General features: G+C 35.8%; 54 protein-coding genes and 2 tRNA genes (2 of these 56 only partly in view). 51 read left to right on the forward strand and 5 right to left on the reverse strand.

From position 1 onward, the window contains the following. The 35 genes from HMPREF9010_RS17870 to HMPREF9010_RS17710 form a co-directional block, all read left to right on the forward strand. Positions 1-93, forward strand: the final stretch of a protein-coding gene (locus HMPREF9010_RS17870; RefSeq protein ID WP_008647822.1) for a DUF2586 family protein. The gene continues 1,221 nt to the left of window position 1, outside the view; the window shows 93 of its 1,314 coding nt (coding positions 1,222-1,314); its start codon lies off the left edge, out of view; it ends in the stop codon at positions 91-93. Between the two features lie 8 nt (positions 94-101). Next, the gene (locus HMPREF9010_RS17865; protein ID WP_008647825.1) at positions 102-563 is read left to right on the forward strand and encodes a hypothetical protein; all 462 of its coding nucleotides are present in this window, start codon (positions 102-104) and stop codon (positions 561-563) included. Positions 564-853: 290 nt separating this feature from the next. After that, positions 854-1,240 carry a hypothetical protein gene (locus tag HMPREF9010_RS17860; protein ID WP_008647827.1) on the forward strand — a complete coding sequence of 129 codons (387 nt, stop codon included), beginning with the start codon at positions 854-856 and terminating at the stop codon, positions 1,238-1,240. Between the two features lie 288 nt (positions 1,241-1,528). Next, positions 1,529-5,266: a phage tail tape measure protein gene (locus tag HMPREF9010_RS17855; RefSeq protein ID WP_032852489.1), complete on the forward strand. Its 3,738-nt coding sequence runs from the start codon at positions 1,529-1,531 to the stop codon at positions 5,264-5,266. Between the two features lies 1 nt (position 5,267). Continuing rightward, the gene (locus HMPREF9010_RS17850) at positions 5,268-6,308 is read left to right on the forward strand and encodes a DUF6046 domain-containing protein (RefSeq protein WP_225684276.1); all 1,041 of its coding nucleotides are present in this window, start codon (positions 5,268-5,270) and stop codon (positions 6,306-6,308) included. 2 nt (positions 6,309-6,310) lie between these two features. Continuing rightward, a complete protein-coding gene (locus tag HMPREF9010_RS17845) occupies positions 6,311-7,771 on the forward strand; it encodes a hypothetical protein (protein WP_008647832.1) in 1,461 nt (486 codons plus the stop codon). Positions 7,772-7,775: 4 nt separating this feature from the next. Further along, positions 7,776-8,690 (forward strand): hypothetical protein, encoded by a 915-nt coding sequence (locus HMPREF9010_RS17840; protein ID WP_008647833.1) that lies wholly within the window; start codon positions 7,776-7,778, stop codon positions 8,688-8,690. Next, positions 8,690-10,369 carry a hypothetical protein gene (locus HMPREF9010_RS17835; protein WP_008647834.1) on the forward strand — a complete coding sequence of 560 codons (1,680 nt, stop codon included), beginning with the start codon at positions 8,690-8,692 and terminating at the stop codon, positions 10,367-10,369. The genes HMPREF9010_RS17840 and HMPREF9010_RS17835 overlap by 1 nt, the downstream gene beginning before the upstream one ends. Further along, positions 10,369-12,783 carry a hypothetical protein gene (locus HMPREF9010_RS17830; RefSeq protein WP_008647835.1) on the forward strand — a complete coding sequence of 805 codons (2,415 nt, stop codon included), beginning with the start codon at positions 10,369-10,371 and terminating at the stop codon, positions 12,781-12,783. The genes HMPREF9010_RS17835 and HMPREF9010_RS17830 overlap by 1 nt, the downstream gene beginning before the upstream one ends. A gap of 2 nt (positions 12,784-12,785) precedes the next feature. Next, entirely contained in the window at positions 12,786-13,046 is a 261-nt protein-coding gene (locus HMPREF9010_RS17825; protein WP_008647836.1) for a hypothetical protein, read from the forward strand. 206 nt (positions 13,047-13,252) lie between these two features. After that, a complete protein-coding gene (locus tag HMPREF9010_RS17820; RefSeq protein ID WP_008647837.1) occupies positions 13,253-19,282 on the forward strand; it encodes a DUF1566 domain-containing protein in 6,030 nt (2,009 codons plus the stop codon). A 129-nt stretch (positions 19,283-19,411) separates the two neighbouring features. Then, the gene (locus HMPREF9010_RS17815; RefSeq protein WP_008647838.1) at positions 19,412-19,813 is read left to right on the forward strand and encodes a hypothetical protein; all 402 of its coding nucleotides are present in this window, start codon (positions 19,412-19,414) and stop codon (positions 19,811-19,813) included. 12 nt (positions 19,814-19,825) lie between these two features. Beyond that, on the forward strand, positions 19,826-21,247 hold the full coding sequence (locus tag HMPREF9010_RS17810) for a reverse transcriptase domain-containing protein (RefSeq protein WP_008647839.1): 1,422 nt from the start codon (positions 19,826-19,828) through the stop codon (positions 21,245-21,247). Continuing rightward, positions 21,238-21,591 (forward strand): hypothetical protein, encoded by a 354-nt coding sequence (locus tag HMPREF9010_RS17805; RefSeq protein ID WP_008647841.1) that lies wholly within the window; start codon positions 21,238-21,240, stop codon positions 21,589-21,591. Before HMPREF9010_RS17810 ends, HMPREF9010_RS17805 begins: the two co-directional genes overlap by 10 nt. A gap of 62 nt (positions 21,592-21,653) precedes the next feature. Continuing rightward, a complete protein-coding gene (locus tag HMPREF9010_RS26470) occupies positions 21,654-23,618 on the forward strand; it encodes a hypothetical protein (RefSeq protein WP_008647842.1) in 1,965 nt (654 codons plus the stop codon). Next, positions 23,618-24,298 (forward strand): hypothetical protein, encoded by a 681-nt coding sequence (locus HMPREF9010_RS17795; RefSeq protein WP_008647843.1) that lies wholly within the window; start codon positions 23,618-23,620, stop codon positions 24,296-24,298. Before HMPREF9010_RS26470 ends, HMPREF9010_RS17795 begins: the two co-directional genes overlap by 1 nt. Then, positions 24,285-25,223, forward strand: a complete 939-nt coding sequence (locus HMPREF9010_RS17790) for a hypothetical protein (RefSeq protein WP_008647844.1) — start codon at positions 24,285-24,287, stop codon at positions 25,221-25,223. Before HMPREF9010_RS17795 ends, HMPREF9010_RS17790 begins: the two co-directional genes overlap by 14 nt. Further along, positions 25,220-26,107, forward strand: coding sequence for a hypothetical protein (locus HMPREF9010_RS17785; RefSeq protein ID WP_032852490.1), 888 nt, complete (start codon positions 25,220-25,222; stop codon positions 26,105-26,107). Before HMPREF9010_RS17790 ends, HMPREF9010_RS17785 begins: the two co-directional genes overlap by 4 nt. Further along, a complete protein-coding gene (locus tag HMPREF9010_RS17780) occupies positions 26,104-26,640 on the forward strand; it encodes a hypothetical protein (RefSeq protein ID WP_008647846.1) in 537 nt (178 codons plus the stop codon). Before HMPREF9010_RS17785 ends, HMPREF9010_RS17780 begins: the two co-directional genes overlap by 4 nt. Then, complete coding sequence (locus HMPREF9010_RS17775; RefSeq protein ID WP_008647849.1) at positions 26,641-28,140, forward strand: hypothetical protein; 1,500 nt, start codon at positions 26,641-26,643, stop codon at positions 28,138-28,140. It abuts the gene before it with no gap. 85 nt (positions 28,141-28,225) lie between these two features. Next, positions 28,226-28,591 (forward strand): hypothetical protein, encoded by a 366-nt coding sequence (locus HMPREF9010_RS0124190; protein WP_134993328.1) that lies wholly within the window; start codon positions 28,226-28,228, stop codon positions 28,589-28,591. A 127-nt stretch (positions 28,592-28,718) separates the two neighbouring features. Then, on the forward strand, positions 28,719-29,075 hold the full coding sequence (locus tag HMPREF9010_RS26740; protein WP_008647857.1) for a GIY-YIG nuclease family protein: 357 nt from the start codon (positions 28,719-28,721) through the stop codon (positions 29,073-29,075). An 8-nt stretch (positions 29,076-29,083) separates the two neighbouring features. Next, the gene (locus HMPREF9010_RS17770) at positions 29,084-29,647 is read left to right on the forward strand and encodes an FAD-dependent thymidylate synthase (protein WP_008647860.1); all 564 of its coding nucleotides are present in this window, start codon (positions 29,084-29,086) and stop codon (positions 29,645-29,647) included. Between the two features lie 2 nt (positions 29,648-29,649). After that, on the forward strand, positions 29,650-31,851 hold the full coding sequence (nrdD, locus tag HMPREF9010_RS17765) for an anaerobic ribonucleoside-triphosphate reductase (RefSeq protein WP_008647861.1): 2,202 nt from the start codon (positions 29,650-29,652) through the stop codon (positions 31,849-31,851). Further along, positions 31,848-32,330 carry a 4Fe-4S cluster-binding domain-containing protein gene (locus HMPREF9010_RS17760; protein ID WP_008647863.1) on the forward strand — a complete coding sequence of 161 codons (483 nt, stop codon included), beginning with the start codon at positions 31,848-31,850 and terminating at the stop codon, positions 32,328-32,330. Before nrdD ends, HMPREF9010_RS17760 begins: the two co-directional genes overlap by 4 nt. After that, positions 32,272-32,928, forward strand: a complete 657-nt coding sequence (locus HMPREF9010_RS17755) for a hypothetical protein (protein ID WP_008647864.1) — start codon at positions 32,272-32,274, stop codon at positions 32,926-32,928. Before HMPREF9010_RS17760 ends, HMPREF9010_RS17755 begins: the two co-directional genes overlap by 59 nt. 10 nt (positions 32,929-32,938) lie before the next feature. Further along, positions 32,939-34,303, forward strand: coding sequence for a hypothetical protein (locus tag HMPREF9010_RS17750; protein WP_008647866.1), 1,365 nt, complete (start codon positions 32,939-32,941; stop codon positions 34,301-34,303). 72 nt (positions 34,304-34,375) lie between these two features. Then, positions 34,376-35,422 (forward strand): exonuclease SbcCD subunit D, encoded by a 1,047-nt coding sequence (locus tag HMPREF9010_RS17745; RefSeq protein WP_008647868.1) that lies wholly within the window; start codon positions 34,376-34,378, stop codon positions 35,420-35,422. A gap of 1 nt (position 35,423) precedes the next feature. Continuing rightward, positions 35,424-37,742 (forward strand): hypothetical protein, encoded by a 2,319-nt coding sequence (locus HMPREF9010_RS17740; protein ID WP_008647869.1) that lies wholly within the window; start codon positions 35,424-35,426, stop codon positions 37,740-37,742. Beyond that, positions 37,739-38,239, forward strand: a complete 501-nt coding sequence (locus tag HMPREF9010_RS17735) for a crossover junction endodeoxyribonuclease RuvC (RefSeq protein WP_008647870.1) — start codon at positions 37,739-37,741, stop codon at positions 38,237-38,239. The genes HMPREF9010_RS17740 and HMPREF9010_RS17735 overlap by 4 nt, the downstream gene beginning before the upstream one ends. A 240-nt stretch (positions 38,240-38,479) precedes the next feature. Beyond that, the gene (locus HMPREF9010_RS17730; protein ID WP_050396634.1) at positions 38,480-39,124 is read left to right on the forward strand and encodes an RNA polymerase sigma factor; all 645 of its coding nucleotides are present in this window, start codon (positions 38,480-38,482) and stop codon (positions 39,122-39,124) included. After that, positions 39,090-39,695: a hypothetical protein gene (locus HMPREF9010_RS17725; RefSeq protein WP_225684202.1), complete on the forward strand. Its 606-nt coding sequence runs from the start codon at positions 39,090-39,092 to the stop codon at positions 39,693-39,695. The genes HMPREF9010_RS17730 and HMPREF9010_RS17725 overlap by 35 nt, the downstream gene beginning before the upstream one ends. Beyond that, complete coding sequence (locus tag HMPREF9010_RS17720; protein WP_008647873.1) at positions 39,679-41,034, forward strand: DnaB-like helicase C-terminal domain-containing protein; 1,356 nt, start codon at positions 39,679-39,681, stop codon at positions 41,032-41,034. The genes HMPREF9010_RS17725 and HMPREF9010_RS17720 overlap by 17 nt, the downstream gene beginning before the upstream one ends. 1 nt (position 41,035) lies before the next feature. Continuing rightward, the gene (locus HMPREF9010_RS17715) at positions 41,036-42,079 is read left to right on the forward strand and encodes a toprim domain-containing protein (protein WP_008647874.1); all 1,044 of its coding nucleotides are present in this window, start codon (positions 41,036-41,038) and stop codon (positions 42,077-42,079) included. Next, positions 42,076-43,785, forward strand: coding sequence for a PHP domain-containing protein (locus tag HMPREF9010_RS17710; protein ID WP_008647875.1), 1,710 nt, complete (start codon positions 42,076-42,078; stop codon positions 43,783-43,785). The genes HMPREF9010_RS17715 and HMPREF9010_RS17710 overlap by 4 nt, the downstream gene beginning before the upstream one ends. A gap of 35 nt (positions 43,786-43,820) precedes the next feature. Here the strand turns inward: HMPREF9010_RS17710 and HMPREF9010_RS26690 are convergent, their stop codons facing one another. Beyond that, the gene (locus tag HMPREF9010_RS26690) at positions 43,821-43,943 is read right to left on the reverse strand and encodes a hypothetical protein (RefSeq protein ID WP_255342287.1); all 123 of its coding nucleotides are present in this window, start codon (positions 43,941-43,943) and stop codon (positions 43,821-43,823) included. 48 nt (positions 43,944-43,991) lie between these two features. Here HMPREF9010_RS26690 and HMPREF9010_RS17705 point away from each other — a divergent pair, with 48 nt between their 5' ends. The 16 genes from HMPREF9010_RS17705 to HMPREF9010_RS17640 all read left to right on the forward strand — a co-directional run bounded on the left by HMPREF9010_RS17705 (position 43,992) and on the right by HMPREF9010_RS17640 (position 55,812). Then, complete coding sequence (locus HMPREF9010_RS17705; RefSeq protein WP_008647876.1) at positions 43,992-45,293, forward strand: ATP-dependent RecD-like DNA helicase; 1,302 nt, start codon at positions 43,992-43,994, stop codon at positions 45,291-45,293. Between the two features lie 6 nt (positions 45,294-45,299). Beyond that, positions 45,300-47,495 carry a hypothetical protein gene (locus HMPREF9010_RS17700; RefSeq protein WP_008647877.1) on the forward strand — a complete coding sequence of 732 codons (2,196 nt, stop codon included), beginning with the start codon at positions 45,300-45,302 and terminating at the stop codon, positions 47,493-47,495. Beyond that, positions 47,492-48,019, forward strand: coding sequence for an ATP-binding cassette domain-containing protein (locus HMPREF9010_RS17695; protein WP_008647879.1), 528 nt, complete (start codon positions 47,492-47,494; stop codon positions 48,017-48,019). Before HMPREF9010_RS17700 ends, HMPREF9010_RS17695 begins: the two co-directional genes overlap by 4 nt. A gap of 1 nt (position 48,020) precedes the next feature. Beyond that, entirely contained in the window at positions 48,021-48,794 is a 774-nt protein-coding gene (locus HMPREF9010_RS17690; RefSeq protein WP_008647882.1) for a PolC-type DNA polymerase III, read from the forward strand. Between the two features lie 3 nt (positions 48,795-48,797). Further along, positions 48,798-49,079, forward strand: a complete 282-nt coding sequence (locus HMPREF9010_RS17685; RefSeq protein ID WP_008647883.1) for a hypothetical protein — start codon at positions 48,798-48,800, stop codon at positions 49,077-49,079. Positions 49,080-49,151: 72 nt separating this feature from the next. Then, positions 49,152-49,637, forward strand: coding sequence for a hypothetical protein (locus HMPREF9010_RS17680; protein ID WP_008647884.1), 486 nt, complete (start codon positions 49,152-49,154; stop codon positions 49,635-49,637). Between the two features lie 8 nt (positions 49,638-49,645). After that, on the forward strand, positions 49,646-49,849 hold the full coding sequence (locus tag HMPREF9010_RS17675; protein WP_008647885.1) for a hypothetical protein: 204 nt from the start codon (positions 49,646-49,648) through the stop codon (positions 49,847-49,849). Between the two features lies 1 nt (position 49,850). Further along, positions 49,851-50,531 carry a hypothetical protein gene (locus tag HMPREF9010_RS17670; protein ID WP_008647886.1) on the forward strand — a complete coding sequence of 227 codons (681 nt, stop codon included), beginning with the start codon at positions 49,851-49,853 and terminating at the stop codon, positions 50,529-50,531. Positions 50,532-50,535: 4 nt separating this feature from the next. Next, a complete protein-coding gene (locus tag HMPREF9010_RS17665; RefSeq protein ID WP_032846307.1) occupies positions 50,536-50,964 on the forward strand; it encodes a DUF5675 family protein in 429 nt (142 codons plus the stop codon). Next, positions 50,961-51,476 (forward strand): hypothetical protein, encoded by a 516-nt coding sequence (locus HMPREF9010_RS17660; protein WP_008647889.1) that lies wholly within the window; start codon positions 50,961-50,963, stop codon positions 51,474-51,476. Before HMPREF9010_RS17665 ends, HMPREF9010_RS17660 begins: the two co-directional genes overlap by 4 nt. Positions 51,477-51,525: 49 nt before the next feature. After that, entirely contained in the window at positions 51,526-51,852 is a 327-nt protein-coding gene (locus HMPREF9010_RS17655) for a hypothetical protein (RefSeq protein WP_008647897.1), read from the forward strand. 92 nt (positions 51,853-51,944) lie between these two features. Continuing rightward, positions 51,945-53,522 (forward strand): phage terminase large subunit, encoded by a 1,578-nt coding sequence (locus HMPREF9010_RS17650; RefSeq protein WP_008647899.1) that lies wholly within the window; start codon positions 51,945-51,947, stop codon positions 53,520-53,522. 2 nt (positions 53,523-53,524) lie between these two features. Further along, positions 53,525-54,541, forward strand: coding sequence for a hypothetical protein (locus HMPREF9010_RS17645; protein ID WP_008647900.1), 1,017 nt, complete (start codon positions 53,525-53,527; stop codon positions 54,539-54,541). Between the two features lie 110 nt (positions 54,542-54,651). Further along, positions 54,652-54,861: a hypothetical protein gene (locus tag HMPREF9010_RS0124200; protein ID WP_008647901.1), complete on the forward strand. Its 210-nt coding sequence runs from the start codon at positions 54,652-54,654 to the stop codon at positions 54,859-54,861. A 181-nt stretch (positions 54,862-55,042) separates the two neighbouring features. Continuing rightward, positions 55,043-55,210, forward strand: a complete 168-nt coding sequence (locus HMPREF9010_RS26310; protein ID WP_008647903.1) for a hypothetical protein — start codon at positions 55,043-55,045, stop codon at positions 55,208-55,210. Further along, complete coding sequence (locus HMPREF9010_RS17640) at positions 55,210-55,812, forward strand: GNAT family N-acetyltransferase (RefSeq protein WP_008647905.1); 603 nt, start codon at positions 55,210-55,212, stop codon at positions 55,810-55,812. Before HMPREF9010_RS26310 ends, HMPREF9010_RS17640 begins: the two co-directional genes overlap by 1 nt. A gap of 136 nt (positions 55,813-55,948) precedes the next feature. On the opposite strand, the gene HMPREF9010_RS25275 is transcribed toward HMPREF9010_RS17640, so the two are convergent. The 4 genes from HMPREF9010_RS25275 to HMPREF9010_RS17625 form a co-directional block, all read right to left on the reverse strand. After that, on the reverse strand, positions 55,949-56,119 hold the full coding sequence (locus tag HMPREF9010_RS25275; protein ID WP_008647907.1) for a helix-turn-helix domain-containing protein: 171 nt from the start codon (positions 56,117-56,119) through the stop codon (positions 55,949-55,951). After that, entirely contained in the window at positions 56,116-57,255 is a 1,140-nt protein-coding gene (locus tag HMPREF9010_RS17635; RefSeq protein ID WP_008647908.1) for a site-specific integrase, read from the reverse strand. The genes HMPREF9010_RS25275 and HMPREF9010_RS17635 overlap by 4 nt, the downstream gene beginning before the upstream one ends. Positions 57,256-57,531: 276 nt before the next feature. Further along, positions 57,532-57,604, reverse strand: a tRNA-Lys gene (locus HMPREF9010_RS17630). Between the two features lie 31 nt (positions 57,605-57,635). Beyond that, positions 57,636-57,671: transfer RNA gene (locus tag HMPREF9010_RS17625), tRNA-Lys, on the reverse strand (it continues 37 nt past the right edge of the window).

Here is a 57,671-nt window from a genome sequence, read left to right on the forward strand (position 1 = left end):
AATGATACACTGATCATTAAATATTCACTTGTTCCGGTGGGTGTAGCGTCCCGTATTGAAGTAGTCGAGGGCTTGGCATTAACCAATAAATAATTAACAAGATGGCAATAATTAACAATGTAGCATACAGCTGGTCTATGATCCGCATTTCCATACCAGCATTGGATATTTCAGAAGATTCTACTATTATGCAAGGAGTTTCTGAAATCAAGTGGAACAAGACTCGTAAAGTTGAAAATAACTACGGTATTGGAGGAAATGCTATCAATCGTGGCTTTGGCAATAAAACCTGTACAGCCTCTATTACAATGGATTACAATACCGTTTCCCAACTCCGGGCATTGGCTGGTTCTTTAATGGATCTGGGAGAATTTGACTTGATCATCTCATTTACTAATGCTTATGCCGGTGAAGACTGGACCGCCGAAACTGTAACGCTAAAGGGATGCCTCTTTAACGAAGACGGAATGGAAAGTAAACAAGATGATACAAACATTACAAAAGAATTCAATTTGAATCCTTTCGATATTATCACAGGAGAAGGAACTAGTTCTTGGCTATAACTCTGATATATCATGCAATAAAGGCGAGTAAAAACTCGCCTTTTCTTATGTAAAAAAGGGAAGACCATTTTTTCAACAGTTTCCCTTTTACATCCCTACATAGAGTACACTCGAAATTAATCTCATGTACTACTATTTTCATGCAAAAATAATAACATAAAATGAAAAATAGAAGTCTAACCAATAAAAATATACAATCATTCAATATTTAACATTTTAAATGCAATACCAATAAACCAACAATTTCCAGAACTCCTATTCTTGGATAAACATCAATAATCATAATTATAATGGAAAATGTAAACGAAGACCTTTTCTTGCCTGAAGATATTCAGACCGAGATTGAAAAGAAAGTAAAAGAGCTGAAAGATTCAGATCCCAAACTAAAACGTGTATTCCCGATTTTTGTGGAAGGAGATGAAGACGAAGGCGAAAAGCCATATTATATCGGTTATTTTAAACAGCCGCCTTTCCCGACATTCAGTAAATATTTGTCCCTCTCCCAAAAGGACCAAGCCGGTGCCATGCGAGAATTGGCAAAAGATTGTTTTGTCGATGGCGACAAAGAACTGATTAAAGATGATTCCTTGTTCATCTATGGCTTAATGCCACACCTGGCTCAAATCATCGAGTTGCGCAAAGGAAAACTCGTAAATTTATCAAAAGCTGGGAAGTAAAAGACGATCAACTTATTCGTCATAGACTGATATTTATCCGTCATTATTTTCCCAGCGTAAACCTTGATGAGTTAAACGATGAAGAATTTGCAATGCTTTCTGAAGATGCCGTATGGCTCCACAGCAAAATGCTCATAACTCAACAAGCAAGTGCACTTGGAATGCTTGCGTAAAGTGTCTTATTACTCGTTTTTTCTACGTAGCCCTTTATCCTCTGTCGGATAAGGGGCTTTTTCAATCTTTCAGGGTACCAAACCGCTATTCTTTAGAAAATCAAAATACAAAAAGATGGCAGAAAATTATATTGTTAATTATCAGATAAACGTTAACTCTAATCCAGCTTTAGAGTCTATACGTAAATTTCAGCAGGCCACAGCTGAAATGGAAGCATTAACAAAGCGATTTGATATTGTTGCAAAAAGCATCGGTAAGGTTAATTCAGCATTGGCTTCTATTAAGACCAAACCTATAAACATACAAATCAATACAAGTGCAGCCGAAGCAGGTTTAGATCGCATCTTAACTAAACTCAATAATATAAAATCACAGGCAAAGACTGCATTAGGTAAACCTTTATATTCAACTTCGGATATAAAGAAATTGGATCAAGCTATTAGTTCTATAAATGGTAAAACGATTGAGCCAAAGGCTAATACAGAAAGAGCAATAAGTAGTCTTGATAAGTTAATACAGAAAATAGAACAGATTAAGTCGAATAGTAAAATAACCATTACAGCCAGTGCCGCTGGCGCATCTAAGGGGGTATCTGGTAGCACAACTAGAAATACGACTTCCACTTCAACACGACAGACTGGAGCAGGACGAAGTACTTATCTGTATCCATCTACTCGGCAAGTATTAGGTCCAACATACGCCAACACAGGTACAAATGTTGCAGGCGAAATGATTAAGGGGATGGGAATTGCCTATGGGCTTAGCTCTTTAATGTCTGGAGTAACTTCTGTATTTAGAGATGCTTCTACCTATGATAATATAGCTAAAACGACAAAGAATATCCTCCAGACTCACGATAAAGGTGTAGGGTTTGAAGGTCGGTTTAATGAAATGAACCAGCTCATGCGCCAAGTCGGTGTTGAGACTAAATATACAGCCCCACAAGTTGCATCAGCTGGAAAATTCTTAGCTATGGCAGGATTTAATGTCGATCAAATAAAACATGCCATCCGGCCTATATCTGATATTGCACTAGTAGGTGATACAGATTTGGGAGAAACAGCGGATGTTGTAACCAACATTATGACCGCCTATGAAATCCCTGCAAAACAGATGGATAACACAGCTGACATTCTTACGATGACGTTCACAAAAACGAATACAACATTGTTAGAATTAGCTGAATCATTTAAATATGCCGGTACTGTCGCCCATCAATCAGGGCTAGATTTTGAAACTGCTTCGGCAGCTTTTGGTGTATTAGGCGATGCCGGTATCAAAGGTTCTCACGCAGGTACTACGTTACGTATGATGCTATTAAATATGATGAACCCTACTAAAAGAGGTCAAGAAGCATGGGACATATTAGGCATCAACACAAAAGATAAAAACGGAAATCTTCGGAATCTCTCTGACATTTTAAGTGATTTACATGAAAAACAGCAAACCATGAGTGCTGGTGATTTCTCAACACTAATCAACAAGATGTTTCGGGTAACAGCGGCTCCAGGTGCACTAGCATTAATAAATAATGTAGCAAAAATGCAAGAAGTAACCGGACTCAATAAAAAGTCAATGGGGCTTGCATCCGACCTTGCCGACGAAAAGAAAAACACCATACAAGGTCTTTGGTATCAGATGACCTCGGCATTTACAGAAACAGGAATGCAAGGGTTTGAACAAATGCAAGGAGTAATCCGAGACTTCCTACAACGCATGATTGAGTTAATGAAATCCACAGAATTTGCAACTGCATTGAGAAATGCAATGGACATTTTCATTAAAGTATTAGATGTTATCGTTGATGTATTTAAAAAGATCATGTCTATTTGGAATTTCCTACCCAATTGGCTAAAAAATGGAATTGTATGGTTTGTAAAAGTTCAAATGGAATTAGGGATTATTGCTGGCATTGGACAAAGTATACTAAGTACGGCATTAATGATTCGCGGAGTATTTATGGGGGATTGGCTATCTAAATTCTTTTTAAAGCCGCTATTTACTGCACTTACCTATATGGTACGTGTATATAATATAGAAAAAAGCCGCCATAATTTAAGTAAAGGACAGGCTATTTTCAATGCGTTAGGTGGAGGTTTACTACATGGTGGAAGTAAAATTAAACAATGGTTTGTTGGAGGAAGTACAGTCGGTAATGTTGTAGCAAATAGTAGTAATAAGACTATAAATACCCTCACGGAAATAGGCAATACAACATTATGGGGAGCAATAAAAGGGCTTGCACGTTTTTTCTTAACTAATCCAATTGGTTGGGGAATAATGGCAGCAGGAGCTATCACTTATATAGGTTATAAAATTTATGATGCATATAAAATAACAGAAGCTGCTCGCCAAGCCAATGAAGCATGGGCACAAAGCTATCGTAATTTAAATATTGATAAGTTGAATCTATCCGATCCAGATGCCTTAATGATTGGAAATATGCGTATTTTCAATAATGAATTGTTAACCCAAAACGAGCGTATCGCCCAGTCTACCGAATTATGGCATCGTTACTGGATAGAAAAGAATGGTCCAAAACAAAGTGTAGACGACCAAACCAAATTTTTTGACACAGCCGCAGGTAGAGACCCGGAATTACTAAAACGATTAGAAGCCGCAGACCAATGGACAGGTGTAGATAAAGCCTTCCAGTCATTGTCCAGCGCACTGGGAATGAAACAGACTGTCAAAAAGGGTTTGAACGGAGAAAATTATTATGCGTATGAGTTACATGGCCGTACTTTAAGTGGAACGAATACAAATGTTTTTGCAAGAAACGGAGATATAAGCGAACAAGTAGCTGTCCAAATGATGTTGGCTCAATTAGCAGACCATAATTCTAAAGAGAATATGGCTTTGAGCAAATATCTTTTGCACAATGCCACTTCTGCTCGTAGTTCGGAAGATTTATCGAATATACTAAAGAATGCAGCAGATAGGTTTATACCTAAGATGGGTAGTTGGGATTCTCGATGGGACTGGATTAGCACAGAAACATTCCATGATAAGATGACCGAAGGTGATGTACACCGCTCACAAGCATATATACGTCATCTAGCTCAAATTATGCATGGAACAATAAGTGCATGGGATGATTACGCTTCAATTCTTAAAGATTTTGAGTCTGGAGAAACAATAGACCCAACAAGAACCCAGAAAGTATTACAAGGGTTATTTGGGCCGTTGTTTGATCCAACTAAAGGGTTATTTGGAACAGAAGGATGGTCAAAGCATGTACAAGATATTGTTAACAATCCGGGGAAATATAAACTAGAAAGTCAACAAGAAGCAATAGATTATATTACTGAAACCTTTGATAAGTTAGTTTCTTGGTATAACGATTTGTATTCCGGACATAAATCTTTGTTTGCTCCGTTCATAAATAGAACACCAATTCAAAATCTTCTTTCTGAAGGAGATGTTCTTCCTACGGGCGGTTTTTATGGCCCACAGAAAGAAGGTGATAAAGCGATTTTTGACGGGGCACAGTATATAGCTAAAACAATAGCTCCATACGCTACTCCACAGTGGGTAGATAAAAGTGGGAAAATATATACCCCTAAAAATGCTAAAGATACATTTAAGTGGGACCCTACGGCTGGTAACAAAGAGCAAGATTTAGCCTCCAGCCTTCATAACGGAGCCGACCAGTCTCAATATAGGAGTCATAATAATTATAATGCAGCTCCTAAACAATTAATAGTACGAATAGAAAATCTAATGCGCGTGGATCATCAAACAATTGATATGACAGATGATAGACAAGTTGCGGCAATAACAAACGTAAAACAAGAATTAGCAACCGCCTTGTTAGATGTAGTTCAAGATTTTAATGCAAATATGATGTAATATGAGTTTTATAAGCTCTACATTTTCTAATTTAACGATTAATGTTGGTAAAGGGCTGGCAAACACCGGTGTGAATGCCGCCTTTTATGCAGCTAATTATAGAAAAAGAGATGGACAATTGAAATTTATATCCAATAGAGGATATAGTAATGTATTTGTTTATGCAGCCAAAAGAACGATGATGCAAATGACTTTTGCTACCATCAACGATCTTTATCCCAAATATATACGCCAGTTGGACAGAAAGAATGCCACCGCAGCCTATCAGAAGAACCAAGGTCAAGAGCTTCAGAAAATCATAACGAACGGTCAGAAGGCAGATGAAGATACCTTTAATAAACAAGGGGTTGTATTAAAGTATCAGGGCAAACCTGCCAATGAAGGTTTACTTCTTTGGATTAAAAATGAAAGCGGCCAGGTTCAAACGGTTCAATTCAATACTTATTGGGATAAAATAAAAGGATTAAGTAATGAAGCTGCTGCCAGTTCATCACTTAACACTGCTACGGAAGTAAAGGTGCCAGGCGATCCTGTTTTCTTAGACTTAGGTGCTATAGTGCAAGTACAAAGCTCTAACAATCTTGTATTAACCAAGGTACAAGGAAGAGATTATTCACGTAAAGAATTGATTTCAGGAGGCGATATAAATTTTACTGTAACAGGAAAGATTGTTAGCAATTATCCAGATGTATATCCGTATGCAGAAGTTTCCAAATTTATAACATTGATGCAACATAAAGGAGTTATCCAGGTATTTAATCTCATGTTTCAACAGTTCAATGTGACACAAATTCTGATAAAAGACTTCAATATGGGGCAAAATGAAGGCTTTAAGAATGTTCAACCATATAGTTTTACATGTGTTGCCGTTGAACCGGATGACGCGGTTAATGTAGTGCAAGATACCATAAATGGAACAAACCTTGAAATCTCTCAAATGAAAAAACAAGGTTGGGCCAAAGTTCTTCTTGATAAGGTTAAAGCATCTGCTGCTAATCAAGCCGCTCAAATGATTGAATCATTAACTTCTAACACCATTTAAGTATGAAACTTCCAGAAGCAATAATTATAGATGGTAAAGAATGCCTTGATATATTGTGCTGTAAAATCCTAATATGGGAAGCTAATAGTGACGTTATAGAGATTAACGATCCAGATGAAAATAAATGCCTTGTTATCCGGGAATGTGAAAGCATCGAGATAAATGATACTTATAAGAAGCTTATTAATTCAGCTTCCGTCAGATTCCCAAGAGGAACCGTAATTAAACGCACTATAACTTCCGAGAACATAGAAAAAGAAGGTGCAACTACTGTTTATACAGAGCGTTTAATAGACGGTACAGTTGTAGAAAAGCGAAAAGGATATTCTACAGCCCAGCCGACTGATTTTAAGGTAGGACAACGTATCCGGATATATTTAGGCTATTATAAAGATAGAGGAAAGGTCTTCAAAAATGCGACCGAGAGACTTCAGGCAATGGAGAAAGAGGCATTTGTCAAGAACGTTCCCGATTTTGACGGTTATATCGTAAAATGCAGTGTAAGCACACCTATTGAAATCAAATGTGAGAATCTGGCAAGTGGGCTAAAACGAAAAAATGTCGTTAAATTAGGCCCAATGACTGTTACAGTAAACGATTTGTTGAAAGAGGGAGGAAAATACGATTTATTAAAAGGAACAGGGTTAAAATTGCATCCCAAAACAGCAGAAAGGGACATTAATATTGGAAAGATTCAGTTAACGGAAGATTTGACAGTTGCGGATGTATTAACAGAATGGAATAAATACGGGCTATATAGTTTTATTAGGAAAGATACAGATGGAACTCCTTATGTTATGGTAGGGCATACTTATTTATCAGGAAATGTCGCCAGCTCTATTTTAAATACAGATGGAAGTTCTGATACTCCTCAAATACAGTTTGATTATCATGTAGCCCAAGACAATTTAACTTTGATGAATTGTGATCCCCGATATTTAGCGGTCTCCGCTGAAGGATTCAAGTTTGAGGGTAACAAACAAATCAAGTATAATGTAACAGTTCGTTTAAATCCAGAATGGACCGGACAAAATGATACAGAACATAAGAAATTCCAAATTCTGAATGAAACAAAACTTAGCAAGAAATCCCTAAAACTTGGAGCTATCCCCAAATCAAAGACTAAGGATAGAGTAAACCTAAGTGCGTACAACGTAATCCCTTATGTATCATCCAAAATTGGCATTAGCGAGGACGAATTAATAAAAGAAGCCGAGGCATTCTTTGAAGGATATAATAGAAATGGCGTTGAGGGTAGTATTACTATCTTCGGAGATTTACACAGAACTAATTTAGGCATGAGGCATTTGGAATCTGGAATGAAAGTCGTTTTACTTGATAAACGCGAACCTGAAAAACAAGGTTGGTATCTTATTGAAGAAATCAACACAAAATTTGGTGTTAACGGTTTTAGGCAGACTTTAAAACTCCCCTACTGTATTGCCAAACCAGAAAAAGAATAAAACTATGGCAGATAAAATTACAAGCGATTTAAGCGCAAACAGTGCTATTTATGATGCTATACGACAAATTGCATTTCATAAATTGGTAAACCCACGAAACAACGTTATAAAAAACACAGCCAAAATATCTGGTTTTGTTGTTAAAATACATACAGATGGAGAACTGTGCGGAACTGTTGATGTACAGGAATATACTCATACACTTACAGACAAACAGGCTATTGATGACGGGCTTCCAGTTGGTTTACATGAAGGCGTATATCTTTCAGCCATTCAAAATAATGAAAATGGTTTAGTGGTTATCCCCTATCTTTATTCGGATGTCGTAATAACAACAGACCCTGAAACATTACGCGAATATGTTATTCAATACTCTCATGCAGACACAATACAAGTAGACGCGCATAACAAAGTAATTATTGGAGCAACAGAAACAAAAGAATGGGAAGATTCAGAGGATGCTCCAGATGTAGATGAATTGGAAAAGACAGGTGTTCATGCTCACACGACTTACACCCCTGTTTCGATATTGTCGGAAGTTGCTAAAGGAGAAGGAGAAAGTGATAAAAGTATATTCAAAATAACCACTGACGATATTTTATCCCAACATGATAAAAGTCAAATACTTCTTGATGCCCAACAAATTTTGGCAAAATATAATGCAAAAGAAATTATAATCAAAGAAGATGGAGTGTATTTGGGTAGCGGCAGTGCCAATGAACCGGCAGTACTTGGAAATCAATTAGCAACTTTATTGGTTGACTGGCTAGGAGCATTATCTCAAATGATGACTCCAACTATGATGGGACCTCAACCCCCAGCTAATTTGGCAAAGTTTATATCTCTTCAAGCAAAAGTTAACTCCTATAAAGCATCTATATCAGGATTTTTATCAAAAACCGTAAAAGTGGCAGAATAATGGCAAAGTTAAATGAAGGTATATCACAAATTAAGAAAGGTAGTGCATTGGAAACAATGTACAACCGACTCTTAACAGGGATGGAACAAGCTTCACATGAAACCCTTCCAGATTTTACAGGTTCGGATTATGTGGATGGTTATGTTGTGAATGAAGAAAAAATTAATCTTGAAATACATGAATATGAGAATATAACTAGGAAGAACTCTGCATATCTATTAGCAAATACTATTATAAGTAGTTTAAGCAGTGAAGAAGGTGGCGGAAGTGGCACCGGTGGGTTTGTTTCCATAAATGGTGACTCTATGGCCGGTTTATTAAAGGCATTGTATGGTTTTACTGCCGGAGACAATGGAATAAAAATATTAGATGTTTACCAAACATCCGAAAGTAACTCACAAGAGCGAAAAAATATAGTTTCTATTAATGGTGAATTACATCTCCCCACACATGGATTATACATTAACGGTTGTAATGTTATAAGTTATGATAATGATATAATCGCATTAAACGGCGATGTTATTTGTAGTGGATATATTAGACTTGGAGATTTAGAAATATCCAAGGATGGCATAAGCTATCAAGGAAACGAGTTTTATCATTCTGGGAATTCAAATAAAGAAGATGTAAGCTGGACCATGAAAGATGGAACGGTTGCCGGAAACTTGTCTGTAAAAGGTACAAGCACATTCCAATCCGGCATTACCGCTTTGTATGGTGTAGATTTGGGATTTGATAATACAAGTGTATTAGCTATTTCGGCCAAACGGTTAGCTCAATTAACAGGGGATTTGAATATTATAACAGGGGGCATACAATTTGATGGTGATTACATTATTCATACCAAGAATAATAATGTTATCTCATTTTCTGCGTCTAACAAAATATTAAATCTAGGAGACGATAATACCAAACAAATTAACCTGCAAACCAGTATTTATGATGATGATGGTGAATATGAAATGATTTCCAAATATGGTTCTGCATATTTCCCTGAATCATTTAAGGCAGGGCACAATTTAGGGAATATATTGATTGAAACATACAAAAAATCGTCTGAAGATTCTGGCGTAATATTCAGGCGTTATATTAGATTAAAATCAGAAGATGGACCAGGCTTTTATAGTGATGATGATAGCGTATTTTTTGAAGCTCCATTTAAATATAATAAAGTAGCTGATGACGATACAGTACAAATCTCTGAAATAATAAAATCATCATTTGGCTATGTAGAATCGTTAAGTTTATATGCCCCATTAAATCGAAAATCATCCAGCTTAATGTTTTCTACAGATGCTGATTTTTTTGTTTTTGACAAACCAATTGAAGGAAAAAAATCAATTGGAATAGCAGATTCTAAAACCCGTCTCCTCCCCAACGAGCTATTCTTTGATGATTCAATCTATTGGTTGGCATTAGATAATGGAGTTAAGCACTATGGTAATGCCTATTTTGTCAACGACATAGGTTCTGTCACTTTTTCCAGTGGTTTTGCCGGAAGTGGCTGGGGTATCATTCAAAACAAATTGACCGGCAACATCAGTGCAACATTTGATGATCTGACAATTCGTAAAAAAATGAGAATATATGAATTGGAAGTGCAGAAACAATCAGTGACTAACGGGTCTTGGTGGGTCAGCGATGCCTGTTCCGGAGACTTAGTAGAAGAAATATCATAATGTCTATATATAAATACAAGAAATATAAAATTTCTCTCCAGTCCGATTCTAAAAAGACACAAGGATTACGGACTGGGGATATAGTTAGAAGACAATATTTTGATGGAAAGAATCTTATTTATTCGTTAATGTGTGTATTGGATTATGGAATAGATAAGACTGTAGATTCTAGTACAAATGATATTGTTGAAAAACAGTATTTCATCGGAGCACTGTTAGAAGGAGATGTGCCCAAAACAGAAGAAATCTTAGACTTTGCCAGAATTACCAATCTGTTTGATATAAATAGATCTGGAGCCATATATTTAACTGGGTCTGACGATAATGCCCCATATATGGATGTGATTGACGGTATTGGACGTAATGAGAGTTTATGTTGGCCTTCAAATATTGCACCTCCTGATTATGAAGATTCCGAATCACAATATATAGTGCGAGGAACAGAAGCAGTAACCACTGATTACATATTATCAGAAGCGGACAATAATCGCATTTGTCATTTTAAAAGAAATGACGCTATATATTACGGTTTCATTGGTCTGCAACAAGATTTCTACAAATATGTTCAAAACCCCAACCGCGTTCTTATCTCATATAAGGTCAAAGCCAATAAAGCTGTCAATTGCAAAGTTTCATTAGAATACCAAGATGGAACAAGAACAGATGGAGAAGAAACCACTTCTATTACAACAGATTGGCAATATAAGTTGCACACAATAACTGTTGATTATTCTGGACGTTATTTGCGAACAGTAAAACTGGATTTAAGTGAGATGTCTCCTTCAGATGAAGTTTGGGTGTCGGATTTCAATATCATCTTACTGTCTAGTGTTGCTAACTTCGGCGATGCCAGTAAAATACGTGTCGGCAAATTGAATGGAATAACAGATCCGGTATTTGGTCAATTAGAAGGATATGGAGGTTACTTACAGAAACTTTTTGCTTCAAAATCTGCTCATATTTCTGGAACATTAACTGCTGGTGATGAGAATGGTTTTGCTGCAACCTTTTATGCCGGAAAAATCCATAGGAATGTATTCGTTAATTCTTTAGATGTTAATTTTACATCTGCGATTACTATTGACACTCAAATAGAAAATCCTACTGGAATCGGCAATGTATATAGTGCCTCTAAAATCATAAGCATGATAGCCCAATCTGAAGAGTGGTTTGCGCAACATGTCGGGAAAAAATATACATTCTCTTTTTGGATATATGCTGGGCAGGCATGTCAATTATCTATTTTACAAAATGATAAAGCAATAGGAACCGTTCAAATACCTATTGCTGACACGAATATATGGTCTCGTAAAAAGGTAACATTTGAATTACAAGCTCCGAAACAGGCAGAAGAAGCATTGGTTCTATCCATTGTCCCAACTTTTGATACCTTTGATAATGCAGGAGAATCAATATTTTATTTTTCTTCACCACAATTAGAGGCAGGAGAACTAGTCACACAATACCAACCTACTGACACTATACTTAATTACACAGAGGATTATGGAGCTTGGTTTAATCGTGGTGGCATTGGTGGGACCATCCAGAACCCATTGCTTCAATTAAATTTTGACGGAGAAGGTAGTATTGGTACTCGTAGTAATTCAGTATTAATCAAAACAGATGGTTCTGGACATTTTGCCAATAAAAATATTAAATGGAATAAAAATGGCGATGTAACATTTGGCAAAAATGTGACAATGACTTGGGATAACCTTGACCAGTCTGTAAAAGATGAATTAGTCAGTAAGTCTATTCGTATTGTTGGAACTGATACCTTTACTCTTTTAGGAGACTTAACAGGAGCCGACCCTGTTACTAATCCGGCAGACATTACCTTAACGCTGGAAGAAGAGAACCTACAGTCTACTTCCAGTCAACGACAATGGTATTATTTACAAGGATATGATTATATACCGTTTGAAGGAGAAAATGGAAAGACATTAACAATATGGCCTTTTGAACCTTATTGGGATAATGGTAACTCGTTAACAGTTCGTTGTATCGTGAAATTTAGTGATGAAGAGTATTCCGCTACATTCACAATACGGAAACAATATATAGTGGGCTATTCACTTGAAATTACTTCCAGTCAAGGAGTATCATATAAAAACAATAGTTGTCAAACTGTTTTAACCGCTAACGTCTATTATCAAGGTAAACTAGTTGATCCGGATTATGTAGCTAAAAACTACATATTCAAGTGGACTAGGTATCATCTTCCCGATATGGAAAATGAAGTGATTGATTGGTGGAAAGAACAAAGAGATAATGAAGGCAATATAGTACAACAAGAAATTGATAGATCAAAACCAAGTATCACATTAAATTATGGAATATCAGGACAAGACTGTTTTATGTGTGAACTTCTAAACGGTAACATGTTCCCGTATGAATTCCCTTTAATATTTTAAGTATGGCGGCAGAACAAGAGCAATCCCCTAACCTGCTTGATTTTAATAATAAGCAAGAAAACAATGGAACTAATAACCGTGGACGTTTAACAGCTCACGAATTTAATCAATTGATAAATGCCGTAAACAATAACTCAAATGACACCTTTTCCTTCAAAAAACAAGTAGGTAATCTTTCATTTGATGTAATTGAAAATGAAGAGGCTTTTGAACAAATCGAATCCAAAGATGAAAACACCGTGTATTTCATACTTGAAGAATGATACAGATAAATGGTAAAGATGTCAGTCAAATAAGAGTTGGTAACAAAATAATTACCGCAGTTTACATAGGGACAAAATTAGTTTGGCAATCTATACGTTCCTGCTTTGGATCTGGTTTCTGGATTAACTCATCTCCTTGGAAAAATGATGAAGGCTGGAAAAACTAACAAATTTTTAAATTACGCTTTACAAAAAAATAATTAATTATGGCTAAGAAATTCAGAACTGACGAAATTCCTGCTGGTAAATTTACAGAGGACTGGGGTGGCAATAAAAACAATACCATCCCCGCAGCACCTGACGAAACGAACCTTCTCCCCTACTCTGGGGAGGCTGTCCAAAAGTTTATAAAGAGCTATTTGCAAGACCATGAAAACAATAAAATTGGTCACATTCCTCCTATGACAAAAGATCCGGACGGTTTTTATCATATTCGAGCATTTGCTAATAAAAACACATATAATGAATGGCTTGCTGACCCTGATGAGAATCAAGCACTAAAATTGCTTGATGTTACTATTCCTATTAGTGACGAACAGGGTGTAATGAATATTGTAGAATTAACCACGGCCAGCAATCAAACAAATTATGTAAGCATTGATGGTAGTGTAGTTCTAAAAATGCGTTTTACTTCTCAAACATACAATCCTGTTACTGGGAAATACGCAAATACCTATGAAGATGGTACTATGACTATCCAAAGGCGTGCCTCCGCTTCCGATTCTTGGCGTACAATTGGTACAATGGCAATCAAGAGTGTAGAAGCCGAAAGCGACACTTATACGGATGTAGATATTAGTGGATTACTTAACAGTGGAACCTGTCAATTACGTATCATTGTAACTGGAGACCAAACACAAAGTACCACAACTTATGTAGTGTTCCAAAGTGTTACAAAAACAGAATTGAAACTTACGTTCCGAAACGAATGGCAGCAACCTATTACTGGTGCCACTATGTCTCTATTATATACATATACTGGTGCCGTAGCTAAAACATTAAATTTAAAAATTAGTGGTGAAGGTGGTGTACGTTCTGTCCAATACGCTGTTGGCAAAGTTGAGTACACGGAAACCCCAAATCAGTTTGATGTAACCGACACTGAAGGGGATTCTGTTAAAGTTATGTCTCATGGAGTACATGAAATTGAGGCCTGGTTATCTGTAGATGGCACAGATGTGGAAAGTGAACACATTGTTTCACAGGTAATGATAGTTTCAGACCCTGATAATAAGACTCCATATATCATATTAAACCAGATAGTCAAGTCTCTTGTAAACTGGACATCCGTTCAATTTTTCCAATGGGCAATATATAACCCAGGTTCAGATGTATTACCTGTTACTTTTAAATTAACAGACATTCAAGAGGTTGAGAATTATCTGTCTTACACTGAACAGCAAGCTCAAAATGGTGTGGTTTACACATTTGGCAATATGATAGAAATCGAAAGCAAAGAAACGAATTTCAGTGCTTATATGTTATTTAGCACTGGAGAAAAATACTTGCGTGATCGTATTAGTTTTAATATCGATAACTCACAAAATTTTGCCCCGACTGATGGTGCTGATTTAATTATCAATCCAAAACTACGTAGTAATACTGAAACCCACCCAGATACTATTATTAATACCGTTTCAGGCGAGAATGTTCCTGCGACCTTTGAAAATTTTGGTTTTATTAGTGATGGTTGGGTTGAAGACGATAATGGGATCAAATGTTTGCGTGTTCCTAGTGGAAGAAATATAGCAATTGATTATGAGACGTTCTCCGACTTTATCCAAGCTCAAAAAACAGGTTCTCTTACATTTGAAATAGACTATGCTATTCGCAATGTAACCAACGAAGACGAACCGGTATTACGCATGTGTTCTTACACAAAAGATAATAATCCGCTAGGTTGGGAAATGAAACCTATTGATGCCTGTTTTATGACCCAATCCAAAGTAACCCGTAAAAATCAAGACGTTGGCTACAACGAAGGGGTACGCACTAAAATCGCAGTCAATCTACTATACAATTTGTCCAGCACTGGACAAAACTATTGCCGTATTTTCATAAACGGGATTATTAACCGTGAAATCAATTATGCGACAGACGATACTTTCGTACAATATGTAGACGGAAAGCAAACATCACAAGGTATCCGTATTGGTAGTTCTGGAGCCGACATTGACATTTACAGCATTAAGGTATATAAGAAAGCACTCACAGCTAATGATGTGCGTCAAAACTATATGGCATCCTTAGATAATAGTGAAGAAAAAATAGCATTTCGCGATTCTAATAGTATTCTTAATGGTAATACTATCAGCTACGATCTTGCTTATGAAAAATACAACGTTATCCTTTGGAAAGGGAAATATGCCACTTATGGAAATACCAAAAAGGATAAATTCAATGGTATCTTAATTATCCATATTCCTGGAAAACCAGAGAATAGTGGTACGCTGTATGACATGAATGAGAAAGGACAAGGAACATCGTCTATGTTGTATTTTTGGTGGAATGGACAATGGGGCTTCAATGAAAATGGATATTGGGTTGATGAGAATGGAGTAAATCGTGGTAAATGTTATCAGTTAACCAACGATGTACCTGGAGCACTCAAATTGGTAGGGAAAGTAAATTTTGCAAGTTCAGCACAAAGTCATAAAATAGGTTCTACAGCTCTATTTAATGATTTATTTAAAGCTGTATGTGGAGGTAATTCCATTACTAATACAGAAGGTTTTGAAAATTGTCGTGTAGCTGTACTTCAAAAACCGTTTTTGTTCTTTGTACAAGAAGATGAGAATTCCGAACCACAATTTAAATCTTTTATGACTTTTGGACCAGGTAAGGGAGACAAACCGACATTCGGATACGACAAAACAAAATTTCCAGATTATGTATGCCTAGAAGGAGCTGATAATGACCGTGCTTTGGTGATGTGCCGCGTACCTTGGATTGATGAAGATGTCACTTTAGAAGGTGAAGAAGATTGGATGTATAACGGCGAAAAGCAAATGAGTCTGGTCTTTGGGGATACCAATAAGATCGCCCCTATCAAAAGTGGATTTAACTTTGTCTTTAAGCATTATGACAATATAGATTATTTCAACGGTACCATCGAAGATTTAAATGCAGCAGAAAATCTTGATACCTCCAAACATTATTGGCTGACTAAATCGGGGCGTAACAATGAACAGTTTGATTTATTCAGGTATGATTTCATTACTTCTACTTGGGTGGGTGCAGGCACTGAAAAGATTGAAAGTGGAAGATATTCGACTGTAAATATCAACGAACAATGCGGGAATATTGCCAGCGGTACAGATTGGGATGCAATTAACTCATCGTTCAAAACGGCTAGAATAGCATTGTTCAAGGCTGATGCAGGAAAATATTTTAATCTTACAGAAACTCATTTTGCTATGAATTTTTGTAAGTTAATTGCAGCCAGTGATAACAGAGGAAAGAATATATATTTTTATGTTGACCCAAAAACTCATTTAATTGGTTGGCATCAAGATGATTTGGACACAATATTTCCTGTAAATAATGTAGGACAAAGAGAAAAACCTTACTATGTAGAAGAACATGATAAAAACAATGATGGAGGCTTTTATTGGAATAGCGAAGGGAATGCACTATTTAACCAAATGGAAAACGCTTTTCCAGATGAATTACGTACCAATATGCGCTCTATATTACAAGCAATGCTTAAATTAAGTGATGATGGAACTTTAATGGGCTGTATGGAAAAATATTATTTTTACGTACAACGTTATTTCCCAGCCGTTGCTTACAATGAAGTGGCCCGTCTTGTATATGAACGTGCCAGAACCGCCTATGTGAGTTCAGACCCGGAAAATAAATACACAAATGGTACAGATCCCATAACACAAAGTTTAGGAGATGGATTACAAGCAGAAATGCAATGGGTTGCACGCAGACTTACCTACATATCTTCTTATGCAGCCTTTGGAGACTTTGGAAGGCGTGACGGTGAAGGATCAGCAGGCTCATTAAACTTCCGGTCTATAATAAAAACAGATGGTACACGTCCACAATTTAAATTTTCTATTGTACCACATATTTGGATGTACCCCTCATTTGCCATAGGTTCTACACTATCTTATGGGGTTGGTAACGCACTGTCTCCACGTATTAAAGCCGGAGAAACATACGATGTCAATGTTGGAACTTCAGATGGCAATACTAATATTTTCTTAAATGGTATTGATTATATGCGTTCCATTGGTGACTTTACAGACAAAAGTTTAGGGGAAACATTTAATTTAAGCGGTGCTCGCCTAACAGCCTTTCATGTGGATGGAAAAGATGTTGTTGAATTCCGTCCTACCGGTATGACTATTACTGCCCCTTTGTTGCAAGAACTAGTATTAAAACGTGTCGCTAGTTTAGTAGGTGGGTTAGATTTATCTATTTTGCTTAAACTTAGAATGCTGAATTTAGTAGGAACAATGTTGTCTTCTGTTGTTCTTCCAGCTACCGAATATTTAGAAGAGGTTCATCTTCCTGGGACTTTAACATCTTTGTCTTTAGATCAACAGCCTAATTTGAAAACCATCACATTGGAAGGAGCTGACCGAATGCAAAGTTTATCAATTGGCGCAGGGATTGCAGATTCGCGTACCATATTTAATTTATGCTTTACAGGCAATGCACCGCTGAATTATTTAAAGTTAGCAAGTATAAACTGGACCGAGGTTTCTCTTTATATGATTAACTATTTGGCTTCTATTACAGACAGTAGTGTATCTGGAAAAATAGCAGTAATAAACAATACTACCAACCGACCTAATTTTAACAATAAAATTGATTGGTTGTATCATTGGGGAAATGTAGATGATGAGAACAACAATCTTCATATTACTTACTACTCAACTCCTATTGCAGCTATAGAAATCAAAGGAAGCCAATACATTTATTCTACAGGTGAACACACTTTTTACTGTAAGCCGAATACCGCTAATGGGAATGATGTGGTTAGCATTCGTTGGTCATTGGATACCAATTTGTATGCAAAAATAGTCAATACGTCAAAAGATTATTGCGTTATCAATGTATCTCAATTAGGAGATGAAGATACATTGGCTCCACATACAACTTTAAGATGTTATCTAACAAAAACAAATGGTGAAGTGTTTGAAGCATCATGGGATATTGGTTTATACCCCAGACGTGCTCATCTCGGAGATTATGTATTTTATGATGGAACTTATGGTCCTACAACTGCTGGAAAAACCGTAGTTGGAATTTGTTTTTACATAAATCCAGCAGATGCCAATGATAGACGTATGGTAGCATTATCAAATCTTGAAAATTCAGGTATAGTATGGGGGCTTTATCCTCAAAATACAGGACAAACGGAAGAGTGGAATGAACAATATGCAATTTATCCTATTGAATTACAAGATGATGTTAATTATAGTGTATATGATATAGGTTCAATTGCTAACATTACACAGACTGGCTTACAACCTACAGAATATGACGACCAAGGTAATACCTCTCCTAACTACATAAGGTATGATAATTATGTAGATGAAAATACAATTGACGGATTTGTAAATTCAGATGTTAAAACAGTTGCTGTTGGAGATGGTATCGCTGCTCCAGGTACAATTAATACAGGAAAAGAGGAATTGGCTGCGGATTTAGCTATTTTATCAGGTGCCTATAAAAGAGGTGACGAAGTTCCTGTCGGTTTAGCAAAAACTTTAAAAATTATTCAACATAGAAATAAAATCTTAGAAGATTCAGGAGTTAATTTGCCGATACCTGAAGCGACTGACTTATATACTGAACAAGCAATGTTGACCCAGTATATAAATAACATAATTGCTAACAATGAGAATCTTAGTAAATATCAACAATTTTATTATCCTGCTGTCAGCAAATGCTATGCTTATCAGCCTACAGTGAAAGCAGGCGAAGAATTAGCAGATAAATTTAAATATCATAATTGGTACCTACCATCTGTTGGTGAACTTATGCGTATGTATTGGCACGCTAGGCAAGGAGTGAATTATGACGATGATAAAATAGGTGCAATTTTTCAAAAAGCAATAGATGCCGGTATTTTGAACGATTTTTCTAATTCTTGGTACTGGAGTAGCAGTGAGAACAGTCAGGGCAACAGCTGGGGCGTGTACTTTAGTAATGGCTACTTCGGCAACTACGGCAAGTGCCACAGTTACATGGTGAGAGCGGTTGCAGCATTTTAGTATAGTGGAGCGTCTTTTGACGCTCCACAAAAATAAATATGCCATAATTGTAAACCTCTACAGAAAAAATAAAGTATTCGTAAATAAACTATATGTAATAAGACACATTGTGAATAAAATCTTTTAATTATGGCAAGAACAATTCGTAATGCAGGAAGTGCACCTATTTACAGAGAAACAGAAAATTTAATGTTACTCTGTATAGAAATGGTAGAACGAACCCCTAATAGTGTAGGAATTCGTCAATTAAGCAAACGTCTCATAGACACTCTGCTTGATGGATTAACAGTGATAGGATTGGCTTTAAATGAAGAAGATCCTGATTCCAAACTTGAACTTATTAATTCATTTTATTTGCAAATGCGTACAGTGAAAACTTGCATTGACACCTTAAAAGAGTGGTCAAATCGGAGTCCTCATACACGCATAATTAGCAACAAGCAAATGCCACATTTTGCTGAATCTTTAAAGGAAATTTCAAAGCATATTAAAAGCTGGAGAAGCAAAGTGTTGGAGCAGCAGACCTGTTGAACGGTTACGACTATGATAACAGGGACATCTTTATTGAAAAATGGGCGTGTCACTGGGCCTTTACCAAGCGTTAAAGACCTAGTTAAGAACAAGATAGTACACGCAATAACCGCAAGCCGGTACTGGAGTAGCAGTGAGAACAGTCAGAACAACAGCTGGAACGTGAACTTTAGTAATGGCAACTTCAACAACAACAACAAGTACAACAGTAACATGGTGAGAGCGGTTGCAGCACTTAACGATAAATATGTTGAGGGATGGTTTGATGCGTTAGATGATTGCTGTGCCCAAAAAAAGACAAGTTCACAATGTGTTATGTATAGACTTATTTGGCATGAAGATCTATTAGATTTAGCGAGAGAAGTTTATGAACGAACATATAGACCAACAACAAGTACTTGTTTTATAGTTACCCGTCCTAAATTACGGGAAGTGTTTGCTGCAAATTTCCGTGACCGTATTGTACAACATTGGTTGTGCCTACGCTTAGAGCCACTGTTTGAGGCACGTTTTGTTGAACACGGAAATGTATCATTTAACTGTCGAAAGGGTTTTGGAACATTTGCATGTATTGATCAGTTGACAAAAAATACAATTGAAGTCTCTGATAATTATTCGCACGAGGCTTGGTATGCTCAATTTGATATTAAAGGATTTTTTATGTCAATTGATTGCGAACGATTATTAGAACACTTATTACCATTTATCAAAGAAAAATGGAATTATTGGAAAGGGACCATATATGAACAAGATTTAGATTTAGTGCTATGGCTTACAGAAATAATTGTACGACATCGACCACAAGATGATTGTATACGTCAAGGAAATTTAAAATTATGGAGAATACTGCCTAAAAACAAAAGCCTGTTTTACAATGAATGGATGAAAGGCGAACCAATAGGAAACCTAACTAGTCAATTATTTGCCAATTTTTACATGTCATTTTTTGATGAATGGGCTATTAAAGCAGCAGAAGAAAGAGGAGCCAAATATGTACGTTTTGTAGATGATTTTAGCTTTGTGTGCAAAACTAAGGAAGATGCAATTTATTTCAAAAGAGCTTCTAGGAATCAACTACGATATATTTTAAATATTCAAATGCACCCTAATAAAATCTATATTCAAGAAGTTAAAAAAGGAATAAAAATGGTAGGAGGAGTAATTAAGCCGGGTAGAGCTTACTTATCGAATAGAACTGTTGGAAACTTTATTAATGCTGTAAGTTATTTAGAAGAAGCATGTAAAAACTGTGACAAGGAAGCTATATATGCCAATGTGAGATCTATAAACTCTTATTTAGGTTTCTTAATTCATTATCAGTCATACGGAATCAGGCGCAAAGCATTTTCAGAACTACATTATTTTTGGAAGGCTTGCTATATTCAAGGAAAATTTCAAGTTGTAAAAATAAAAAACACAGTACAATGTTTATAACTTATAATCAAGGTAATGAGCAACCTCAACGCATACGACACAATATAAAATTAGGGTTGCGTCAATACACAATTGCATTTGATGTTCATATAGTAAAAGAAGGTGAAAACGAACAATACAAATGGTGTGAGATAACCCTTCCAGTTGGAACACCCACATATAGCCAATTGGTTTCAGCTATTATTCATGGACGTTACTCCGATGATGCAATGCAAGCCATTATTAATAATTACCTCCTAGAAGATGAAGATAGTGAGCATCAAAAAGAATGGAATGACATGCAAATGTGGAGAGTGGAAGCAAAGCGTATGGCCAAGGAAATATTAGAAGAGATTAAGAAATAGTTTATCTCTTCTCGCATCAACAAATACTTTGTTCAAGGGCTATTCTTTTGAAAAAGTAATTTATGGGAACAGTAGCAAAATCTTCTATCACACTTGTATCTATTAGCGATGCTTATTCGTTGTCGCTAACCCCAAACTCGTGTGTGATTAAAGCAGATTTCGATGGTTCTAACCCTAAGTTAGAACATGCTTATACTATTATTTCGGCATATTGTGGAGATGAGAAAACCCCAATAGAAATTGATTCCAGCACTATTGTAAAAAGTAACGACAATATAGAATATCAACTAATAAAAGTTGATAGTTATAGATACCGGCTATCCATTATATCACTCCCTATTGATATATTACAAGGATATATTGAAATTCCAGTTCTTTCTGGAGTAAGTGCAGGGTTAACTGGGCGTTTCACATTTTCTATTGTACGCGAAAGTACCATGCTGGATTGGATTCAAGATTGGGAAAGCAATAAAACAACTATTGGCTCTTCTTATGTGATTACCCCCAAGCTATTTGTTGGTAAAAAAATAATTGGCAGTTACGACAGTCTTGAAGATGTTCCAGGATTAACGGGGGTATATATTGGTCCTTCAGAAAATAACGGAGCCGGTATATATGGATATAAAGATAACAAAGAAATTTTTCATATAGACCAAACTGGAGGTAAAATAGGCGGTTGGGATATTACATCTGGTGGTATTCAATGTGAAGATGGCACATTATCTATAAAATCAGAAGGAACCATTTCTGCTCAAAGTGAAGGTATCATTCATTGGCTATTAAATAAAGATGGTTCAGCCTCTTTTGCCAATGGTAATGTTACAATGGATGTTGAGGGAAACGCCTTATTTAAAGGAACAATAGAAACATCTGGTGGCAGTATTGCAGGATGGACTATAGGAGTCGATAGTATTTACAATGGAAGTATAGGGATCAATTCATTAAAAAAATTCATAGCCATCGCCAATGTTACTTCCGTCCAAGATACTGGCGATCAATTAGACTGGGTAAAAGAATACGGTGGTGTTGCAATGTACTATATCAGCAATGCCGATTATGGTTTGATAGGATATAAAAATAACGAAAAAGTATTTTCTGCCGGTTCTAAAAATTTTATAGCTGGATGGCAATTTGATAAATCTGCTATTTGGTTAGGTACTAAAAATAATAATGTTGGACAATATACATCAACTTCCGGAAGTATAACGATTGGCACCAATGGGTTTCGCGGATATTCATGGTTTATTAATGCAGATGGTTCAGCCTCTTTTGCCAATGGAAATTTTTTTTGGGATACAAAAGGAAACGTTACTCTCAATGGAAAAATCATTGCGACTAGTGGTACTATTGGAGATATAGAAATATATGAAGATCATATTGGAACAACTTCAACTCCTAATTCTTCGGGTTCTGGGCAATGGGCAGGATTATCTATTTATAAAGATTTTTTCAAAGTTGGCGGTTCTAAAGGGTATGTGATGTTTGGTAATGATGTAATTCCTGCTTCAACAGGTGGAGCATTTACAGCAGTTGGGCGCATTGTCAACCAAGCTCCAAATACATCTGGTGGTTATGGATATGACCAAGCTAACTATGGGCTTTTTATTGAAGTGACAGGAGGAACTAAAAATTATGGAATCAGTTCAAATGCAGCTTTAAAAGCCCCGTCCTTCATTAATACTAAAGCGGCATTATTAACATTTGATTCTGGTAATTATACTATAGATTTTTCACAATTTAATGTGATATTGATGTATTTTAATGATCCCAATTACGATGTTGTTGAAGTGACCTTACCAAATGAAAGTAGCGTAGCTCGGCAGTTTGGTGTAAATAATTTGCCTACAGATTTTGCCACAGTAATAACTTTTAGAGTAAGATCCTATTCAAAAGACATTATATTAAAAAACATTTATGATCATAATGAAAATATGATTGATTATCGAATGGTCAAAGGGGATTCTATTATTGTATTAATTAGCAAAATTGACGGGTTTAGGTATCAAATATTAAATCATTCACACTAATGAGAAAAGACATACAGATAAATACAACGACAGGTGATATAGTGTTCAAAAACCGAAATACATTAAATAAACAATTGTTTAAATGGCTTTCAGAGAGCGATTTATTTATTACCGCACAAATATCGTTACCTTCCAATTTTGATGTAAATCAGCTTTATACAATTGGAGTTAATATTGAGATTCCTTATACTCCAATATATAAACCTATTAAAATACGTATTATTAGAGATTTCGGTGGTGGAAATGTACGCGTTGTGATTAATCCGACCAATAATTCAGAATGGTTTGAGGTATATACAAAATTGTTCGGGGCACAAGATAAGGTTTTATATGCTTCACAACTAATCATGGTTAACCAAGATAATTACTTGTTGCAACTTAATGAAGGCAACGCGTATTTGTGGTCCGGCATTATGTCAGATATGGTAAATATAAATGCAAATATTCAAAATAGAAATTTACTATTACAATGCATTCCATCAAATAATTATAGATACCCAACTTCAGGTGTGGGCTTAATTAAATATCTTCATGCCAACCTTAGTCATTCAGGATTAGCAGAAAAGTTACAAACTGAATTCAAAGATGATAAAGTGGAGATTATTAATGCCGCTTTTAATTCCTATTCAGGAGATCTGGAATTAGACTTAGATTTTTCAGAAGCAGATGCAGGTGTATAAAGTAAAAAGAAATCAGAACATATTTGATGTTGCAGTAAGCACACATGGTTCTATAGAAGGTATATTCGATTTGTTAATCAACAATCCTGATTTATCCTTTCACTCACAATTAAAAGAAGGTGAAGAAATATATTGGGATGAAGAATTTATTATATATGACAGTATTGTAAATACGTTACAAGCAGAACATATCGTACCGGCAAATGGAGAGAGACATGTATATTATAAAAACACAACAGCTCCCTTACGATGCGTCATGTACATATCTCCAGAAGAAGCATCTATTGCATTACAAATGGCAGGAGACGGAAGTCTTATTGTTGATTGGGGAGACAACAGTGATTTGGAAACTATAACGCTATCCCCCACTCTACAAAAATATGTGCATTTTTTCGATAATTATACCGATGAAAGGTCAATTAAATTGTATGGTGATTTCAATTTAAAAACCTGGGATTTGTCTTCTATTAATGGCTTAATGATGCCAACTATGCCGCTGGTGGTAGACGAGATAATTTCGGAGAAGAACAATCTCTCTCTACAAGGACTATTTTTATGTAAAGGTACATATTTAGTGAAACTGGCTAACATGAGTTTATCCAGTCTTGCCCCCATTCAGGATATGAATTTATCTAATTTGGAGTTAAGAAATATCAATTATACAAAAGACACAGTTATCAATGACTACTTAATCTATATTGCAAAGCATAATAATCAACGAAGGGATTGTAAAGTTATATTAGATATACAACCCTCTGGAACATATAAGGAGCCGCTTAAAGATAGTAATGGCAATTATGTTATTACAACTGGTATGGAAGCGATATATGTGATTACCCATGAAACTGCATGGAATGAAGCGGGTTCATGGAGCTTTGATATAAATGGAACGATTTATCAATATGAAAATTCAGACATAGCATGAGCCGTACATTAACAGAAATATACAATGAAGCCGTGGAGACCAGAAACAAATACCTGGAACTTACAGAGCTAACAAATGACTCAAAGATGTCAATAATCAATGCTTTCACATGGGTAACAGCCGCTGCAATCTACTCATTTGAGACATTGTTAGACGTTTTTACCACAGATATTGCTAAAACCTTTACCCAACGAATTAATGGGACTTCAGCATATTACGCAAATGCTATGTTGAAATGGCAATATGGAGATGATCTAATTATCAATGATGAAGGCACAGCATTTCATTATGCAACTGAAGATACAACAAAAAGATTGATTACACATGTATCTTATCAAGAGTATTATAATGAAGAATTCAAAGATAATATTTTGATATTAAAAGTTGCTTCTGGAGAAGGTCGTTCTTTGTCCCAATTGTCTGATGAGGAATTAATTGCAGCACGTGCATATCTTAATCAGATTAAATTTGCAGGTGTTAAGTGTAATGTAGTTAGTCGTAGAGGTGATGTGCTTGTTCCCAGAGTTACCGTGTATTATGATGGAGCTATTACGAAAGAGGAACTTTACGATAATATTGATACGGCACTTATTGACTTTATTGTAAATATGAAGTTTGATTCTCTTATCTACTCACAAAAAATTATAGATGCCATTCAAAAAGTAGAGCATGTTACAGATGTTCATATTGATCAAGAAGCTAGTGTAGAACAAGGAATATTTATCGCTCAATATAACGACAATAATGAACTCGGACCATTAACAAAAATTGAACGGAAGTGCTATTTGGCTAGCGGTTATGCAAAACAAAGTACACAACAAGATGCAGAAAGTGAACTTCCAACTTTTCGTGAAGCAATCGTTATAAAACTAGAAACAGAATGAGAAGTTATCGTATTAATACTGACCGTATGGTAAATCAGTTAGTTCCTCATTATCTTGGAGGACGAAAACTGATATTATTTCTTCAGGCCATTTTACAACCGTTAAACTCTTTGAATGTAAAATGGAAAGAATGGGCTGACGAAAAACGAATAGAAGCAGCAATGACCTCCCAGGTTATTATGATGGAATATTTTTTAAATCATAAATTTAGGAAGTATTTTTTAGACACCTCTGAACATATTGTCATTTCAGATGGTGCTATAAATGGAGTACCAATATATTGGGAAGATGCTAATAAAAATATATGCGAACTTCCTTTGTATAACGAAGGCGAAACCGAAGTTAGCGGACACCCAACCACTCCATTGCGTTGGAAAGATGAAAAGATGCCAACAAGTGATGTAAGTTTTGTAGTAAGTTGTCCTGCAATTAATACCAAGACAATCTCACAAGAGGAACTTACAGCTATGATTACTTATTATGTAGATCGTTATCGTATTGCAGGAAAAAAATTTAAAGTTACATACGCTTAAATGAAAGAGTTTACTTCACAAACAGGTGGGCGTTACACCTACATTGATGATATTATGAATTTACAGAATCTTGCATTAGCTTTTACAAGTATATTTGATGAGTGTGATAACTTTATTATCAGCGGATGTCAAGTATCAGGTACAAGTATTAGTGCAGGGTATGTCTATATCAATGGTAAAATACGTTATTGCACAGGAACATCTGGAGTCTCTAAATGGCCTATGTATTTGTATGAGAACAACTCGGTTGAACGTGTGTCTTATGCTGATTCCGGAGATAAAATTGGACGAAATATATACGGATGTGCTGTATCATCCAGTGTACCAATAGCCAATGATGTACTAACTGAAGCACCACCCCAATTTATCAGTATTACATCAGATGGTACAGCACTTCGACTTAAAGAAGCGTTATTTGGTAAATATGCTTTAATGATAGATTCCCCTAATTCAGTTCAGACTGTACAGAAGGATATTGTTATTGATGGAACAGTAACGGCAAATAAAGACCTTACAGCCCAAAAGGGGATTAATTTAACATCAGGAACAGCTAAAGCTAGCATCACCTATAATGCCTCTGGAGCATTAAGTATTCAATCCCAATTAAATGGAAAGCCTGTTTACAAAGTAACTATAACAGAGGACGGAGCTATTCAATTTTATATTGGAGATACTTTATTGGCTTCGCTTGACTCCAATGGTATGACGCTAAAAGTCACAATGTCTTTAAATTCTATTAAGGCAGGAAATATTGTTGTAGCTAGTAATCATATATATAATACAGGCGTTGCAGCTGATACCGGTAGTATAAATATCAATATGTTAGGGTACAATGAAGGAGACTCCTATTATCGGGACACCAAAATTGGTGATGGAAAAAATACTGTTATACTAGAAATCATAGGAAAATCTAAAGCTAGTATTTTTTATGGACCAGTAAAAATATCCCATGCGGATTCTTCGCTCCTAAGTTTAAAGAATGCCTCTCTTCCTAAGACAGACAATCAATTGATAACCTGTTTAAATTGGGAAGACAAAAATTCAGAACAAATCGGTTATATGGGGTATTCCAATATCTCTAATAAAGATTTATATATCAAAAATAACATTGGAAACTTGGTTCTCAACAATGATGTATATGTAACAGGAAAACTATTCGTTGGTGGAATTGATGTTATAGCTAGAACTATAGAATATCCCAAAGATAGTGGATGGATTGCAATCAATGTTCAGAACTGTGGTATTACAACAAAACTGTATGTCCGTCAAGTTGGAAAAATAGTGTCCATTCAAGGAGAATTACATACCCATCACAGTGGTACCATATTTACATTACCAAACACCATTGATCCTCCTAAATATAAAATAGGTTATTCCCATAATAAAGGACGTGGAAATTGGCATTGTACAATACAAGGCGGACAACGTAATTGTGTAGTTGATTATTGTAATAATGGATGTTCAGAATACATCGGATTTTTAATGACATATATTATTTAAATTATGAAGATTATTAATGTTAGCGTTGATATTGAGAGTCAACGTTTAAGTTCTCGGTCAACATCGTCTCAAAAAAATGAACATAATGAAAACGTTTCCAAACAGCAGAAAGAAACCAAAACGCCGCAAAAAAAAGCCCGGAAGACCAAAGGGACACAGCCTGAAAAACTTCGACCAGACACGGATCGGGTTTCTGATGAAACATGAAGTTCCTATAGAATATAAACTATTAATGGAAGTATCCGGCTTCCTAAAAATTCATGCACCATCTCCAGAACTGATTGAAGCAATAAGCTATGCCTCAGATGACATATTCTTCAAAAAGGCTAAGTTCTGGAGATGTTTAATGGATTATAAAAAGTATGGTTTAAGACCTCCATATAGTATTCATACAAACGCAAATAAGGAATTATATTATATACATCTAAGATTTAAAAAGTATCTAATTTGATAATTTGAATAACTCAATTTAGATACTTTTTTATATATATAATCTTGTAAATAAGAAAATAATTAGTAATTTCGCATCACAATTGATACACACGATCTTTTATATTGACTTTTAACACAGTAAATTCATGCACAAGGTATCGCGCTTTTTCAAGCCTTTACCATGTCCTACCCCAGCTCCTAAAAAACTGTACCTATTAAAATGCGAAGCAACTGGATTATATAAAATTGGAGCAACAAGCGAGGATGTAAAAAATCGTATTAGTAAGCTGTATTATAATAGCCACACTGATCAACGAACAATTAAAATTATAAAAGTTTGGGAGAAGTGTGGCTATTGTGAGTATTATATACTCAACAGTTTTGCTAAGTTAAAGGTTTCTCATCCTTTCTACAAAAACGGACATACAGAATGGTTTAAATTCACAAGTGATGAATCTAGCCTAATACGGACTGTAGAATCTATTATTTCAAGTTTAACATAGAGGAAAATATGATTAAAGTAACTAGACTAAATGCGGTTACTTCTTGGAGCCGTGCTTTAAATGCAGCACGCAGAACCGTAGGAAAGTCAGCATTAAAAAAAGAACCTTCAGACTCATGGAAAGCAAAAATGTTATTGGCAGAACATTCTCCCATTCGTTTGGTAGAATATGAATGGACATGGGAACAAATACCTCAATGGGTAACAGTGCATTTCGTTCGTCATCATATAGGATGTGAAAAGTTTGTCCATACTCAACGACCGGACCGTACCGGTTCACAAATTCCTAGAGGAGAACATTTGCAAGGAGAACTGAATGAAATGGATATGACTGCAAATGCACAAGAAATAATGGCTATTTCACGAGTACGTTTATGTAATTGTGCTTCAAAAGAAACTAGAGAAGCATGGACAACAATGTTGCAAGAACTGAAAAAGATAGATCCAGTCCTTGTTAGTAAGTGTGTGCCAACATGTGTTTATCGAGGTTTTTGTCCAGAACTTAAATGTTGCGGATATGCCAATACTCATCAATTCCATGAAGCTGTTGAAAAATATAGAAAGACTGAATAATTATGAAAGTGCAAAAAAGAACAGGTCAAATTGTAGATTTTGACCTAGAAAAAATAGGAAATGCGATAAAAAAAGCCTTTGATAGCAAACAAGTTGAATACGATCCAGCAATTGTAGAATCGGTTGATAAATCAATTAGCCTTACCTACACTAATGTTCCCGTATCTGTAGAAACCATCCAAGATTACGTAGAACGCGCATTAATGCAATTTGGATATTATGATATAGCCAAGACTTTTATTCTATATCGTGAACAACGTAAAAGTACGCGTTTTGTCAAAGAACGTATTGATTATATGAATCAATATAGTCAATCAACAGACAATGCAGCTTCTTCATCAGAAACCGATGGGAACGCTAATGTAACTATGAAAAATGTAGCTAACTTGGAAGGTGAAGTCTATAAAACTACTAATCGAATTATCCAACGCCAACGTATGAAAGATGAGCTGAACATCCTCTTTCCAAAAGTGGCAAAGCAATACGAAACAGATCTTGATAATCATATTATTTATACACATGATGAAGCATCTACGCCAGTATTAAAACAATATTGTATGGCAGTTAGTTTGTATCCATTACTAACAGAAGGTGTAGGCAATATTGATGGTGTTACTCCTTCAGAGCCTAACGATTTGCAGTCGTTTAGTGGACAAATAACCAACTTGATATTCTTACTTTCTTCCCAATGTAAAGGAGCGGTAGCCGTAGGTGAATATTTCATTGCATTAAATTATTATGTAGTTAAAGAGTTCGGAGATAAATGGTATGAAAAACTGGACTGCGAGGCTTCCTCACCACATTGCTTAATTAAAAGAACAGTACGTGATAATATCCTGAAAGCGTTCAAACAGTTTGTGTGGGGTGTTAACCAACCAGCCGGAAATCGTAGCTACCAAAGCCCATTTACAAATATTTCTTATTATGACCATACATATTTCACATCTCTCTTTGGAGAATTTTGTTATCCGGATGGAAGTAAGCCTGAATGGATAGCTATTGATACATTGCAACGTATGTTTATGAAATGGTTTAATCAAATACGTTTAAAGCAAGTATTAACCTTTCCGGTAGAAACTTTTGCGATGGTCCACAATGGCGATGATATAATCGACCTAAATTACAAACAACTTTGTGCCGAAATGTATGCGGAAGGACACTCGTTCTTTACTTATATTTCCGATAGTGCAGACAGCCTTGCATCATGCTGTAGGCTTAGAAATGAATTGGCAGAAAATACCTTTAGCCCCACTTCTGGCTTGACCGGTGTTATGACAGGTAGTTGTAATGTGATTACTTTGAATATCAACAGAATCGTTCAAGATTGGGCATTGACCCACACATTAAATGGCACACCTTTAATTAAGGGCAAGAAACTTACAGGCAATCCCTTACGTGTAACAGCAATTGAAAATGATTTAAAGAACTATGTAACTAGGATTTTGGAAAGAGTCTATAAGTATCATATTGCTTTCAAGACAATGTTATACGACCTCGAAGACAAGGGAATGTTTGCCGCTTCAAATGGCGGTTATATTCATATCAGTAAATTATATAGCACCATAGGCATCAATGGGTTGAATGAAGCCGCTAGATTCTTGGGAATGAAGGTAAGTAATAACCCGGAATATATTGAATTTCTTCAACTCATTTTGGGCACTATTAAAGAACAAAATAAACTGCATTCTATCCATGACAGGAAACGACCTTTCTTGTTTAATTCAGAAGTTGTGCCAGCAGAAGGACTGGGAGGAAAGAATTATAAATGGGATAAAGAAGATGGATATGTTGTTCCAGAGGATGAGAATTTATATAACTCATATTTTTACAATGCCCATGATGACACTTCTATACTAGACAAATTTATATTACATGGGCACCAAACCTATCAGTACACTGATGGAGGCTCGGCAGCTCACATTAATTTGGAAGATCATTTATCAAAAGAGCAGTATCTGAAATTAATTGATTTTGCCATAGCCAATGGAACCAATTACTTTACCTTTAATATACCAAACAGTAAATGTGAAGATTGTGGCAAAATCATAAAAAGACCCATTGATACTTGCCCTTGTTGTGGTAGCCATAATATTACTCAATATACACGAGTTATCGGATATTTACGCCCAACTAAAGCATTTGGAAGTGATCGACAACAAGAGGCTAGAAACCGTATATATAGTGATGGTAAATCCCAGGTATGAAATATGTAGATACAAAAATAGTGTTTCAAGAATTGCCTAATGAAATTACTTTGGCAATAAATATAAGTGGTTGCCCATGCGCCTGCATCGGGTGCCACTCTTCTTATCTGTCACAGGATATAGGAGAATCATTAACAAAAGAAGCACTTCAACAATTGATACGCAAAAATAAAGGAATAACAGCTATATTATTTATGGGCGGTGATGCAAATCCGGCATATATAAATAAATTAGCCGAATACCTTTATCATAACTATCTTAATTTAAAAATTGGCTGGTATTCTGGACGAGATAAATTATCCGAAGAGATCAAACTTGATTTCTTTCATTATATTAAATTAGGCCCGTATATATCCAGCAAGGGACCTCTTAATAATCCGAACACTAACCAAAGATTATATCAAGTTGTTAAAAGGGAGAATGATATTAACCTATTTGATATTACTTCCTATTTTACAAATAATCAATATAATAATTAAATATATATTATATATCTGTAATACAGTAATATATATTTTTATTCAAAAAAATATTTTTGGTTTTATTTTGATAGTTAAATTGATACAATTATCTTTGCAGTGTTCTTTGAAAAATGACAGTATGTTGCATGGTCAAGCACGTCTTATTGTGCAAGACAATAAGGCAGCAAAACAAGAGATCGAATTGGCTATTGGAAATTTGAAAGATGGTGATTACACCATTCTTATTATGGACGATACCAAAAACAAATCTCTACCACAATTGAAGTATCTATTTGGCGTAGTACTGAAGACAATTTCAGAACAATTGCCTACACACCCGCCAGTAGATGCCCTATACAGATATTTTGAGGAAATTTATGCTCCGATTCATGTCTGTGATCTTCCCGGAGGTGAAAAGTATGAATACTTTAACCTCAAAAATGAAAAAGCAAGTGAGATGAATGAAGTTATTGAGAGAATCATTCATCATGTAAACACTGAATGGGGTATTAAGGTTATGTTGAAAGATAAAACCAAAATGCCAGAAGCAAAAGAACTTTGGGCTGGAGCTTATACCGAACAGTGGAATCTTCCCCTCTCTAAATTAAACAAATAATTTTCATTTTATGGAAGAGATGATTAAAAATCCGTATGCCCTCTTTGCGGAGAATCAAGAAACTTATGAAGAGGCGGTAAAAAAAAGTACCGATGAGAGCCAATCATTTCAACGTACCAAACATTTCCGTATGGATTCCGCAGGAACTTATACTGTGCGTATCCTTCCCTTGGCACCAGCCGAGCAACCAGACGGTTCTTACAAATTAGAACGTAAGGGGTACGAATATCCGGTCAAAACACAGGTGTTGAAACTGGACAACCCACGTCCAACAGGAAAAAAAGACAAACAGTTCTTTGTAAATATCTGTCATTCCAGCTATGCCGGATTATCTGTAGACCTAATTGACACTTATCTTCAAGTTGCTGAAAATAAGTATGGCAGTGATGAAAAATTGATGAAAAAGATTAAAGGTTCAGGCTTTGATGGTGGTCTAAAATGGAACTCTCAACGTGCCATGTATATTTTAGATTTGGACAACCGTGAAGAAGGTATTCATTTACTTATCCTGTCTTATTCACAATACAAAGATTTGGAGGATCGCAAACTGGCTATATGGAAGAAGCTTCTGGAAAAGAATCCTAAATGTTTGTGCCCTATCTCTTCTTTGGAAGATGCTTTCCCGGTAGAAATTACTCGTAAAGAGGAAAACAAGAAAACCACTTACACATTCAACATTGATACAATTTCCGGTGCCGAACCTCTATCTGAAGAGGAAGTCAGTTCGTTGTTGGAAACACAGCGTATCCCGGCAGCTATTTATCGTTACTCACGTTTCCACATGGAGGCTACCATTGAGTTCTTGAAGCAATACGATGCTAAAATGGAAATGGATGTGATGAGCAGCAAAGAGATCACAGAAGCTATTGAAAAGATTAAAATGGAGCTTCACCCTGATGATAAATCCCATTTCTCTTTTGACAAAAAAGAACGTAACAGCGGTGATAATGAGGAACCATCAGACAACGAACTGGATTCATTGTGGAACCTCTGGGAAAAACTAAATGAACGCGGTATTGGTGATAAGAGCGAAGAAGGGCAAGACTTACGTGATGCAATTCGCGAATATATTGATGCCAATGAGCTAAATGTCCGTGTCACTCGTGGAAAAACAAATGAAGATTTGCTGAATGACATTGAAGACGCGTTGGAAGTTGCTAAAGATGGCAGCAACAACGAAGATGACAATACACAAAACGACACCAAACCGGAAGACACGCCTTTAGAGCCAGAACCGGAAGAGGAACCAGAACCAACCCCCACTCCTACTCATACTGTTCGTAGACGTGGTGAACATAATGACGACACCAATGAACCGGCTGCAAACCCAGTCCGTGAACGCAGAGCCGCACGTCCTGAACGTAGAAGAAGATAATTCATTTTTGTATTAGCATTATAGGGACATATCTAACTAATATTAATATGTCCCTATTTAAATTGAATCACAATGAGCAAGAAAATACCAAGTGCCTTATTGTTGAATGATATACATGTATCAAAAGACAATATTCCAGAATTTCAAAAAAACTGGGACGAGGCTTTATATATATGCGATCAATATGGGATTGAAGATATGATAATTGGTGGAGATTTGTGGTTATCACGCTCTTCTCAAACACTTAGCACACTCATGGCTGTTCGCCAAGCTATCATAAAAGCCACTAAAGCCGGAATAACCATTACCGTTGCCGAAGGAAATCATTGTAAAGTTGACCAGGAATCAGTTCTAGGGTATAGTCATTTGTTTAGTGAATACCCCCACGTCTATGTTGTTGATGACTATTCGATTATTAATATTAGCAACGATGTAGAACTATATATAATGAGCTATTTTCCAGAAAACGGAAGTTTCGTAGAACGGCTGAAAAAAATGGTAAAGGCGGAATTGAACGCGTCTGTACATAATATCCTATATATTCACGAAGGAATAAACGGGGCACTTAGCACGCCTAATGAAAAAGAACTGCCCACGAACATTTTCAGTGATTTTGATACAGTTCTTGTAGGACATTATCACAATCGTTGTATTATCAAAGGTACCAACATTGAATACATAGGTTCTTCCAGGCAACATAATTTTGGCGAAGATGAAGAAAAGGGCTATACCATTATATATGATGATGGTAGCCATGAATTCATAAAGAACCAAGTCAATATTCGCTACAAAGTTTTGGACATAAAAGCTAGTCAAATCAATTCAAAACTAATTGATAAGCTGGATGATATGAAAGCGGATGGAAGATACAAGATTAAAACAAGAATCAGTTGTACAAGCCAAGAAGCTTCAAGTATTGATAAACAAAAACTTCTGGAAGCAGGGTCTTCAAAAGTGGAAATTGTTACTGAAGATGTGGAAATCACAGAAACAACAGCCCACTCTTTAGATAAAAAATTCGACAAATCCGGTATTAAGCAAGAATATACCAGTTTTTGTGCTAACAAAGGAATCATAAATATAGAAATGGGGTTACAATACCTTGATAAAATCAGTTAATATGTGGACATTAAGACAAGTTTACGCAAAAAACCTATGTGCTTTTAAGCAATTGGACTATACATTGTTGCAAAAACATACAACGCTGATTTTTGGCAACAATATGGATAATGATTCGCAAGGTTCAAATGGTTCCGGAAAATCTGCTATGCTAGAAGCAATCGCTATTGGGATAACCGGAGAGACACTTCGTAGAATAAAAATGGATGAGATAATCAATGATGCGGAGGATGAAGCGACTGTTTCCCTTTTGTTTCAAAACAATACTACAGGACAGTACTTATCTATTAAACGTGTTATCTCCCGTAAAACAGCACAGATAATCAAAGTTTCTATATATTATGATGAAATTGATTGTAACATAAAACATATAGAACAAGCCGGAGTTGCAGATTACAATAAATTTATACTTGAAACACTGGGGCTGACAAAAGATGATGTTTTCTCAAACTTCATTCTTTCTAAGCACAAATATTCGTCATTTCTCTCCAGTTCTGATCGCGAGAAAAAAGAAATCATTAATCGTTTCAGTAACGGTGTAATGGTAGATGAATCTATCGCTGCATTACAAGAGGATATGATACCGATTCAAGAATCATTAAAACAAGCAGAATTGAATGTAGCGAATCATACCGGACGTGTTGAAACATTACAAGAGCAAATCAACACAGCTATTACAGAATCAACAGAGCGTTCACAAAAGAAAGCTGAACGTATAGCAAACTGGAATGAAGCTATTGCTGGGAAAAGAGCTTATATCCGTGAGCAAAATGTTCTCATAAATAAAAGTGACGAGTTACTGGAACAATATGATAAAACAGATGAAGTATTGCAAAAACTGGAAAACAGTAAAAAGGATACTGGTGCATGTTTTGAAATTATTTCAGAACGTTTTACTTCATGCGCTTTGCCATTACCTAAGGATTTTGCAGCTATATCAATTAAAAATCAGAAAGAATTGGAGGTTGTTACAACAGAATATTCCAATGTACAACAACAGCTGATTCAGCATGAGAAAAAGATTGCAACAGCCAAATCCTCTTATGAGAAGCTGTTAAAACAACATGAGAAGTTTCAAGAAAACTTCAAAAAGAAATCCACCAAAATTGAGAATCAAATAAATGAATTATTGGATTCTATTAAAAAGTTGGATGCCGAGAATAGTAATCTTAGATCACAAAGGACTAAGTTGGAAGCAGATATAGCCAGCCTCCAAAAACAACTTGCCGGAGTTATCGTTTGTCCTAAATGCCAACATGAATTCACATTGGCTAATGATGTAGATATAAACGAGGTTAAACTAAGATTGCAAGACCGAAATGGAGAGACACAAGACATTCTCCAAAATATTGAGGCTAATGAAAAACGCATTTCAGATATTACAACAAAAGGACGCGAAGCTCGTAAAGAACAGGATGAATTGAATCGTAGTAAAATAGAATGGTCGAATAAGATTACCGAGACTTGTACAGCATTGGATGAATTATCACGTAATACGTCTTATTTAACCAATAAAATGCAAACTCTCCAGCATCAAATGAATACCCTTCAGAAATCCATTGATGATGCGCGTACTAATTTATTTGATGATTCTTATGCAATATTAGATGAAGCTATTAGAAAGCAAGAATACGAAGCAAAGCAGGCCGAGTTGAATATTAACAATGCTAATGGAGCTATTCAGTCATACGAAGAATCTATTCGTGACATCGAAAACTCTTCCGAAACTGACATGATAGAATCTCTCAAAGCCAACAAGAAAAAATATGAGAAAGAATTGGTATTAGCCATTTCTGAAAAAGAAACTATTGAACGAAAATTAAATTCATATAAAGAGCAAGAAGCAACCTTTATTGAATTTAAAACCCATCTGGCTAATACTAAAATTGATGCTCTTAGTCACATAACTAACGAGTTTCTGGAAGCCATTGGTAGTGACATTCGTATTGCATTTTCCGGTTTTACAGTCTTAAAAAGCGGAAAAATCAGAGATAAGATTTCCATTTCTCTTATTCGCGATGGTGTAGATTGTGGCTCTTTTGATAAATTTTCAGAAGGTGAAAAAGCAAGAGTTAATCTAGCTAATATTTTGGCAATGCACAAACTTACCAATGTAAATTGCGATGACGATAAAGGACTAGATCTCCTGATACTTGATGAAATATTAGAAGCCACTGACGAACAAGGGCTTTCCAACATTTTTGATGCCCTCAATCAATTACAGATTACATCTTTGGTAGTCAGTCATGGAAATATAGCTGAAGGCTACCCATACAAGACTGTAGTCAATAAACTTAATGGCGTTTCATACATAGAATGATTAACGAATCAAAAAACATTAAAAATGAGTCAATAAATCAAATTACACGTGATAATGTGCTTGCATTAGATATAGCAGAGCACTGTGGATATTACTCAACCCATGAATCAGGAACATGGAATTTTACCCAAAGAAAAGGCAAAAATGCGACCGAGCAACATAAAATGTTTTATGACACACTGGTTGAATTTATCCAAAAATACAACATCAAATTGATTATCGCCGAAGATGTATGCGTTTCAAAGCATTTCATTGCAGCGCGAAAACTATCCGAATTTAGAGGCATATTATATCTGATATGCGCCCAGCTTGGACTCCCGGAACCAAAATTCATAAACGTTAGCACAGTAAAAAAATGGGCTACCGGTGACGGAAAAGCTGACAAAAAGAAGATGATTGAATATTGCATCAAACGATGGAATATTACACCAGTCGATGACAACATGGCTGATGCAACCCACATCTTCAAATATTATGTAAGAATATACAAACTTTAGACAGAAAATGAGTTACGCAAGAAACATAAGGCGTAGGCAACAAAGAGAAGGCCAGCCCCATTTAATGATGCTAGGAAGCTTGCTAGGAGATTTTTACGAATTCCTTAGTAAACAACCCCAGCCAACAGACAACGAGGTAAGAAGTAATTTTATCTCTAGTAATAATAAGTGGAAGAAGTATTGTAAAGTCCACAAATTGATGAACTCGGATCACTTGTTTGTGCTCAATGTTCAAGAGGCGTGGAAGAGACATACTCAGCAGTTACCACAGAACCCATAATAATAAGTGATGAAGTAGCTGCACGGCGAAAAGCCCTATTTGATAAATACGTAACACCGTACAACCGAATGATATACAAGTTATGTATGCGCTATACTTTTAATCCTTCTGACATAGAAGACAATTACATAGAAGTGCTTACCAACATGTATAAATATATCGAGACATATAATCCAGAGCGTTCTGTACAAACATGGCTCCATATTGTAACCAAACGATGTGTTTTTGATTTGGATCAACGTAAAAAAAGGCATCAAGACATGTTGAGTGATGATAACGATGTGGAAACATTTTCTTCCAGTGAATCTATTGTAGATTTTGACGAAGTAAGCTCTAACGTAATGGGTATTGACAATTATCAAGAGTTATACAGCGATGATGTTTTAGCTGCATTAAAACAGTTGAAACCACAATACAGAAGCGCACTTTTGTATCAACAGGCAGGATATAAACTCAAAGAAATTGCCGAAATCGAATATCGGAACGGTGCCTTAGAATCTCGCAATATCGAAACTGTCAAAAGTCGATTATTCTTGGCGCGTCAACAACTTCAACAACTATTGACTCGTGATGGAAAAAGAAGAACGACTGACGAAACAGATTAAGACAGTATATACAGAAATAGCCAAGCGTTTGGTAGACCCCTCCTTCTCATTCCCAGAGGGAGGGCAAGCCAAACGCCAACTATCCAAATTTATTGTCAACTTTACTCAAATTTGTGGTGGAGAATTTAATACTTCACGACTTGTAGACTATTGTGTATTCCAGCTTCATAAAAACAGGAATGCCCAATATCAACGTACATTAGCTCCAAAAACATTTGGGACTACCGCTCTTCAAAAATATCTATCAATGTCTTCCAAATCCAAGCAATATCTGGAAGACCAATGGTTATCTGAAGCCAATCTAACCAGAGCCTATCTAAATTCACTAATCTGTAAAAAAGAGCATCCTCAGTCTAAGTATATTTATATGCCATCTGAGGAATGCACTAAGAAACGGAGTATCAACACAGATATTGGGTTTCTAATATGCTCTACATCCACATTGATGTGGAGTCCATTCTCTCCAGCATGTCAAATATGCACAAATGTCGAGAAATGCAAGCAAGAAACCGCGATAAAATATCCAGAGTTATACCGAATAAGACTCGAAGAATATGGCGAAAGAAGATAACGTATTAACAGAAGATTTCTTATTTGAATTATATTACGCTTGTTTTACATACGACTATGTATGTAGCTTAGTGTGTGAATATATGCAGAAATCGTACCTGCCTGGTAGAGATTTTCAAGCATTGCAGGGGTATCTGTGCAAATACTTCGCAGAACACAAATCATCCCCTACCCTTAATATTATCAGCCAGATAGTTTCTGTCAACAGAGAGGTTTCAGCACTTTTAGAAGATATAAAAGACTGCGCCGAAGGAGTTGAACCGGAAATTATATTGGAACAGTTTGAAAATTATCTAAGACAAGTAAAATTTCAAAAGACTTACAAAGAGATAGGTGAACTTTATGCAAAACAGGATCGTGACAAAGCAATGAAGTTGCTCCAATCATTTGCAGAATGGCAAAATGATTTCAGCTTGCGTCAAAACTCTTTTGTTGATGTAGTCGAAACCTTTGAATCCCGTTTTAGACGTAATAGAGAAAAACACAATCAAGAGTCAAGATTTAAACCAATCACCAGATTTTATATTGATGGTCTGGATGAAATGAACGGTGGACGAGATTTACGTACTCAATTAACATGCCTCTTAGCCCCTACTGGTGTTGGGAAAAGTCATGCCGCACGTTGGATTGGAAAATGCGCCTCTCAAATAGACGGATTAAACGTTCTTCATTTCCAGTTAGAAGGTTCTGAAGATGAAGTTGTGGATGCTTATGCCGCATCATTGGTTTCCTGTAATTCTTATCGTTATAGTACTGGTACACTAAAAGACCGGGAATTAGAACGAATGATACAAGAAATCAAAGCAATGTCTGGCACCCTAAAAGTCAAATCCTTTCCAAAGTTCGCTAATCAAGTGTCTACCATTGATATAAAAAATGGTATTGCTGAATACAAAAAAATCTATGGCATATCTCCAGACGTTGTTATCATAGATTCTATGGATTTGCTAACAGATTCCAGCGGACGTAGATGGTCAGAAAATGGAGAACGCCACAAACGAGTTGCTGTAGCTAATGATTTAAAGGACTTGGCAGGTGACGAAAATGTCTGGATGGTTGTGACTTATCAGGCAACTATAGAAAATAGAGAGTGGCTTAACGATGAACAAAATGTATTGACTGAATATAATTGTTCAGAAGCCAAAGGTTTGAGCAGACCAATGACTCATCTTATTACTCTTAATCAAAGCATCAATGAAATGCGCGAAAATGTCATGCGCCTAAATGTTGCAAAATCACGATTCTTCAAAAAAGGAGACCCATTTAAAATTGCTACAGATTATGATAACGAATGTTTTTATGACAGAGCAAGAACATTAAATATCAGCAAAGTTGCGTAATATGGAATTGAGTAAAGAAGAAAAAGAGTATATAATCCAAGAACTTTCTATTGAACTACATGCAAAACCGGATGGTAGCGGAAAGAACTTGATTGTCCCCCAGTGCCCCTATTGTGGGCATGAAGGGGGGAAATACGGTATATATATAGGTAAAGCAACCGAAAGGAAAAAGCCTTTTATGGCACACTGCTTTTCGTGTGGACGTTCAACCCAGACATTAGAGCAATTGCTAACAGATATAGGCCGTCAGGACTTAATTATAACAGATACTTTTGATCTTGATGGAGATAAAAAAATTAATGATTTCTCTTTTCTGGAAAACGATGACAGGGAAATAGATGACTCTCTGTGTGTTGTGGAAATGCCTGAATATTATAAGCGCACTCATTTTAATCGGTATTTAAGAAAACGTGGATTTATTGAAGAAGATTACGATTTCTTTCCTGTTGGCACTACACGTAACATGAACTTCAAGTTTGATGATTATGTAATATTTCCGATTATAGACAATGGAGATATTGTTGGGTATATTTCCCGGCATATTTGGGATAAAGCTGATATTGATGAATACAACCGTAAAGCAAGTCATAATGGAAAATTCCAAATTATGCGTTATAGGAATAGCACTGAAAACGATTTTGTTAAATTATTATACAACTATGATAGTATAATTGAAGACGAAACAGATACCGTAATTCTTGTAGAAGGAGTGTTTGATGTCATTGCACTTACGCGAAAATTAAACCTGTATAATAACCCATCTGTGGCTGTTGTTGCTACGTTCGGGAAGAAAATCTCTGATACACAAATTTATAAGTTACAGGCAAAAGGGGTTCATACAATAGTCATTGGATATGATGGAGACGCTACAGAAGCTATAAAAAAGACAGGTGATCAACTAAATGAATATTTTGATTGCTATGTTGCCGATATAGAAGATTCCAGCCAAGATTTCGACAGCATGGACTTTTGGGAGATATATGACACATTCGCTTTCGGACTGAAAACTTTAACCGAATATAAATTAAACAAAATTCAAATATGAATCCTGATTTATTAAATTGGCTAGATAATAATAAGATGTGTTTCAATATCATAGATGAAGATGTTATTGAAATCACGGGCTTTGGTAAAATGTACTATGAAGATACCAGTATGATTAAGTCCATCTTCCGTACTGATGCTGACAACAACATCAAGTTCAATACAATGGAAAACATCCAAACATTACAAGAAGAAGGCATTAATTATATAGTATTTCAATTTGGAGACAACTGGTATTATTACGATACAAGAAAAGATTTTGAATTTCAAATTTTAAAGTATGTAGGCGATAGGAAGCCATTAAACCATGCCCAAGAATTTGTAAACTTAGGCATACATACCCCTTTTGAATTGCTCAATGGAAGTTTCTCGCTAACAGATTGGATAAAAAAAGCCAAATACTTAGGGCAATCCGCATTAGGTATTTGCGATTACAATACAATGGCAGCAACCCTTATTCTTCAAAAAGAATGTGAAGCTGCTGGCATCCAATGGGTGTTTGGATATTCACTTACATTCACTGATGGTATCGAAAAGATAGATGCCAAAATATACTGTCAGTCACAAGAAGGACTTCAAAATTTGCTTAGAATTCAAAAATGTATTAATGTAGATTCTGAAAATAAAATCATTGATTTACAAGATCTTCTAAAACATGGAACCGGTAATATAATTGTATTTAGCAAATACGCGTCATTTTGGTTGAAAGAAATAGGAAATAATCTTGACCGTTTTTTCGATAGTTTTGACGATTGCTTTTATCAATTAGATTTATCGGAATTCAAAGCTGAACGTATTGATATTAAAGTACTAGATGCCACAAAATGTTACTTTGACTACATTTATGATACAGGCGATCTTCCTCCAGTATTAATTTGTGACTGCTATTATTTGGACAAAGATGATGCAAAAAACAAAATCATCCTTAACAAAATTGCTGAAGGGGCAGCACATGAACAAAGTGATGACCAATATTTTAAGGACTTGGACGAACACTGGACTACTATGTCTGGCTTGTTTGATGAACACAAATGGGACATAGAGGATATATTCAATTGGGCGTGTGAAAATACAGTCAAAATTGCTGAAGGGGCAAAAGCTAGATATGAAATTGAACGCAACTTTATGCCTCAATATGACATGGCTGACAATGAAAAATCAAAGTACGCCAACCGACATGAAATGTTTTTGGATTTGCTGGAAGATGGGTTCAACAAACTGGTCCCCAAAGGTAAAGAAGATATATATCGCAAACAATTAGATTATGAGGTTTATGTATTGGAATCAACCAACAACGTAGATTACATGCTCGTACAATATGATACTGTTAATTGGGCACGCAAAAATGGAATATTAGTGGGATGCGGACGTGGTTCTGCTGGAGGGTGTCTAGTTTTATACCTATTGGGAATAACACTTATAGATCCAATAAAATACGATTTGTTATTTGAACGCTTCCTTCTTCCAGAACGTGCAGGACTATACCCTTCAGATGTGACCATTATTGGAGATGACGTAGATTCCAATCAATATATCGAAGTTACATTAGAAAATCATAAAACTTATAAAATAGACAAAGACGCACAGTTACTTGTGAAACGTGCCGGAATGGATGATCCTATTGTAGTATATGCAGATGAACTGCAAACTGACGATGATATTCAATTTGATAATCGAGATCTTTTATTTACTCTAAACGAAATTTGATTATGATTCCAATTTTAAGAAAAGTGGGATGGGATTTAAATCCCAATGACAAGGTAGTTAATGCCATCCTCAAAAGATGTGAAGCCAATAATGGCGAGTGTCCATGCCACAATGACTCCAAAGACAAACGATGTCCGTGCAGCTCGTATAGAGAACATGATGTTTGTCATTGCAATTTATATGTAAAAATCGAAAAATAAAAAGGTATGGAAGATATGATTTTGACAGAAGAGATGCAAAAAATAATGAATCTCATTCAGGATGATGAGAATAATGTATTCGTAACAGGTAAAGCCGGTTCTGGAAAGACTACATTTCTAAAATATCTAATTGAAAAATCCGGGAAGAATTGCATTGTAGCTGCCCCAACAGGCATAGCAGCGATTAATGCAGGGGGCGTTACATTGCATAGTCTATTTGGCATTCCTTTTGGACCCATTACACCTTACGACCGACTGGAAAACAAATTTTCAGAATACAAAGTAGAACTATTGCTCAAAATGGAATTGCTGATTATTGATGAAATAAGCATGGTACGCCCAGATATTCTGGACACCATTGATCGCAAACTAAGGTGGGTTTACGAAAGCGATGAACCATTTGGCGGTGTACAAGTGATAATGTTTGGCGATCTTTTTCAATTGCCTCCAGTAACAAAGAAACAAGAAAGAGAAATATTGTCTGACTTTTATGATGGCTTTTTCTTTTTCAATGCCTTAGTTTTCAAACGCACAGGTTTCCACATTGTAGAGCTAACAAAAATATTCAGGCAAACAGAACCTGAATTTATTAATGTACTCAACAATATTCGTAATTACCAGGTAACATCCGATGAACTGGATTTATTAAGCGAATTGAAAGACCGCAAAATCAGTAGCAGTTATGATAACGAATACATCCATATTTGTACACACAAAGCTGATGTTGAGAAAATTAATGCCGACAAATTAGGGGAACAAGAGATACGAAACTATGATATAGTTATCAAGGATAAGTTCCCAGAATCATCTATACCATGTGATTTACATTTAAAACTTCGAGTTGGGGCAAGAGTTATGTCATTAGTTAACGACTCATTAAAGGGTTATTATAATGGTATGCTTGGAATTGTGACCGCATTAGAAGATAACGTAATTACAGTACGTATGGATAATGGCCGGACTATCAAATTTGAGCGTTATACATGGAGTAATACGCAATATACTTTAAAAGATAATGAGATTGTAAAAGAAGAAATTGGTTCATGTACTCAATTCCCATTAACATTGGCATGGGCCATTACCATTCATAAAAGCCAAGGACTTACATTCGATAAAATTATCATTCATGTATCACATACTTTTTGTCCTGGACAACTATATGTAGCCCTTAGCCGATGTAGAACGCTGGAAGGCATCGTTTCAGATGCTTTTATCACCAAACAAATGATTATTCCAGAATATGCTCTAATTGATTTTGAAAGGGCATACAAATCAGAAGGTAACTATTATGGTAAACGGTTAGATTAATTAAAAATGAAAGTCATATCAGTTAAATATAAAACATCTTCAACAGAGGTGAAAGCCATAGATTGTTTTGTGGACAGTGGTTATTTGCAAGGTCCTGGAGGTTCCCTTCCAGATGTGGATGTAGACTTCCAATCAGACCGTAGACAAGAGGTAAAAGAGTATATTGAACGCCGTTATAACCATGATGGTAAACAACGTGTGTTTTCTGCCGGAACCTTTACGACTTTAAAGTTGAAAGCAGTTCTTAAAGATGTAGCGCGTGTACATCGAGTACCGGTAAATATTGTAAATTATATCACAGCTATATTTGAAGATGACAATATGAGCTGGACAGACCTGTTTACAATGGCTGCTACTAATAAAAAGGTACATAGCTTCATAATGGAATACCCACAAGTAATTGAAGATATTCGTACTTTGATGGGGCAACCTCGTTCTTCATCAGTTCATGCCTCTGCCCTACTAGTAACCCCAGATTCAAAAGATGGAAAAGATTTGGAGTGCTTTGATTTTACCCCTATAAAGAAAATAGACGGTGTATTGATTTCCGAATTTGACGGTTATTCATTAGACGAACAGGGATTACTAAAAAATGATTGTCTTGGTATCAAGGAATTATCAAAACTACAAGCTGTCATCAATATATGTAATGATAAATATCATACCAATATTACTTTTCAAAATATCGTGCAAAGCGGACTAGATGATCCTAAAGTATATCAACTACTACAAAAGGGATATACCCAAAATATTTTCCAGTTTTCATCTAAAGGGATGACTAAGTTTCTGGTAAGTATGCAACCAGATAAAATTGAAGATTTAATCGCAGCCAATGCCTTATTTCGTCCAGCAACACTAGATTCCGGATCTACAGATAAATATGTAGACTGCAAATTGGGAGATGCAGATCCTGTATATCTATGGGGAACATACAATGCCATGAAGAATACTTATGGTGTGCTGTGTTACCAGGAACAGCTAGCACAAATTGCACGTGAAGTTGGAAAATTCAGTTTAGGTGAAGGTGTTAAATTGGTAAAACTTATATCCAAGAAAAAAGTAGATAAGATTCTTGCCTTACGAGACAAGTTTATGACCGGAGCTAATGAAAATGGTTGCCCAAAAGAAGATGCAGAAGCAATATGGCACATGTTTGAGGTAGCTGGTGGTTATCTTTTTAACAAAAGTCATGCAACCGCTTACGCTGTTACCGCCTATGCCGGAGCCTACCTCAAAGCCAATTACCCTACAGCTTTTTATACCATAGCTCTTCAATGGGCTAAAGATGATGAAATTCCTACATTAATGAGTGAGATGGAACTATGCAGTGAAGCAAAAATAGTTCCACCAGATATAAATGTAAGTGGCGGAACCTTTATTACAGACTATGAAACCAATAAAATTTTTTGGTCTCTTTCTCGTATTAAAATGTTGGGAGCTAAAGCTACAGAATGGATTATAAACGAACGAAATGTACGCGGAGAATTTAGTTCTATTGAAAACTTTATAGAACGAATATTCCGGTATAAATTAAAGCAGTACAAATATTGGGATGATCCAGACAACCCGAATGAAGTTACTAAATGCCCAGTTAATGCAAGACATGTCCGTCATTTAATATTATCCGGATGTTTTGACAAAGTAGAAAATGCCCAATCAGTCATAGAACGATATGCCATTTTAGAAAAAGCCGCAAAATGTTTAGGTTTTGAAATATCCGAAAAAGATATACCGGAAGATTTGAGAAACAAACATTATTTCTGGAGTCAACAGCAAATCGCAATTAGTGGCATTGGAGCTATCGACTATAAACGTATTTATGACAATTCAGAAGCAAAGCCCAAAATAAAAGGAAAAGCATCTTGGGCACTTTTAAAAAACATACAAGACCCCGATTATGATGGAAAACGCGTTGCTATTTGTGCTAACATTGTAGATATTGAGGAGAAAAAGTTTAAAGACAAGAAAACAGGTGAGAATCGAGTTTTCTGCAAACTTTTACTTCAACAAAACAATGATCTGGTAGAAATGGTCATCTGGAATGATGAATGGATGAATGTCCGGGCAACACTTTGTAAGGGTGGTTCTCTTAGCAGTGCAAAGAACAAAATGCTTATATGTTCCGCCCAAGTCAAGTACAGTGACTATACAGGTGGAAACAATCTTCAGTTATATAAATCTTCAATTATAGACATATTATGAAAATAAAAGCAAATATACCAATTATTATAACTATTGTCGGACCATCTGGAAGCGGTAAGACAACAATGGCAAACATCATGTCTGAAAACGGCATTCCAACAATAGTATCATATACAACACGTCCCATGAGGGAAGAAGAAACAAATGGAAAAGAACATTGGTTTGTAACTCCGGAAGACAAGCCCCAAATGTCTGAAATGATAGCTTATACACAATTCGGCGAACATGAATATTGGGCTACATTGCAACAGGCAAAGCAGAAGATATGTACATACGTAATTGATGAAAAAGGTCTGAAATATTTAAAAGAAAAATTTCCAAACTCATTTATTATATTTTCTGTATATATCGACAGAAGTATGGATGATCGTATAAATTGTGGAATCGACCAACAGCGATGTGAACGCGATTTGAATCGTATAGAGATACCTTTAAATGAATATGATTATGTTATTCATAATAATTATTCACTCGAAGAATTTAAACAAAAAGTTAAACAACTCACATTAAGTTTATTAAAATAATATGGCAACTCCTAATAACGAAAAGCCAATTATCGTGGCTTTTACCTTAGACTTTGAGACTGGCGGTTTGGACTGCCAAGATTGCGCATGTACCCAGATTGCAATCCATGCAGTACGTATAGATACTTTTGAAACAATTGACAGATATGTAAAATACATATCCCCATATAATAAACAGCCGGATAAAGGTGTGGCTAAACGTAAAGTATTGAAGAGTAAATTTGATAAAGACGATGAACAGCCCATGAAATATGAAGAAAAAGCTCTGACTTATTCCGCCATAACAATGGATATGTTAGAATCTCTTGGTATGGACATCAAGCAAGTTGCGGCAGAGGTTATTGATTTTATCCGCAAAAACATATTATCAAAAGGTCGCAACATAAAACCCTTCTTAATTGGTCAAAACATTGGATTTGATATAGGATTCATGCAACAGTTAATGGAATATGGAGGACAAATGAAAGAATTTGCCAAATTAATGAGAGGAGAAACAGATTTCTATGGGCACTTCCAGCCTTTATATATAGACACAATCGTTTTAGGACAATTGGCTTTATCTCATTTAGATGGCATGAGCAGTTATAAATTGGAAATCATGGCAGAAAAATTTGGTATCGAACTAGATGATGCCCATGATGCAGATGCTGATGTAACAGCAACGACCAATGTGGCTATGGTATGTTCCCAAAGGATGCGTAATGCTTCCGGCATAGATGATGGTAGTATGGTTATGACCAAAACAGAAAAATCACGTGTTCATTTCAAAATATAAAATATGGTAACAGAAGAAGAAAAGCAACAAGCGCAATCAATTGGACTGGAGCCAGAAGTAGTGTTCAACACTCTTTCAGACCGAAGAATCCTGGCTGTACAAACCGAAGATACCCATGAAACTATTATGGAAATTTCCGGATATGATTTACAAATAAATTTTAATCGGGATAAGTTACAGAATATTGCAGATATAGAAAGTATGCTAGATGGACTCAAGGACCTATTCAGACGGGTTGTTATGCAAGATTTATTAGAAAGTAACGTTGAAAAAACAAACTCATAAGACCTTTCCTAGCTATTCTTAGTAAACCAAGCCCAGTTGAACATATCGGCTGGGCTTTAATACAATTAAAGAATGGAACTAAAGAAACCAGAATCGTTGAATAAACAAGAAATTGATTTTTGCGAGTTATTCATTTTCGGCTGTGACCCTTATGCCGGAAATGCTCGCAAATGCTACGAAGATATATTCTATGATTCCAGTCATACCTCTTTAAGAAAGGCAAAACAATTAATGGCACGGGATGATGTACAAGAGTATATCAATCAGTTGCGAGCTATCGCTAATTATGAAACAGCCGACCTAAAAGCTCGTCTAACAGAAAAACTACTGCATATTATAGACGAAACTTCTACAGCAAAATATACAGATCGAAGAGGCACAGAGCTATCACCAGCTCCATTACGTTCTGTAGCTGTGCAAGCATCAAAAGCTTTAATGGAAATGTATCCAGTAAAGGTAGCACAAGAAAGTAAAGTTGAATTGAAAGGTAACGGTGACTCTGGTATTGTTTTCAATGTCATTGTTCCTCAATCTAATAATGATAATAATGTTGAATAAAAGAACAAATGGTAGGACGAAAAATTACAATCATTGCCTCCCCTCTATTGAAAGAATGGAAATTGAAAAAGTTAATTGGAAGGGATGGGGTTATTATTAAAAAGAATCAAAATCAAAAAACAAAAGGCGTATGGGTACGCTTAAATGAGCCATTTGCAAATGAACTAGAATGGTTTATCCCAATCCAATCAGTACAAATTACTTCACATTAATATGGAACAGTTGGATAAAGGCATCGGATGGCTTCAAAAATTGCTTAACCTACAAAAGAGATATGGCTTTTTCAGCATTATAAAAGGACTATTTCTGTTGTTTTTAAGCGGTTACATCATATTTTTCGCATTAAATCCAAAGTATCTTTTGGATCGCATGTCCGAAATAACAACTGCCCAACATGACCATCTAGTAAATACAAGGTTATCTGCGGATTCCAATATTCGCCATATTTTATCTAAAATGATATTTACCACTAATGCTGACCGGGCATGGTTAATAGAATTTCATAATGGAAGTAAAAATCTGACAACAGGATTGCCATTCCTTTTCGGTTCGATGCGAATTGAAGAAGTTAGGGATAGTATATCAAATGTTGACGAAGACTATGCGGATTTTAGCTTATCAAAATACAAACTTGTGGCAAAAGTATTGGACGATGGATATTTTTATGGTGGGTTGGATGATATTCAAAAAATAGACCAACGCTTGTATTACAAATTTCAAGCCAACGACATTAGCGAAATAGCCTTATTAACATTGTATGATGGAGAAAAGCCCGCTGGAATTATTGGTCTATCGTTTTGTAACGGTAAAAAGATGGACAAACAACTGGTTGGAAAACATATCAGAAGCAGTGGCATAAAAGTAGCCACATTACTATCACAAATAAATGATTAAGACTATGGAATTAAGATTAGAACGTCTATGGCCAAAAGAGGCTTATACAATTGGCAGACTATATATCAACAATGAGTTTTTCTGTAATACACTAGAAGACAAAATAGTTGATAAAAATAAAAATGGAATATTCGATAATGGAGAAAAAAAAGTTTATGGAGAGTCGGCAATTCCGTATGGTACTTATAAGATAATCTATAATTGGTCTCCAAAATTTGGTCGTAATCTCCCAAGATTATTAAACGTTCCTCATTTTGAAGGTATTCTCATACATAGTGGCAATACTGCCGCAGACAGTGCTGGTTGTATTTTAGTGGGAAAAAATTCAGCGGTAGGTCGATTATCTGAATCAAGATATACTTCTGATTGCCTTAACAGAAAGATTGAAGAGGCACAAAAAAAAGGGGAACCAATTACTATCAGTATTGTATGAAACCAATTACTATCATAAGTTGTATTCTTTGTATTCTGTTACTCGGTTCATGCGCTACTTCTAAAAATACGGAGCATCAACAACAGATAGATTACTCCAGTGAACTGCAACAACTTCGCAACTCACTGGATTCTCTTCACATGGATATTGACAAACAATCTAAAGTAACGGCAGACAAATTGAGTAATTTAAAGTTAGAAAATAAAACTGTGTATTTATCAATGCCAGACTCTACCGGGAAACAATATCCAATAAAGCAAAGCATAACTAATATAAACAAACAAGATACCGAGCATACAGAATCAGCTGAAACATTATCAATATCCATTTCACAAATATCATCCAAGCTAGACTCTCTATACCAAAGGGTTAATGAACTTAGCAAATCGTCAGGAAAGACTATAGAATTAAGTTGGTGGGATTTACATAAAGATAAGATTTATCTATCGGCAATAATTACAATGCTAATAACAATATTTCTTGTTAAAATCAAAAAATCATATCATTTATAACAACCACCTCTATAGCAAAAGACTATTCTTGATAAAACATTAAGAAGTTATGGATTTACATATTAAAGATAGATTGCTTATTCCTTCTATTTTTCCAGAACGGGGAAATTTTATGGATTTTAATTTGAAAAAGTCTATCGCCCGAAAAATTGCTATTTCAGAGCAAGACAGAAAGGACTATGAAATAGCCGAAAAAAAGGAAGAAAAGCGAATTGAATGGAACGTTCAAAAAGACGCAGAAACCCCATTAGTGGTAGAATTTTCTAAAGAAGAACTGGATTATATGCGTAGGTCTTGTGAAGCTATTGCAGAACAACAAATGCCAGATGAAATGTGGGCTGTAGTTGAACGCATCTATAACGAAGCACAAAATTGATTTCTTACTTCTTTACTCACAATCATATCTTCCATACGAATGGGAATCTGTCTTACTGTACGGATTCCCATTTATTGTTTTAAATTAACAATATGGCTGTAGGATTAAAAGCACCAAACATAAAAATTGATTTCAAGCCATCTCCCAAACAATATGAATTATGGAAATTACTTCAACCCGACTATTGCCCTCATTGTGGAGGGCATATATCACAAAAAATGGTCGGACATGATATTAAAGGAAACCCACAATATAAACCATATTGCACATCATGCGGCTCTGAGAATCTACCACAACTTATTTTAGGAGGCGGTGCAGCCGGAGGTGGAAAATCTTATTTAGGAAGCTGCTGGCTTGTTAGTAGCTGTATGAGATTTCCAGATATACGTGCCGTTGTAGCTCGTAAAACCTTAAAGAGCTTGAAAGGTTCTACTTGGAATACCATAAAGAAAGTATGTAAGGAATGGGGACTAAAAGAAGGGGTGAATTACAAAATAAACAATCTGGATGGGATATTGACATTTTGGAATGATTCAGTCATCATCATGCAAGAAATGGTTGACTTACCTTCAGATCCAAACTTTGAACGTTTCGGGTCTTCAGAATATACTATTGCATTCATAGATGAGGTATCAGAGATTTCAGAAAGAGCTATTGAGGTATTATTTTCTCGTCTTCGTTGGCGCACAGCAGAAACATTTAAAACTGCTAGAATGATGATGTCAACCAACCCTTGCATCAATTGGGTACGTTCGCGTTTTGTTCAAGACGATGAAGGAAATCCTGTATTATGCAAAGAAGGCGAAGCATACGTACCATTCTCTGTTTTTGATAATCCGGATATTCAGTTTGTACAGACCTATGTTGCAGCATTAAACAAAATTACAGATCGAGCAACACGAGAAAGGCTTTTATATGGAAACTGGGATTTTGTTGACTCAAATCTTATGGCTGCATATTGGAATTTTGATGGCGAAAAACATCTTATTGAACGGTTACGGGAAAAAGTTTATGATCCGATGAAACCAATCATATCAGGATGGGACTTTAATGTCGCTCCATATATGAGTGAGATGGAGTTGCAGATTAATTATGAGAAGAAAGAAATATATCTGCTGGAAGAAAATTTAGGTAAACCAGAGAACAAAGAAAACAATACCCCAAAATTATCTCAAAAAATAAGGGACAAACACCTCCAGAATCAGCATATAGGTGGAATAATTATAACAGGAGACCCAGCAGGATTAGCACGTAGCACGCAAACAGAAGAAGGTGTCAACAACTATACTATTATAGTGGACAATATGAAAAATAATGTGCTAAGGCCACGTATAAAATTGCTTCAGAAGCAGCCGCCACAAAGTACCAGGTTGGAGTTTGTCAATGCAATATTAAACGGGTTTGACGGTTGGAAATTCATGGCAGACCTACGGTGTCGTAAATTTACTGAAGATATGATATACCAGCAGAAGAACTCTGACGGCACCAAATCCAAGAAAAAAGTATTAAACCCCAAAACGGGTGGAAAAGAAGAAAAATACGGGCACTTATCGGACATCTTGGATTATGTATTGGTATTGTTTCTCTGCGACTCATGGAGACGGTTCCAAAATCAAAAGACAACAATTGAAACATATACAGCACCAGTCTATAACACTTTTGAATATTAATTATGTATAGAAGGTTTTTAAACAAAAACGATTATCTGGGTATCATTACGGAGGATGCTTTATCGCAGCTTACCCGTGGGAAAGATATTTGTTTTGTGCAGGCAGAACAAGCCGCTGAAGCATCTATTATGGATTACCTTACTGAAAATTACGAAATTGAACGCGAACTAAATCGAGGTAAATTCATCTTTGAATATGATCGAAGAATCAGTTATCCTATAGGATGTCATTTTTACCTTGACGGAGAAATATGCGAGGTAATTCAAGCTATCAATGGCTACAAAGCTCCTTGTCCTATATCTTATTGGCACGAAACAGAAGAGATACTTGACTTGGAAAAAATAGAACAATACAGCCAGATGAAAAACTATCGTCCCGGAGATGTGACAAAGTTCTTAGGAAGGACATATATATGTGACATCGCCAATGGCATAGACTTCAACGATATTCGTATTCCGGAAGTTAATGCCTGGGAAATGGTTGATACATACAAGTGGGACACCGTTCCATACAATGAATGGGAAGTTGTAGAATATGAAGGCAAATTCTTCACCTTGCTAACAATGGATAATTATGACTGTCTGGTCAATCCAATGGAATCTGACTGCTGGGGGATGATTGGAGAATATGATCCTTCACTCAATTCTTATGAATTGTCAGAACACGAATATGTAGAATATAAAGGAAAAATTTATTATCCTATAATCAACCCCAATGCTGATGTACCGGAACTGGAAAGGAATATCAAATACCATGACCCAAGAAACTATAACTTGAAACGCCACATGGTTCAACTGTCATTATACGAGTTGCACAAACTGATTTCTCCGAACAATATCAGCACTGTACGAATAGATGACTACGACCATTCTATGCAATGGTTAAAAGACGCTTCCAGGCTAAAATTAAATCCTCAAATTCCGAGAAAAATTGATAACAAGAAAGAGCCTCTTACAGACTGGCAGATGGCAACCTTTCAAACATCTTATGACCCATATCAAAACCCTTGGCATGTATGAAATGGTTTTAATATGATAGCATCATCTCAAAATTAAAAATTAACCTCAAAAATTACATGGATCTTCTAAAAAGAATTAGGCAGAAAATAGATGAATTCTGCTTTAACCACATGAGAATGGACGGTGCCCAGCATCTGATTGCCGGTATCTTGATTTATGATGTACTCAAATACCTTATACCTGTTTGGAGTGCCATACTAATCACTCTGATTATACTTGTCGCCAAAGAAGTTGTTTTAGACAAATGGGTAAAGAAAGGGGCGGCAGATTGGCATGACATAATCTGGGGAGTCATAGGGCTTCTGTTAGGAGTGCTGTAAATACTACTATTAAACTTAACGATACGGTGGGTAATAGTAATGTTATTCACCGTATTCTTGTTAATGCTGCTGTAGATACTAAACTTTGTGTTAAAAGTAGTGCTGATAAAGATGATTTTAATGATGCTGAAAGAAAAAGTAAAACTAATGTTGTATCTTTGTCTCGTAAAACAATTGATTTATGGCAGTTTATATCAAACCAATACCAACATTAACCGGCAAAGTCGCAGAAAAATTTGAAAAGATTGCCCGTGAGAATGAGAAAAAACGAGGGACCGTTGATTTTTCGCGTGAAGTAGAAATGACCAAAAGAATTTTGGAAAAATCAAACCTTCGTAAATTCAAATAGTGGGTACATTTATCGAAGATAATTGCGAATTTGTTGAATGGAGCAGACCTCTAATAGAGAACTGTTCTGACTTTTCATGCACTCACGATAAGGATATTGAAAATTTCTTCAAAAATGATTTTGAAAATTACAACAATCAATTACTTGGTAAATCATACGGTTTCGTAAAGGCTAACACTTCTTTAGAATTAGTTGCAGCATTTACCGTATCCAATTCAATGTTGCCCGTTTCGTCCTTACCTAAAAATATAAAAAACAAAATAAATCGCCCAATACCCAATATTAAACGCAACTCTCAATATCCAGCTGTATTAGTTGGACAATTAGCTGTATTTGATTCCTTTGCTGGAAAACATATTGGTGATGAAATCTTGTCTTTTATAAAAGGTTGGTTTATTGATCCGTTAAATAAGACTGGATGCCGTTATATTATTGTTGATGCCGCCAATCATCAAAAAGTGATAGATTTTTATCAGCGTAATGGATTCAAATTTATATTTGAAAATATTGCAGATGAAATAGAATACATGAAACTAGACCTAGAACCAGAGTATAAACGTACTCGTTTAATGTACTTTGATTTGATTATCCTAAAATCATAATTTGTTTTCTTCTAACAAAGAAAAATACCCCGGTCACTTAGGGTGAATACCATGTGTCAAAACAGTAATCTGGGCTTTTACCTATTTTGGTAAGTCATAAATGACACACAGTGCAAAGTAACCGAGGCATATATTTTTATCTATTCGTCATATTAACGAAGTTCATCAAGTCTTGCTCCTTTATCAATACTCTACCGGCTGGCTTGGTGTACGGTATTCTTCCTTCAGCCAAATATCGTTGAGCTGTTCTGTAAGATATACGAAGAAAATCAGCTGCTTCTCTTACAGTGACAAGTTTCATCTTCATACAATATTATTAAGTCGTTCAAACTCTTTGTCTACTTCAGCCTGGTATATATGCGCATATAGCTGCGTGGTCTGGATATTCGTATGTCCAAGCATTTTGCTAATAACCTCAATCCTCACCCCATTGGCTAATGCAACAGTAGTGGCAAAGGTATGCCGGGCAACGTGACTCGTCAGCTTCTTCTTTATTTCACAGAACGCCCCCAGAATTTTTAAATATGAATTGTACTTCTGGTTAGATATAACAGGCAACTTAAACTCATACTTCTTTAATATATTCATAACTTTATCCATGAGTGATATATTATAAGGAGTTCCGGTTTTTATTCTCTCATCTCGTATTCTATACATTCCGTCTGTCATTATAGCATCTTTGAAGTTGAAAATTGCCAAATCCGCATACGCCAAACCAGTATAGCAACAAAACAGGAAAAGATCTCTCACACGATTCAGACACATATCATCAATCTGTTTAGTTTCGAGTTTAACCAGTTCTTCTTTCGTCAAAAACCTTCTTGCTACACGTTTACCGCGATCTAATTTGAAATTCTGATATGGATTCTCTGAAATCAAATGAGCCGCGTACGCTTCTCTTACAAATACTTTCAGTATCTTGTGATAATTATACACCGAAGACTGGCATTTGCATCGTTTTTTGGCGAATTCATCGTATGCTCTGATATTTTCATCACAAATATCAGTAAAATCTTTAATCCTGCCAAATTCTTTCAGTGCTTTTAGTACACACTTCTGCCTTTGCTTCGTTGAATCAGTAACTTGCCGTTCGTATATCCGTTTCTCCATAAAGGACAGAAATGAATTTGTGGTTCCAGATTCCGAATTGTTCAAATACCGTTCCAATCTTTCAAAGGTGAAAGGAATGTTTTGAGAAGAAAGCTGATAGACAAAATCATATATCCCAGACACCATATCATTCAACTTTTGGTTGAACACTAATGACTGGGGGTGATTTTTAACTTTCAGGTCTTTGCCCCACTGGTCGGAATAGAGTTTTATGCCAGTTCCGACATACTTGCGTTTCCGCTGATAAGTAACCTCCATTTGTACGGAGGATTGACGTTTTTTGGTGGCTACGTGCTTTCTATCAAAGACGAGCCGTACAGATACATTGTTCATACTTTTACTTTAAGTATGATTGATAAATGTAGATAAGGAGAAATTGGAAGATTTACGTCTGGTATCACACCGGGTATCACATTGGTATCACACCGGTATCACCCCTAGTATCGCATTGGTATCACAAATATGTCACTATTTACTATACCTTGTCATAGTTTGACGTAATTAGTACTATCTTTTGATACTCCTTTAGATGTCAATTTATATAACATCTATTCAATTAATCTGCTGTAAACCAACAAAATAAGGAGGCAAAAACCTCCTTTTTCCTAGTACACCCTCAGGGACTCGAACCCTGGACCCATTGATTAAGAGTCAATTGCTCTACCAGCTGAGCTAAGAGTGCAACATTTTATTTTATTGCAACGTTGAATTTGTACACCCTCAGGGATTCGAACCCTGGACCCACTGAT

The sequence above is a fragment of the Bacteroides sp. 3_1_23 genome (assembly GCF_000162555.1).
Classification (GTDB): domain Bacteria; phylum Bacteroidota; class Bacteroidia; order Bacteroidales; family Bacteroidaceae; genus Bacteroides; species Bacteroides ovatus.

Coding starts and splice junctions, on each gene's coding strand:
- HMPREF9010_RS17865 (WP_008647825.1), top strand. CDS start 102: ATGGCAATAATTAACAATGTAGCATACAGCTGGTCTATGATCCGCATT.
- HMPREF9010_RS17860 (WP_008647827.1), top strand. CDS start 854: ATGGAAAATGTAAACGAAGACCTTTTCTTGCCTGAAGATATTCAGACC.
- HMPREF9010_RS17855 (WP_032852489.1), top strand. CDS start 1,529: ATGGCAGAAAATTATATTGTTAATTATCAGATAAACGTTAACTCTAAT.
- HMPREF9010_RS17850 (WP_225684276.1), top strand. CDS start 5,268: ATGAGTTTTATAAGCTCTACATTTTCTAATTTAACGATTAATGTTGGT.
- HMPREF9010_RS17845 (WP_008647832.1), top strand. CDS start 6,311: ATGAAACTTCCAGAAGCAATAATTATAGATGGTAAAGAATGCCTTGAT.
- HMPREF9010_RS17840 (WP_008647833.1), top strand. CDS start 7,776: ATGGCAGATAAAATTACAAGCGATTTAAGCGCAAACAGTGCTATTTAT.
- HMPREF9010_RS17835 (WP_008647834.1), top strand. CDS start 8,690: ATGGCAAAGTTAAATGAAGGTATATCACAAATTAAGAAAGGTAGTGCA.
- HMPREF9010_RS17830 (WP_008647835.1), top strand. CDS start 10,369: ATGTCTATATATAAATACAAGAAATATAAAATTTCTCTCCAGTCCGAT.
- HMPREF9010_RS17825 (WP_008647836.1), top strand. CDS start 12,786: ATGGCGGCAGAACAAGAGCAATCCCCTAACCTGCTTGATTTTAATAAT.
- HMPREF9010_RS17820 (WP_008647837.1), top strand. CDS start 13,253: ATGGCTAAGAAATTCAGAACTGACGAAATTCCTGCTGGTAAATTTACA.
- HMPREF9010_RS17815 (WP_008647838.1), top strand. CDS start 19,412: ATGGCAAGAACAATTCGTAATGCAGGAAGTGCACCTATTTACAGAGAA.
- HMPREF9010_RS17810 (WP_008647839.1), top strand. CDS start 19,826: ATGATAACAGGGACATCTTTATTGAAAAATGGGCGTGTCACTGGGCCT.
- HMPREF9010_RS17805 (WP_008647841.1), top strand. CDS start 21,238: ATGTTTATAACTTATAATCAAGGTAATGAGCAACCTCAACGCATACGA.
- HMPREF9010_RS26470 (WP_008647842.1), top strand. CDS start 21,654: ATGGGAACAGTAGCAAAATCTTCTATCACACTTGTATCTATTAGCGAT.
- HMPREF9010_RS17795 (WP_008647843.1), top strand. CDS start 23,618: ATGAGAAAAGACATACAGATAAATACAACGACAGGTGATATAGTGTTC.
- HMPREF9010_RS17790 (WP_008647844.1), top strand. CDS start 24,285: ATGCAGGTGTATAAAGTAAAAAGAAATCAGAACATATTTGATGTTGCA.
- HMPREF9010_RS17785 (WP_032852490.1), top strand. CDS start 25,220: ATGAGCCGTACATTAACAGAAATATACAATGAAGCCGTGGAGACCAGA.
- HMPREF9010_RS17780 (WP_008647846.1), top strand. CDS start 26,104: ATGAGAAGTTATCGTATTAATACTGACCGTATGGTAAATCAGTTAGTT.
- HMPREF9010_RS17775 (WP_008647849.1), top strand. CDS start 26,641: ATGAAAGAGTTTACTTCACAAACAGGTGGGCGTTACACCTACATTGAT.
- HMPREF9010_RS0124190 (WP_134993328.1), top strand. CDS start 28,226: ATGAAAACGTTTCCAAACAGCAGAAAGAAACCAAAACGCCGCAAAAAA.
- HMPREF9010_RS26740 (WP_008647857.1), top strand. CDS start 28,719: ATGCACAAGGTATCGCGCTTTTTCAAGCCTTTACCATGTCCTACCCCA.
- HMPREF9010_RS17770 (WP_008647860.1), top strand. CDS start 29,084: ATGATTAAAGTAACTAGACTAAATGCGGTTACTTCTTGGAGCCGTGCT.
- nrdD (WP_008647861.1), top strand. CDS start 29,650: ATGAAAGTGCAAAAAAGAACAGGTCAAATTGTAGATTTTGACCTAGAA.
- HMPREF9010_RS17760 (WP_008647863.1), top strand. CDS start 31,848: ATGAAATATGTAGATACAAAAATAGTGTTTCAAGAATTGCCTAATGAA.
- HMPREF9010_RS17755 (WP_008647864.1), top strand. CDS start 32,272: ATGATATTAACCTATTTGATATTACTTCCTATTTTACAAATAATCAAT.
- HMPREF9010_RS17750 (WP_008647866.1), top strand. CDS start 32,939: ATGGAAGAGATGATTAAAAATCCGTATGCCCTCTTTGCGGAGAATCAA.
- HMPREF9010_RS17745 (WP_008647868.1), top strand. CDS start 34,376: ATGAGCAAGAAAATACCAAGTGCCTTATTGTTGAATGATATACATGTA.
- HMPREF9010_RS17740 (WP_008647869.1), top strand. CDS start 35,424: ATGTGGACATTAAGACAAGTTTACGCAAAAAACCTATGTGCTTTTAAG.
- HMPREF9010_RS17735 (WP_008647870.1), top strand. CDS start 37,739: ATGATTAACGAATCAAAAAACATTAAAAATGAGTCAATAAATCAAATT.
- HMPREF9010_RS17725 (WP_225684202.1), top strand. CDS start 39,090: ATGGAAAAAGAAGAACGACTGACGAAACAGATTAAGACAGTATATACA.
- HMPREF9010_RS17720 (WP_008647873.1), top strand. CDS start 39,679: ATGGCGAAAGAAGATAACGTATTAACAGAAGATTTCTTATTTGAATTA.
- HMPREF9010_RS17715 (WP_008647874.1), top strand. CDS start 41,036: ATGGAATTGAGTAAAGAAGAAAAAGAGTATATAATCCAAGAACTTTCT.
- HMPREF9010_RS17710 (WP_008647875.1), top strand. CDS start 42,076: ATGAATCCTGATTTATTAAATTGGCTAGATAATAATAAGATGTGTTTC.
- HMPREF9010_RS26690 (WP_255342287.1), bottom strand. CDS start 43,943: ATGTTCTCTATACGAGCTGCACGGACATCGTTTGTCTTTGGAGTCATT.
- HMPREF9010_RS17705 (WP_008647876.1), top strand. CDS start 43,992: ATGGAAGATATGATTTTGACAGAAGAGATGCAAAAAATAATGAATCTC.
- HMPREF9010_RS17700 (WP_008647877.1), top strand. CDS start 45,300: ATGAAAGTCATATCAGTTAAATATAAAACATCTTCAACAGAGGTGAAA.
- HMPREF9010_RS17695 (WP_008647879.1), top strand. CDS start 47,492: ATGAAAATAAAAGCAAATATACCAATTATTATAACTATTGTCGGACCA.
- HMPREF9010_RS17690 (WP_008647882.1), top strand. CDS start 48,021: ATGGCAACTCCTAATAACGAAAAGCCAATTATCGTGGCTTTTACCTTA.
- HMPREF9010_RS17685 (WP_008647883.1), top strand. CDS start 48,798: ATGGTAACAGAAGAAGAAAAGCAACAAGCGCAATCAATTGGACTGGAG.
- HMPREF9010_RS17680 (WP_008647884.1), top strand. CDS start 49,152: ATGGAACTAAAGAAACCAGAATCGTTGAATAAACAAGAAATTGATTTT.
- HMPREF9010_RS17675 (WP_008647885.1), top strand. CDS start 49,646: ATGGTAGGACGAAAAATTACAATCATTGCCTCCCCTCTATTGAAAGAA.
- HMPREF9010_RS17670 (WP_008647886.1), top strand. CDS start 49,851: ATGGAACAGTTGGATAAAGGCATCGGATGGCTTCAAAAATTGCTTAAC.
- HMPREF9010_RS17665 (WP_032846307.1), top strand. CDS start 50,536: ATGGAATTAAGATTAGAACGTCTATGGCCAAAAGAGGCTTATACAATT.
- HMPREF9010_RS17660 (WP_008647889.1), top strand. CDS start 50,961: ATGAAACCAATTACTATCATAAGTTGTATTCTTTGTATTCTGTTACTC.
- HMPREF9010_RS17655 (WP_008647897.1), top strand. CDS start 51,526: ATGGATTTACATATTAAAGATAGATTGCTTATTCCTTCTATTTTTCCA.
- HMPREF9010_RS17650 (WP_008647899.1), top strand. CDS start 51,945: ATGGCTGTAGGATTAAAAGCACCAAACATAAAAATTGATTTCAAGCCA.
- HMPREF9010_RS17645 (WP_008647900.1), top strand. CDS start 53,525: ATGTATAGAAGGTTTTTAAACAAAAACGATTATCTGGGTATCATTACG.
- HMPREF9010_RS0124200 (WP_008647901.1), top strand. CDS start 54,652: ATGAGAATGGACGGTGCCCAGCATCTGATTGCCGGTATCTTGATTTAT.
- HMPREF9010_RS26310 (WP_008647903.1), top strand. CDS start 55,043: ATGGCAGTTTATATCAAACCAATACCAACATTAACCGGCAAAGTCGCA.
- HMPREF9010_RS25275 (WP_008647907.1), bottom strand. CDS start 56,119: ATGAAGATGAAACTTGTCACTGTAAGAGAAGCAGCTGATTTTCTTCGT.
- HMPREF9010_RS17635 (WP_008647908.1), bottom strand. CDS start 57,255: ATGAACAATGTATCTGTACGGCTCGTCTTTGATAGAAAGCACGTAGCC.